The sequence below is a fragment of the Paenibacillus sp. JT22N1 genome, assembly GCF_059692155.1.
This window is the reverse complement of record NZ_JCAUAW010000011.1, coordinates 1-56,795: the sequence shown is the minus strand read 5'-3', so window position 1 is coordinate 56,795 and position 56,795 is coordinate 1. Positions and strand designations below refer to the sequence as shown.

Sequence of the window (56,795 nt, the reverse complement as noted above, 5' to 3'; positions counted from 1 at the left end):
CCTTGTTCAAAGGTTGTCAGCACTTTTTACTTTTTACTTTTTACTTTTTACTTTTTACTAGATCAATCCGAACTCCTGACCGACCTTCTGCAATCTATCTAAGGCAAAAGATAAGTCTTCCTTTGTATGCTGAGCCGTTACAATAAGCCGTACTCGGTCCTTATCCATGGCAACCGTCGGATAGATGATTCCTTGGGCGAACACGCCTTCTTCCAGCAAACGATCCGAAAAGCGCATGGTTTGTGCTGGATCGCCTATTATGATCGGAATGATAGGAGTTTCACTTGCGCCCGTATCAAAGCCTAACTGCTGTAAAGATGCTCGGAATCCATTCGCGTTGTCCCAGAGCTTTGTTACTAAATCCGTGCTTTCCTTAAGCACTTGAATAGCGGCCAAGCACGTTGCTGCGATCGCAGGCGGTTGAGAGGTACTGAACAGAAATGGCCGTGCCGTATGAATCAAATGCTCTTTCAAGAGCTGGGCACCGGCAACATAGCCACCTACGGCTCCGATTGCTTTGGATAAGGTGCCTATTTGGATATGCACTCTTCCATGAAGACCGAAATGGTCTGTCGAACCTTTACCGTTCGTTCCAAGCACTCCGCTCGCGTGGGCATCATCCACATACACAATAGCGTCATAGGCTTCTGCTAGTTGAACAATGTCAGGAAGCGGCGCGATATCGCCATCCATACTGAATACACCATCTGTCACAACTACGCGTTTACGATGCTTTTGCGTTTCTTTCAAAATGGCTTCAAGCTGATTCATGTCCTTGTGAGCGAAAATTTTGCGGCTCGCCTTCGTTAAGCGAATGCCATCAATAATACTCGCGTGATTCAGCTCATCGCTAATCACCACATCGTCCGGTCCAAGAACAGCTGACAATGCGCCTTGATTCGTTGTAAAACCGGACTGAAACACAAGGGCCGCCTCAGTGCCTTTAAACTTGGCTAGCTCGATCTCCAGTTCCTCGTGTATATCGAGAGTTCCCGTAATCGTTCGCACAGAACCGCTGCCAACCCCATACTTCTCGATAGCTGCGATCGCAGCTTCCTTAAGCTTCGGATGATGGGTCAAGCCCAAATAATTATTGGAAGACATCTGAAGAACTTTCTTACCATTTAGGTACATCCAGGAGTCAGAACCGCTTTCCCATACTTTAATGGAGCGGTATCTTCCTTCTCGCTTCCACCCTTCGATATCCGCTGCCAAATCATTCAAATAGTTCATGTGAACCTCCTCAGAGTTTTGCGGAGCAAAACTTAATTCGTAAGCACCCGCTTTGGAGTTTTGCGGAGCAAAACTTACTTCGTAAGCATCCGCTTTGGAGTTTTGCGTTAGTGTGTAAATACTATTTTGCCGCATTGACCTTGATTCATTAACCGGAAGGCTTCCTCATACTGATCTAATGTAAATCTATGTGTGATAACCGCTGCCAAATCAATTCGCTTCTGGTTTAGCAATCCCTTCATTTGATACCAAGTTTCGTACATCTTTCGCCCAGTAATCCCTTCAACGCGCAGCCCTTTAAAAATAATTTGATTCGTAAGGTCCAGGCTCACCTCTTTGGTTGGAATGCCGAGTAAGGACACTCTGCCCGCGTTGGCCGCAGCTTCAAAGCCGTCTACGATAGCCTGAGGATTACCGGACATTTCAAGAACAACATCAACGCCTTCTCCATCCGTCATTTCTCGGAGAGCTTTGGATATACGCGTTTCCATGGCGTTAATCGTAAAATCCGCACCCATTTTTTGAGCGAGCTCCAAACGGTTAGGGTTAATATCCGCGGCATAAATAGCTCCTGCTCCGCAAGCCTTTGCTACTTGAATGGCCAATAAGCCAATCGGGCCCACACCAATAATGGCAACTGACTTTCCTACAATGTCGCCAGACAGAACCGTTTGCACTGCATTACCAAGTGGGTCCTGCAAGCAAGCGATTTCAAACGGAAGATCAGGAGCATTATGAATAATGTTGCTTGCCTTCACAACGGCATAATCGGCAAAGCAGCCAGGTGCCGTAATCCCGAAGCTTATGGTATTCGGGCAAACATGCGCATTTCCCGTCCGGCATGCTTTACAAGTACCACATACCATGTGGCCTTCCGCAGAAACATAGTCACCGATTGTTACACCCTTGACCCGTTCTCCGACTTCCACAACAATGCCTGCGAATTCATGACCAAAGACATTCGGCGTTACAACGGTTTTGTCTGCCCAGGCATCCCAATTGTAAATATGTAAATCTGTTCCGCAAATTGATGTTGCTTTAATGCTGACAAGAACCTCATCGGCTCCGCAAGTCGGAATAGGAACTTCTTTCAGTATGGCACCAGGTCCTCTGTGCTCTTTAACCAGTCCAATCATGGTAGCGCCCATTATCGTTCCCCCAAGTTTAGTTTAATATAATGCACAAACGTGCGTTTTACTATCTATATATACCATATTATACAAACGTATGTTATATTGTAAATAGGCAATTTGACAAAACGGAAAATAAATATTGGAGGACCTGAAATGAACGAACCGATTCATAAAATGGTGGGTCGAAAGCTTTTAAGCATTCGCAAAACAAGAGGACTAAGCTTAGATCAAGTCGCTGATCTGACTGGTGTCAGCAAAGCGATGTTGGGGCAAATTGAACGAGGAGATTCGAATCCGACGATTTCCGTACTTTGGAAAATTGTGAGCGGCTTACAAATTTCGTTTACAAGTCTAATCGAAGATACCGAACCGAAGATCACGGTTGTCCGCGCAGCCGGGCTTTCTCCATTTGAAGAGGAAGATGGACAGTATCGCGCATTCCCGCTCTTCCCTTTTCACCCTCAAAAGAGCTTTGAAATTTATACGGTCGAAATGGATCGTGACTGCAGCCATGCCTCCGAACCTCATAATGAGGGCGTTGAAGAATACATTCTCATGGTAGAAGGAAGTCTGGATCTAACCATTTCCCAAGAAAGCTATACACTCAAAGCTGGCGATGCCATTCACTTCACAGCAGATCGGCCCCATACGTATACGAATACATCTAACGCTAAAGCCGTCTATAAAACCTTAATTTACTATCCTCCTTCTTAACTTAAAGAGCTATTGTCCACCTATATCTATTAAAGAACGCAAGCAGCCTAATACCAAGGCCGCTTGCGTTCTTTTCTCATTATGCCTTGACTAATGTCTTGTAGAATTGCTCGATTTCAATCGGCTTTCCGCCATTCACACGCGATTCCTCAGCAGCAAACGCCATCAGATGGCTTCGCACAGAAGCAGCCGCGGATGATTCACTTTCTCCCCCTGCGTATCCACGAACCTCGCGAAGAAAACTGCGCACTATGCCCACATCGCCGCCGCTATGCCCTTCTTCGGATGCATGGACATGAATCGCATTCTGCTCATTCGTCACAAAATCAGTTACAGTGAATGTATGCTCTTCCATGTTTCCTCTGATTTCACCCTTCGTTCCCATGACTTGCACAATGCGCGTATTATCCCGCGTAAACCCGCACATGCTGAACATCGCGGTAGCCCCGCTGGCAAATTCCATATTCACTACCTGGTGGTCAACGACATTGTTATCGCTGCGGTACACGCATTTGCCGTATGGCGTTGTGCGCAGCGCCTCAAGTATGCCCTCTAAGCTAGTATCTGTTGTGAACTTCGCTGCCCAGTTCTTTCCGGTACCCAAATAATATTTGGGCGCAAAGTATTGACAGCTGGCTTCCGCCGGACAGCCGTCGAGACAACGTGCAGGCGCGCCTTCTGGTGCGTTCTCCGCATTAAAATGCATAAGTGATCCGAATGAACTCACACGCTCGCAAGGCTCGCCCATGATATACGATAAAATATCCATATCGTGGCACGATTTAGCCAAGATCATCGGACTCGAAGTGTCCGAGTTATTCCAGTTGCCGCGTACAAAGCTGTGCGCCATATGCATATTGCCGACATTCTCATTGAGTTGAATGGATACAATTTGTCCAATCTTTCCTTCATCGATGACACGTTTCATCGCTGTCCAGAACGCCGTATAACGCAGTACATGGCATATCGTCAGCAAGCGATTATGCTTTTTAGCCATACGCTCCATTTCGACGCATTCTTCTGGACTTGGAGACATCGGTTTTTCGAGAAGGACGTGATAACCAAGCTCAAGCGCCTTCAATGTCGGTTCATAATGCATCTGATCCTGCGTACAAATGATGGCGATATCCGCCAGCTTCGGCTGGGCCAAAAGCTCTTCCCAATCCGCATGGGCATGCTCCTGTGGAATTCGGTGAGCAGCAATAAAAGCTGCCCTCCTTTCCTGATCCGGCTCCGCTACTGCGACAATATCAAGCTCGTGAGGATAATTAAGCGCGTAAGGCGAATAAGCTTGGGCACCGCGATTGCCGGCTCCCAGTAGAATGGCTGTAACTTTTTGCATAGTTGGTCTCTCTCCTTATGATGTCTGTTAGGACTTACTGCCTGTAAAAGCAATTCCTTGAATAAATGAGCGTTGGAAAATAAAGAAGATAATAATCATAGGCAAAATGGCCATCATAGAGCCTGCCATAATAATTGTATAATTCGTTTTATGCTCGCCTTGGAGGAACGCAATGCCCGCAGACAGCACCATTTTGTCTGGTGAGCTGTTGACGATGAGCGGCCACATCAGATCGTTCCACGACCACAGCATGGTGAAAATGGCGAGGGCGATCATCCCCGATTTTGCCAATGGCAGCATGATCTGCCAATAAATACGAAATTGATTGCAGCCATCGAGCTTAGCTGCTTCTTCCAGCTCGTGCGGCAGTGTCATGAAAAATTGGCGCAGTAGAAATGTGCCGAAAGCACTGAATAAACCTGGAACAATGAGTGCTGTAAGCGAGTTGAGCCACCCTAAGTCTTTCATAATCATATACTGCGGAATGAGAAATACTTGACCCGGCACCATAAGTACGGACAGCATCAGAATGAAAAAGAAATGACGCCCCGGAAAGCTAATTCGGGCAAACGCATAAGCAGCTAGTGAGCAAATGATTAATTGGCCGATTACTTTTATTACCGTTGTAATAAATGTATTCCAGTAAAAAGTGAAAAATGGCAAGTTCAAAAATACCTTCGTGTAATTGCTCCATTGAAACGTTTTAGGAAGTAGAACTGGAGGTATCGCTGTTGACTCTCCTAACGTTTTCACCGAAGTAAGAAACATCCAGATGAAGGGAGTTACCATGATGACAGCACCTAGGATAAGAATAAGATGAATGAACCCGGTCTGAACCGATTTTCGTTGATGGAATTTGGTGTTCATACAGCTGCCCCCCTCATTCGTAGTGAACCCATTTCTTCTGAATTTTCATTTGAATATACGTAATTATCATAATAATGGTAAACAGCAGGACAGCGATTGATGACGCGTAGCCCTTGTTATTTTTCAAGAAGCCGTATTTATAATATAAGAACACAATCGACTGCGTAGATTCCATGACGATATCGCCTACCATCATATATATGAAGTCGAATACCTGAAAGGCGCCAATCAGTGAAGTGACCAGTACGAAAAAAATGGTTGGCGTCAAGAGAGGTATCGTAATACGCATAAATTTGGTTACAGGCCCCGCACCGTCAATGGATGCGGCTTCATAGTAGGAAGCTGAGATACCTTGAAGTCCAGAAAGAAATATAATCATGTGGCTGCCAATGGAACACCATATAGCAACAATAATAATCGATAATAACGCCGTGCGATTATCCGTCAACCAGTGTGGACCAGGAATTGACAATAAACCAAGTAAGTAATTGATCAAACCGAAATCAGAGTTGTACAGCCATTTCCAGACCATTGCGATCGCGGCCGGCATGGTTACGACCGGAAGAAAATACATTGTACGGTATATGGACAACCCTTTGACCTGTTGATTTAGCAGAACAGCCAGCAGGATGGACAGGATGATCCCGATCGGCACTGCTAGGATGATATATATGCTTGTATTCCGGATAGCTTGAAGTAGTTCTTTATCCGTAAACAGCATCTTGTAATTCGCCAAGCCAGTCCAGGTGTATTTGCCAAAAGCCCCCCATTCCGTAAAGGAAAAATAAAAGGTTTGGAATACAGGCCAAATATAAAATACCAGTAAGCCAAGCATGAGTGGCATAATCATGATATATGCCCACTTCCAATCAGATAAACGCTTCGAGCTGAATCGCATGTTTACTCACTCTCCTATGAGTGGAATTGGGGAAGGAGATCCGTTTGGGAACGTTGCTTTCCGAAACGGATCCCCTGAGCCTTATTTTTCTGCTGCTAATGCTTGGTTCATCTTAGCTCCGAGCTCTTTGGCCGCATCAGCTACCGGTTTATCTCCCGTCCATGCATTTTTCAAAATTTCTGTTTCGTAAGTATTCCAAACCGAAGTATTTTTGGATACAGGGTACGGAGTTGCATACTCTGCCATATCAATGAAAGCTTTTGCTTTATATTGAGGGAATGTAGCTAACCAAGAAGTCTCGCTGCCCTTGTACGCCGGAATCGCTCCACCTTGTTTCGCAGCAATTTCAGCCGCTTCCTTGGAGCCAAGGAATTTAACGAATTCCCATGCTTCTTTCGGATGTTTGGAGTTGGCGGATATCACATGACCCAGACCGTGAATGACAACACCTTGCTTTTTCCCTTTTGGCAGCACGGCTACGTCTGCCTTGTTTTTCATATCGGCGTTTTGATTGATGGTAAACGCTGCCCAAGAACCATCAAAATACATAGCAAGTTTGCCTGAGGTGAACATATCTGCTGGTGCAGTTTCCGTCATCTGAGCTAGCGTCGGAGATACTTTATGCACTTGAATCAGATCCGTCAAAAACTTCAAACCTTCAATTGCTTCCGGTTGATCAAAGCCTGATTTCTTATGATCTTCCGAAATGACATAGCCGCCAGCCTGAAGAATAGTGTTATAGAAATCCTCCTGATTCATCATTGGAGCCGCGAAGCCATATATGCCTTTAGCAGGGTCTGTTAATTTCTTAGCTGCTTCCGTTAACTTGCTCCAATCCCACGTGCCGTCAGGATAAGGAATCCCTTTATCATCGAACAGCTTTTTGTTGTACCATAAGCCAATCGTGTCAAAGTCTTTAGGAATTCCATAATTTTTGCCGCCCAGACTATAGAGCGAAACCAGCGAGGTTGGATATTTGGTGAGATCTAACTGGTCGGTCTTGATCGTCTCTGTCAAATCCTTCAACATGCCGTTACCTGCATACTTGACGAAATTAGGACCATTCATCCAAAGTACGTCAGGCATTGTCCCGCCTTGAGCTGCCGTTTCTAGTTTGGTGAAATATTGTTTATACGGCGTATTCTCCGCTTTTACTTCAATATTCGGGTGACTCGCTTGGAACGCTTTGATGACATCGGTCATCGTATCCATACTCCAGCCGCCATACGTAATTGTCACTTTTTCAGCAGATGCTGTGGCCGCAGCCTTTCCATCGGTTTTGGGAGCATCTGTGGATGTAGAGTTAGATGAACCAGAATTACCGCAAGCGCTTACAACAACCATTGCCGACATGAGCGTTGTGATGAGAACAACCTTTTTTGTATTGTTGACCATTTCGCTATCACCCTTTTTTCATTTTTTTATGATCGAACATGCAAATCGTACATACGCCGAAAACTTATTTCACCCCCCTTCAATTCGCCCAATATATTTGGCGCCAAATTCTGGATAACGTTATCCAGACAACCAAAAAAAATTAGTTTCTGGTAAATACAGATGATTGTCTCACAATAAGTCGATGTGGAAGCAGCACTTTGGAAAGCTGCGGTTGCTCACCATTCAGCATATCCAACAAGGTGGAAGCTGCTGTTGTGCCTATTTCGACTTTTGGTACATGAACCGACGATAACGGCGGTGTTGTATATTGGGCAAAATCAATATTATCCATCGAGATGAAAGCAATATCCTCTGGAATACGCAATTGGTTCTCAATGACAGCTCGCATAGCAGGAATCGCTAATTGGTCACTCGCCGAAAAAATCGCCGTAGGTCGTTCCAGCTCTGTTCGCTTCAAGCGCTCCATGATACTCTCATAACTGCGGTCGATTTCCCATCGGGTGTCTATCACCCATTCTTTGTTTAAAGGAATACCCGCATCATACATGGCAAATTTAAAGCCCTGAAATCTCTCTTCGCTGTTTAATTCACTTGTATGACCTGGCCCGCCCACAAAACCAATCGATTGGTGCCCTTGCGAAATGAGGTGATCGACAGCTGACTTCGCGGCGTGAATACGATCGTAATCAACCATGGTAATTTCCGTACCATTCGTACAAATACCTATCAGTGCTAGATCATCCACTTTTAGCAAATAGTCAACGATCTCGCGCCCTACTTCGCCAACGATAATAATGCCATCGACTTGTATGTCATGTACGCAACGATGCAGCAGCGCTTCGTCTTTGAGTTCATCTGATGTATGCATGAAACCCAAAGAATAACCGGATTCCAATATTTTCTTGGTAAACGCAGTAATGATTGGCGAGTAATAAGGGTGATCGTCGTTCAGACGAGCCGTTTGAATGATGCAGCCAATTTGCTTCGTCTGCTTTTTCTCTACCTTTTGTTTGTTTACAAGGTGACGTGCCGATTCATTAGGTGTGTAATTCAATTGACGAACAGCCTCCCAAACCTTGGCCTTCGTCTCCGGGTTGATGTGCCTGCTGGTATCATTTCTCACCACACGTGAGGCTGTTGAAATGGAAACTCCGACTAAATCTGCAATATCTTTGAGAGTAGGCAATTCATACAGCTCCTTCTATCTAAACCTTATATCCAACTTTTGCCCAAACGTTATCCTGATGTTTGGGGCAAACGCTTTCTTACAGAATAGTTCATCTCTTTATGAGTTGTCAATACGTTTGATACCTTAACACACAAAAAAGTGCTGACACCTTTTTTGAAAGGTTGCAGCACTTTTTTACATGCTAGATATTTATTTCGAAGGAGCAGGTTCAGCTGTTACCTTATACTTGGATGAAATATAAGTGACAGTTTTCGCTTCGGTAATCACCTGGGCATACATCATGTCAGGTTTCGGGTCGAGCAATGTATACGTAATGACAGCCTGACCATCTTCGTTAAACTGAATCGCATTAACTTCAATACCGTAACCTGAGTTAGGTTTATCTCCTCTGGACAGTGTTACCTTGTTAACATCATCATTTACTTTCTCAACCTTTACCGCTACTTCTTCAGTAGGAGCCGGTTTTTGAATATTAGCTTCCATTACGCGGATAGCATTATAGAGCCAACTTGCTGCTTCACCCCGCGTGAGCTCACTTTTAGGATTAAACTTACCGTCCTTATCAAGGGCAGTAATTTTGTAAAGCAGTAATCTCTGTAAAGTGCCCTGATAATCAAGCGTAATTTGATCCTCATCCTTGATCATGATGAACATTTTGACCAGCGGGAAATTGCCTTTCTTTTCTAACGCACGAACTAATAAGTCCCCAAATTGTTCGCGAGTAATCGTCGCATTCGGGTTCACATCCTTAGGAATCTGCAATCCGTGATAATGCGCAATGATAAAAGCGTCCGCATACCAGGCATCATTGGAGATGTTCGAATACATGTCCGTTGCTTCCGGCTGTTTCTTGAAACGCATTAAATCTAAGTTCAGGTCCAAGCCTTTTACAATCATTTGCACGCTCTGTGCATAACTAATTTTCCCTTTAGGAACAAAGTGCTCCTGATCGATCCCACTTACGACACCGCGGTCTTTTAAGGCTAGAATGGATTCTGCTTGTCCGTCATCTAAATCAGAAAAAGCAAAAGCTGAACCGAACGTCAAACTACTGCACAATAAGGTTGTTAACGTTAAAGCGGCTATTTTTTTCATCAGCTCTGTCTCCTTTGGGCATGTTTTTGTATAACCCGTTTCTGAGTTACTTACATAACGTTGAGCAGTCAAATTATGTTGCAGATGATTTTACAATTAAAAAAAAGACTTTACTTCCGCTCCATGACCGATATTAATTCTTGTTTAAAGCGGTCATCTAAACGATCATTACCAATAAAATTCAGCATCAACTGTTTATTTATACGATTCCCTTTAAGATAGTTTAATAAGAGATCTGCTTTATACTTCCTACCCATCATTTGATAGGCAACACACCATATTTCAGGGTGACTGACTTGGACACCATGCCATATTGCGGCATTTTCAATGGGAAACTTCACTGTTCCTTTGGTGTTTTGCAATGCGAAGGAGCCAATAAAATCAATATGTAAAGAGGGAACATGGATGCGAAACTCACTTGCATATGGAAAGTCTCCACTTTTAAGTTCCATCCATGGTAAATCGTCTAAAACCTCAATCAGTTTATCTTTTGGGCATTCCACAACAATATCCCAATCATTAACTTTATCGATGAGACCCAAATAATACAGCAAACCGCTCCCACCAAGGGAATATTGAATTTGACTTTGATTGAGCTTTTTGGCTATTTCATGTAGGTCTTTAATATTCATTTGAGAATTCTCATTTCTATCTGTAGTTTTAGTTATATTCGTGAACTCTAATTGGTTTCCTTTATCCATCTCATCTCCTTATGAAGTATTTGGTTTATTTTGGTAGTAGACACATATAATGATCTTAGCATCCGACGGACAGGCTTGAGTTATTTACATGAGAGGACAACCATTATGCAGGATTGGTTCATTATCTTCATGTACAATTTATTCACGAATATCGATAACGCGATTATGATACAACTTACCCTTCATAAATATAATCTCAGAGGTAGAATCACATTTTATCTTTTTATGCTCCTCTGCTTGTTTCGTATTCTATATATTGCATGTGTACAATCGATGTCAGATGTGCCATACATCAATGTTGCAACGGCCCTCATTATGTTCTTCTTTGCTATTCGGATGGTCATGCCTAAGAAAATGATGAGAAGACATTTTACCTATCTGTTCATCTTCAGCAGTGTTGCAGCTTTAGATTTAATCATGAGTATTGATAGTATCTTGCTGACAGCAAGGCTATCAGATAACTTATTATTCATCGCTATGGGTGTATTGCCGGCTTTATGTCTCATCTTTTTATTTTCCTCTAAAATGGAAGAATTCATTACAAAAATGCCCTGGATTGAAGTTGCCATCGCCGGCTTATTAGCCCAGTTAGCAGTCTTACAGTTAAAAAAAGAACCAGACATCCTGCACTTGCTGCAAGAGGAATGGTTCGATTTAATGGCCATCACCGCCATGTGCGTGATCTGCAGTGTGGGTTGGTTCAATCTTTGGAGGAAGACGTATTAACATCCCTTTTATCTTATTCACGAACATTTCTAATCTCGTCCATGCTTTTTTTAGCCCTGCTGTTAAGCGATTTCTTGTCTTTTAGGTTATATTGATACAGCTCATGTCCTGGGTCAATTATCAATGGTTTTGACATAATATCTTCTAGAATCTTATAGGTAAGTTGATAGGCCGTATACCTTATTTCTCTAGAAACTACCTTCTTTGAGGATTTGATTATCTCCATTAGTTTTTCGGCGTACATAAGCTTAACGATACTATCGGCTCCCATAATATGGCGCGAAGCAAAGGCAATCACATTGTCAAGAATTCGTGAATCCTGATAATATTTTGCTAGTGATTCTAAGTTTGTAATCGCATCCCAGTCTCTTATCGATAGTTGATTCGTGTAGTTATCAATCCATTCGTTGTACCAGTCAATTTCGATTTGACCTTCTATTTCGTATGTTTTATATTCTTCGAAAACACCCTCACGATGCATTTGAAAAAAATGCCCTCGATACAAATCGAATAATTCTTTGGCTCTCAGCCGCTGCTCCTCCAAAAAAACTCACCACTTTTATTATATATTCTTTGCAAAATCACAATGATGGAAACAGCGTCATAAGCGCTAAAGCACCTTCATGTTCTGGTGATAATTCTATGGTATTAAAAGCAAATTCCCTAGCAGCAGCATCTTCACCGACTTCGTAATAGCAAATGGCCATCTCATAAAGCACCGAAGCGTCATTTCTGTACTCATTGTTGGTCCGTTCGTAGAATAGCAAAGCATCTTTGTACATATCCATTTGATACAATATCATAGCGCAGTCCAAAGCTAAGTCACGGTTTAATTCCATCGGATAATACCCATCCCACATCAGAAGTATACCTTGTCGAATGTCCGATAATTCTTCTTCATCACACGTAGGAATAAGATTCGAGAGGCGCTTCGCGCTTTGGAGGAACAATTGAGCATCATACCCACCCAAGCGCCAAAAAGCTAAGAGTTGGTTAATTTCCATGAGATCCAAATGCGAATCAAACCATTCTTTGATACTAAAAAAATCATCCGGACCAAAACGCTCGACAAACCGTCGATAGGCTAAGCGTGTAAGACCATAACTGTGCGGATTTGGCACCATAAGCATACAGCCTATGTTCAAATGGTTATAGGGATGTGATGTGAATAAACTCATGGCACCCTTTTGCTCAAAAACATACCCAATGGCATGATAATTGGCTGTCAAGGAAAAGCTTCCATGATGAATCAACTTGGGAGGTTCGTTATATTCCCAGTTCTCAATTCGGTGGTCACCTTTATCCGCAGTGAGCAGGAGAAATCCCTCTTGCGAGAGCAGACCAAGTCGTTCCAAACATTGCAGGCCAACGGCCGGGAAGAGGATATGGGAATCCTCCAGCATCTGCGAATACAGCCCTACAACCTCGCGATAAGGGTATGATTCCTGTTCATATTCAACAGCTCTTCGATAATGATACTCGGGAATGACGTTCTTCAGCATATCCGCAGCACTACGTTCGGCATCACCTTCTGGGAAATGCAAAGAAACCATGCATTCATAAATTTTATTTTCATCTACATAAATCAGTTCTTGCGGAATACTGTCAAAAAAGTAATTCGCAATAACCAGCAGAGGCTGCTGTAAGTCACCCGTTCTAATTCGATCACCAGATTGCGTCAAATGAAGCTCGGTACCCAGCTCAGCATCAAATTGTGCAAAGTCCAGAACCCCTTGTTCCACAAAGGGAAGTAAGCTGCGGTGCTGCTGCCAAAAGGCGATATTCTTGAACGCCAGATCACTCATCACATATCGAAACGGTGGAAGTACTATACCTGAATAATCCCTCAGCTCACATAGTTCCTTTACGATATGATAGGCTAACCTGCCCGAACCCGCTCCAAGCTCCAGTATCGTCACCGGTTCCAACGTGTAACCAAGCCTCGCTCTATCTTGAAGAAATCCAAATACGATCTCGGCATAGGCAACCGCAATACTTGGGTTACTGGTTATGTATTGTGGAACCTCTTCACTCTGCCATGCACCAATTCCCTGCTCTTCATAATAAGTTCGCTGAAGCTCCCATATGGGTGCTTCACTGAAACGATAAATCTTCTGATCCCTATGTGTCATCGACTTGAACCTACTTTACTCCATTATATGAAAAAACAACTCCCATCTTACCATAAAGTACCTCCTAATCAAAAATAGAGTCCAGTTCGGACGTCATTTTGCTTTGTTGTGGCAAATGGGCCTTCTGGGCATACACTAAGGCATAAACTTCGAGAGGAAGACCTAAATGACTTATAATTATGAAAACCTGCCGCAACCACTCCAGTCTTGGACGTTTCAGCAGCCTAACCAACCCCCAGTTCACCATCCCGCATGGCCTTACATCGCTCAGGCTCCTTGGGCTCAGGATTTAGAACATGATTTCCGTGAAAGAGATCAGCCACTCACTTTTGTTCTGATTCACGGCTCATGGGCAGATGCAAGCTTTTGGGCAGGGATTGCTGCTGAATTACGCAAAAAAGGCCATACCGTCTATGTTCCTGAATACCCAGGACATGGCGCTGACCCTAACAAGGCTGCTACACATGTGATGATGACAAAGTCCATCGCCGATTACGTAACATCTCACAATTTAAAGAATATTATTTTGGTTGGACATAGCTTTGGAGGCAGTTTAGTTCAAAAAGTAGCAGAACTTATTCCCGATCGTCTGAAAAGACTCGTATTCATGAACGCATTTGTAATTAAAGATGGTGGGTCGCTTGCCGATGAGTTTCCTCACTCTATGAAAGCCATGTTCAAGCAGCTCGTAGAAAGCTCAAAGGACAATACAGTATTGCTTCCGTTTCCTCTTTTCAGAGAATCCTTTGCCAATCTAGCAAGTTATGCGCAAGCTCAACAGCTCTATAAAAAAGTCACACCTGAACCTGCCGGGCCCTTATTTGAAAAGTTTGACTTGAAGAAATTTTACAGCCTGCAAGTACCCAAAAGCTATGTCCATCTGATGGAAGACACTGCTATACCACTTGGCAATCCAGATTATGGCTGGCATCCGCATATGTCAAGCCGATTGGGTTTATATCGATTTATTCAAGCACATGGTGACCATATGTCAACAGCGCAATTCGATCCTAAACTTATTGCACGAAAGATTTATGAAGGGTCTAGAGACTAACAAGCTATAAGTAGTTGATAAGTATTTAATAATTCGTCCAACTCACCAGATAATCGCAATATGAACTCGGAGCGCAGCTCGTACATGTTTCCCGCATGGTTAAGCTCATCTCTTTTAGCTTCTATTTTCTTTTCTATTTCAATTAACGAGTCCATTGTGCATGACCTCCAATGAGTAGTCTATTATTTATATATTTTATACAAATATTGTTAAGAAAATATGTGCATGGCTAAGTAAACTATGAAAAAGCGCTGTTGTCGAAGTGACAACGTGCGCTTTTGGCTAAGAGCAAGTTGACTGACTTTTTTGCTTAGGATTATTACGCAACCAATTCAACATATCGTCAATCGTATGCACTGGTACAATAAGCAGCCCGGGCGCTCCTCGTCTTGCTTCTGACTCATTTAGAGATGGAACGAAGAATACATCGGCATCTGTTCTGCTGACGCTATAGGCTTTTTGCTCTACGCCTCCAACAGGACCGATCGAACCATCGGGCTCCATGGTACCCGTGGCTGCAACACGATTGCCATAAGTAACACCGCAAGGTGTAAGCTGATCAATCAATGTTAGTGCCAGCACTGCCCCATGCGAGGGTCCTCCCTCATGCAGTAAATAGTTATGATATTTCACCGGAATTGGAATATCATATTGCATCTCATTCGCAACTTGAATGCCGAAGGCAGCACGACTTGGGTCATCCGGATTTGCTCGAGTCTGAACCGAAAGACTTACTTGCTGTCCGCCGCGCAGCACCAACACCTTCACCTGATCCCCGGGCTTGGTCAATTTCATGCGGGCTGTCAGCTCTTGAATCGTTGTAACGCTATAATCATTTACTTCCTCGATCACATCGCTTAGCTGCAAGATGCCAGTGCCAGGGCTATCTTTCAGGATAGCCGTGATACGAACACCGTGCGAGGTGATTCCCTTGCCTTTACCTACTTTCTGAAAAGCAATAGCACTTCCCGCGGCGTTCGCATCCGCCTTCATCGTACGTACTTCTTGGTTGTACTCTCCCAAAGACATTCCAAGATTCTTCGGTTCAAATACATACTTAGCAAAAAGCTTCGCATATAGCCAATCGATCGGAAATGCTGGCCGCTCAAAGACGAGTACACCAGAAATTTCTCCATGAACATTTCCCTCATTTGCCTGTGCGTAACGATTCATATTTAAGGTCAATCCTGGGTAAGTGACCATAGAATTCGTCGGCCAGAACATCACAAGCATTAGTAACAAAGTGGAAATAAACAAAGTTATACTCTGAACAGGCATCTTACGACGCATCCGTTCATGGAAAAATAAATCTATAAACACTAGTAACCAAGTTATTAGAAAAATACTCACCGAAATTTCAATCTTTTTCGGAATTGTGAGGAGGATGATTACACTCGCCAAGGAAGCAACGATTACCGCGACACTTCGAACGCGACCCCAGGCATTTCCTTGCGAGAACATATGCCATAGTGCACCAGCCATCCAAAGAAAAGGAATCAAGGCAAGAGCATAGATCAGTAGATCAATCGCATCTATCCAATAAATCCTTGTACCCAATCGCAAGGGATCTGGCAGCCAAATTAATTCCCCAGTTACAGCTAATATCAGAGCCAAAACCATACCCAAGTAATAAAGTGTTTGCCAGCGTGCCATCCCTCAAACATCCCCTATTTCACCGAATCGTAAATGTACGCCATACATTAACGCACAGCTTTAATAATAACGTTTAATCCTAAGAACAACAATTGGAGTCGATTATCTAATTAAAAATAGCAGATACCATAATCATAAGGTATCTGCTGCTTTTAACTAAGTTATTTCGTTCATATATTTCACAACTTCATCATAAGAGAGCTTGCCTCCGAAAATATCTAAGGCACTCCCAATGGTAATATCAAGCTTTCCGCTGGATAACTCATTGAATAACTCAATATCCGCGAATGATCTTGCCCCTCCAGCGTAGGTAGTAGGAATTACAACCCAATCTGCCAACGTACTGACCAGGCTTTGCTGAATCCCGCTTTGTTTGCCCTCTACATCAACAGCGTGAATCAGAAACTCATCACAATATTGTTCTAGAAACCGAATATTTTCTTTATTCAATTCAAAGTTACTCAATTGCTTCCACTGGTTTGTAGCTACGAACCATTTACCATCTTTCTCTTTACAGCTGAGATCTATGACTAAATTGTTTTTTCCAACCTCAGCTACGATTTGTTTCAGATTGTCCATATTAAGTTGCCCGTCGCGGAAAATATAGGAGGTCACAACGACGTGTGAGGCACCTTGCTCAAGATAATAGCTAGCATTCTCCGCATGAATACCACCGCCAATTTGCAAACCGCCGGAATACTCACGTAGCGCGTTCACGGCTTCATCCTTATTCCCGTCACCTAGCATGATGACATGTCCTCCAAGTAGATGATCCCTTTTGAACATCGCGGCATAATAGGTTGAGTCATAAGAGGAAACAAAATTTTCAATGATTTCCTTACCATCCGTACTTAATGTCTCACCTACGATTTGTTTAACTTTACCGTTGTGTAAATCGATACAAGGCCTAAATTTCACGAAAATACCCCCACTAGAATCAATTGCTGCTAGATCAATTTTCCATCAATTATAGCACAAATAGCCCTCTAATGTTGCTCACAAAGTCACCTCCATGTTATCGTTATATGGTTAATACTTCCAATCCCGCTTGGAGCTGATCAAATGAACCTATCCGATAGAACCTACAAGAATTTTCTTCCGCACTCCTTAAAACTAATTGTCTTGTTTATTAGCTTGTACGGGTTAACTTTTGCGTTAGCAGCCCTATCCTTCCCTATTTTTTCGAGTGTTCCCTATGACAGATCTATCACGAAGTCAGGCTTATACTATGGACTTCTCTTTTCCGTTGCACCTTATTTTTCAATAGGATATTGGGTTCGGAATCAGCATTACACGGGCAAAATCTTCGCCTCGTTCTCCCTACTTTTCATTTTATTCATCGAAAAAATTGTTTTCATTTATATACTCGGAATTCTTGACACTCTTCCATCATCCGGTCATAACTTGTTATTACAGAGCGGATATGTTTTAGCTTGTGAAGAACTTCCTTTCTACTGTCATCCGATGATCTACCTTGTATTCGGAACACTTTTAGCAGCAGCTTCCTATTTGACAGCATTCCTCATGAAAGAAAACCCCATCCGTAGATGAGGTTTTCTTAATTTATATCTATAAGATCTACTTTTTAGTGAATCCTTCTTCTTCCAGATACTCTTGGACCTCTTCATAGGTTTCAAAAGCGCAGTCTAGATTGCTGCCAGCATAGATATACCATAAATCTTCAACGAAAGTAACGACCAAGAGATGGCCGTCTTCATCTATCCAATGCTCTTCTTGTTGTTCTGTATCGATCTTTGGAAGCTTCTTGGATGTCTTACCCGTTAAAGAATGAATCGACTTCTCGATAATGTCGCGCAGCTCTTCCGCGCTGAAATCACGGATATTAATTAGCCCTTTATTGTCCGTCGCATATCCTTTGATATATTCAGCGTACACAAATCCATTTCCGTTTGGGTGCAGGTGATAAACAACGGTCTTCTTATCATAAGCACTATCTTCATAATGAAAATTGATCCGTCCAAGTGATACATTTTTCCGCTCTAACTCGGGAAAAGATTCCACGATAGCTAATTTTTCTTCTAAACTAAGCATACAAGCCTCCGTAATTTACTCAATAACCTGGATTTTAAACACGTTCTCCAATTTTCCATCGGATCTTTTTTTCAAAGGCACTTTAATGTCTCTTCCGAGTTCTTTGAAAAAAGTTTCAACATCACACTGTACATTGGAAAGGATAACTTTGAATGAACCGTCTTCGACAATGTTCTGATTAGCTTCTGCAAGGACCTTAACATCTACCGCGTATTTCTTCGTTAACGTGTTGATGTATCGGCTGAAAATTTCAATTAATTCCTCATTGTTAAAATTTTCAATAACCAGTTTTCCCTTGTTCGTAAAATTTAAATGAACGTTCACTTTTAAATGTCCCCTTTTCCTTTAAACCTTTTATTTTCTTGTGGGTAAAAACATGCTGACCGTCTGGTTCTTCCTCATTGAAAAGGATCCAATCCCTTGTTGGCATCGTTGGCTTTACATCGATCAAATAATGCTTCTCTTCTATTTTACTTGTTTTCATGGGTATGAAGCAATACAAAAGCCAAATTCATTTTTAAAAATAAAAAGAAGCAGGTCATTCCCTGCCTCTTCTTGTCTTATATTGTATAATTATAACACACTTTTATGAATTCTAAGCAAAAAGGATGGAATCTCAATGGCCTTTGGCATAAAAAGAGAAGAACTTCAACAATGGAAGGCTGCCGTTAGCCGCGGCGAGATTGCCTTTTTGACTCATTACTGGCTGGATAAACGCTTTGTTGGCATTCGAACCGTCACGAAGGTAGGCTGTTCAGATTTGGATCGGCTATCCAAATGGTGCGTATCCCATGGACTGAACCCGCAATATATTCACTATAGTCCTTCCTATCCGCACTTCGACCTCTTTGGCCCCATGCAAAAGCGAATATTAGAACTCGAGAATAAATGGGAGCAGATCGAGAGATTCAAACTTTAATAAATTTACAACTACTTATTACCGCTTCGCATGTTCAAATCGATGAATACCAAAATCAGTGAGCGTTGAAGCAAGAATGGCTTCTCGGAGTTTATTTAATCTCGGTGTAAATCTCACTTCAATATTTAATGCCAATAATTGATCTAATAAATGACTAATGGGTTGCATTTCAAGAGGTCTGACCGTTTTGTGAGAAATGAAGTAACCTGCGGTTTCGTCAAACCGTTCAAAACCTTCCCTTGTAAATGTATACCGATACATGGTTGTCTGACTGATCTGTGAATACCAATCGTTCTCCATCACCATGACCGTGTCAGAGGAACTTACTCCAAAAAATGTTCGCTCATCCTCTTCACTCATCGTTGCTGACCTCTTGTAAACAATGCGCGGACAATTCCGTGGAACGTAAAAAGTAAAGGCATGCTCAGGGTCTATTGCCCATACAACTGGAGGCATATCCGTACGATTTGCCTTTACTCTTGGGATGAATACCTCAATATCGGGTTCATGGCTAAAATGATATAATTCCATCAGATCACCTCTTAATGATCCATAATTCTAGAAGTATGATGAAATACCTTTATATATCATTAAGTCTCGTATACATAAATAAACCTTATGATATACTAAATATTTGTAAACACTAAATTGTAAATTTGGAGAACTTACCATGCTTCCAAAACTTAAGATTACTTTTGTCCTTATTCTTTGTATCCTCTCACTTATATGCTTCTCACTTGTTGCTACCCTCATTCAGGGCCAACAGATCGCGCAATTCGATCACTACATGATTTCTCTCATTCAAGGGATGGAATCGCCTGGACTCACTTTATTCATGAAAGTATTTACTTACATTGGTTCAACCCCGATAGTGGTCATACTTGCCCTCTCTGCCATACTTTTTCTTTATTTTGTTTTGCATCATCGCTTCGAGCTCATTTTCTTTATCTCCATAGTGGCAGGTACAGCTATTATTAATACTCTCCTCAAATTATATTTTGTTCGTCAAAGACCCGACTTACATAGACTTATACAAGAAACTGGCTACAGCTTTCCTAGCGGACATTCCATGGAAGCCTTCGCGCTTTACGCATCTCTTGCCTTTCTACTTTGGCGGCATCTCTCTACGAGAATCGGGAGAAGTATCATCATCATACTCTGTGTCCTTATGATCATCCTAATCGGTATGAGTCGGATTTATCTTGGGGTTCATTACCCTAGTGATGTCATTGGCGGATACTTGGCAAGCGGGGTCTATTTCACATTAGGAGTATGGCTCTTTCAATGGTACAAAGAATATCGAACTTACATTAAGAAAGTAAAGCAAAAAACCTCCTAACCGTACAACATCAGCCGCGGAGGTGAATTGGCTAAGAATCCTTGTTAATTTGCCTCAATCTCGTTTCAAATCGACTTATGAAGTCAATCGTATACTCGCCAATTGTTGTTATTTTTTCACGGACAAGCTCTGGAAATTGTGAATGATGGATATCTAGATCATCATCAAGCTCATTATACCAGGGCAATAAATTCATTTTAATAACTAATACTCGACTTTTCACCTTCGGATTCCACCTTTACAACGCCATATTAAAGTTTATTCGCATCACGTTGTTTGTGTCCTAGTTGAATATGCCAATTATAGTAGTGTTAATCCCCATTTCTTTTATTTCCTATGTAATCGCCCCACAAAAGATAGGGCTAGATTCATTGAAACTTCATCGGTTTAATAGAAACTTAGCATATCGTAACGGTGTCTCATACGTATTATTAAAAGTTTGATGCATTTTCAATTGCTTGAATTCATACCTTTGATCTCTTCCATTCACTTCAATAAGCTTAATACGCCCATAATCGTCAACGCCAACATCCAATCCGACATCTGCTATGGTTGGGATTCGCTCACTCAGGTTTTCAACTATCATCAGAGAAACTTGCTCAACAACAGCCTTCATTCGGTAAGGATCAAAGCCGCTAGCCTGAAACAACTCTTCACATCGCCTTGCTTCTCCACCTTTAGCTAGATTAGTAACATGTCTACCTGATGCAGCAACTTTGCCTGCAATGCCTGTTATCTGCCACTTCCCTTTATCTCCGCGCTGGGCAGAAATCCTTAGATCATACGGTCGACCATGATACGTTGCCAAAGAAATCGCTTGTTGGATGAGATAGCTTTGTGTTCCAACCATTTCATGGATAAAAGCTTGTGTATTCTTTTCACTTAGCATTTTAGGTTCGTTATTACTCCAACAAAGCTGCCAATCCTCGTTTCCCTTCTGAGTGATTTTAATCACCCCTTTACCAATGCTGCTATTCGTTGGTTTAATGTAAAGTGACGAAAATCTTTCCATAGCGTCTACCAATTGTTCTCGTGAGTAAGCCATAGATTCAGGAAGAAACTCCCGAATTGATTTGTTTGTCGTTAGTAACTTGTGAATACGAAGTTTATCGTGGCGATTTTTCCCATTGAATACAATACTTGAATTGGAAAGAAGCGCTAATTTCTTTTGTAAATACGGTGTAAGCGTCATCGCACGGTTATGAGTGACTTTAGGAATAGGCAGCCTAATAAGTCGATACTTTTTATTTTCATAGCATAAACCTAGAGCTGACTTCTCACTAATATGCTGGAGGCACATGTAGAAAGGCGTCATTCCGAGATTTTCAGCAGCTTTATTGTAAAGATCGATTCGTTCATATCCCGTCTGCTGCCTGTGAATGCCTAAATAAGTTCTTCGGTCTAGAAGAATTCCAACCACACTGCGCACGTCATCACCTTCGTCTAATAGGATCATCTTTTACACTGTATGCAGTCTGAGTCCACCTGGTCCAAATAGCTGCAAAAAAGAGCCGCACAATGGCAGCTCTCCGTTTAAACTATTGCTCCTAATAAATGTAAACCATCAATTCTTCATCATAGCCCTGACCCTCATATTCCAAAGCATTTCGTTCAACACCATACGACTCAAAGCCTAATTTGCGGTAGAGCTCAATAGCTGCTCCGTTCGTGGTTACCACGCTAAGGGTCACTTGCTTCAAACCTTCTAATTGTTTCCCTTTACGGATCACTTCTACCATTAATTGTTTCGCAATTCCCTGCCCGCGATGGTTCTCTGATACATATACACCCCAAATAAAGGCTTTATGCTTCAGTTTTAGACTTTGCTCTCGTTTAAATCCTACTGTACCGATAAGCTGACCTTCCGTTGTAAAAGCACCCAATATATAATTACCGCTGTCTTGACCAATTCGTTTCTCCACTTCTTCGATTGGCAGTAAGACCGATTCTTCATAAGCAGCGCCGAATGCAGCAGGGTGTTTTTGCAGTGCCTCAAGCCGCAGCGCCCAATAGCCCTTGGCTTCCTCTACTCGGATATTTCTGATGTCGATTTTATCACTACTCATATATTCACCATCCTATACTTTCAAACCAGAGTCCCTGTTGTTTCTTCTCTAAAGCAAGCCGTATATAGTTAACCATATTGTCTGGAAGCTCCTTCAAATGAAACCACTTCAATTGCTCGCACTTCTCTGGCTCTTTATTCGTAATCTCACCCTGCCAGCAATGTACGTTTAGAAAGAAGTCCACCCATTCCGACGTCGTATTTTTGCGATGCATAACACCGATGATTTCAATATCTGTAGGCTTGATGACAACCCCAGCTTCTTCTTCCGCTTCTCTTATTGCAGCTGCGATGACCTCTTCACCGCCATCCATCCTGCCCGCAACAACGCTCCAATTACCGTCTTGAAACCCTGTATTTTGCCTCTTCAATAATAAAACCTCTTCGTTTCTATAAAACAATACGTGCACGGAGCCATATAAAATAGGTGTTCTCAAAATGATCCTCCTTGATTCGCATATCCTAATAATGTTTCCTTTAAATCCCACTAACGAATAACTAATTTTAACAAATTGCACTTTGTATTGTAAATTATTAAGCAAAAAAAGGAGCCAAATAGCCCCCTCTTTTGCTTCTTATTCATTAACATTCAGACTCTGATAGGACAAAGCAACATCCAATTGGCCATCATCGTTTGGTAACATCGCGATATCAACTTTCCCATTTCCATCGAAATCAGCAACAGTTAAACGTCCATTCACTCGGCCCCATGGACCAAAAACCGAAAGCAGCTTGTATTCATTATCCGTTGTCTGTAGATATACACGGTTCGTTAAATTTTTGGTGTCGGTGCGTAAAATATCTTCCTTGCCATCTCCGTTAAAATCACCGAACTGGACGCCGCCAAGCTCATCAGGAATGTTCAGTGAAACCTTATTCAGCTTCCATTGCATGTTCGCTGTATCCAATTCAAATTCCACACCTTGGGAGGTATTCTCTTTAAACAAAAACAAGCGTTGATTATCCTCATTTCGTAAATTTCTCACAAGTAAATCCCTTGAAGAATTGGACCTGAATGTATATGGCTTAATTTCTTTAACCTTCCCATCATGCATATAAACACCTAGAAGTTGACTTCGATCTTTCGATTGACCGGCAAGGATACAGTCCCCATTAGGCTGACGCAATTCATACAAATCGTACCAACGTTTAGCCGGAATCGTCCAACTTTGTTGTCGTACGAACGAAGTCCCATTTGAAGAATAACTCTCAAGCTTGCCGGAAGGTCGAACGACCCAAAGCCCTTTTTTATTCCGATCATTCATCCCATTAAGTGTAAAAGATGAGCCATCTGCATATGGCAAGGACATCCAAACCTGTGGTACAGGTTGGTTTTCATTGCGTAATCCTGTGTACTGAGCTTGAATGACCGACAGATTAGAGGTCTTTTTATCCCATGTCACAATGTCATCTTGATTCCTGCCTGTAACGTTACCAATTTGTACGAGTGTAGATTTCGTGCTGCCAACCTTCAGACTCACAGATGGTGCAAAGGGTATGTAATCATGAATGGAGTAGAACGGATAACCCTTCAAATGAATTTGTGTGATTAGCCTTTGTAACACACTTTTATTCTCACCAGCGTATTGATATTGCGGTATACCGTCCTTCCATTTCTGTTCACCCCAATCATCCACAACCGGTACGAGATGACTGAACTCCAAAAAAGGATGATAGAAAAAGGAGTTAATTCGCTCTGTTTTCCCCATTTGATTAAGAATAAACTTCTCATCTTTGCCACTTGGTATATACGAAAGAGTTGTCGGTACGAATACATTGCCAAACGACGTATTTCCAAAGCCCTTATTTTGAGCATTCTTATATTGAGCTGCAGGTGGGTTGGAATCGATCGTAACATCTGGTTGATAAAAGAGGCCAAAATAGGAACGAAACACCTTATCCTGTTCGGGCGTTGTATGATAATGCGGCGCTTCCCAGAAATGAGGCGATAAATTCGCAAGGCGAAAACGGCGATAACCTTCCTGCACACGCTGTTCCGCAAAAGCAGTAGTCGCTGTTTCAGGCATATCGATCACATTAAATTCGTTGCCTTGACCTGAGGCTTGATGTCCATCCTCACGATAAACATTGCCTACCTGATGCGTATAACCATGCATGCCGATAGATCCGCCGTGCTCCACAGCGTCGCTCAGAACTCGATCAAAAGCTTGAATATAGTCATTATTCAATTGATCGATAGCACGATCATAACGTGTACCGTCTTGACTTATATTGATCCAACGCGGGACGACCGCCATACTGTAGTGAACATGCTGCTGATGTAGATAATCAAAGACGGCTCTCAGCTTTCCGAGCCCTTCAGGTGTACTATAATAGCCACCAGGACCTATGTCCTCTAACCGAAGCATCATGAATCGCGGATTATTGTCGGCTCCTTCTACGGTAATGATGTGATATAAACCGATGTATAAGCTTAACGAAACGATACCTGCTATCACATACCGCATCCAACTGTTTTTCTGTAATAAGATCCTCAACATGCAAACTCCCCCCAAGGATGCTGGATCATTTTTCTAAACCAAGCGATTCACAAACACTTTAGGTCTATTGGACTATATCCATGAAAAATTGTCTATTATAAGTTATTACGATAATTTTTGGTGTTATAAATTGAAGTGTTTATACCAAATGCCTGCATGCTCAGGTACCACATGCCAATTATTTGCCCTTACTTGATTTCCAAAATCCTCTCCAAAGAAATACGAGGTTAACTGTACAGCCTCATTCACATCTTTAAACTTATAATCAGTAGCTAACGAGGTGTGCTCAAACCCATATTCGGTTTCTAACAAATGATAATAGGGTGCCAAATAATCATATCTCGTCGGTTCCGCAAACCCCGTTCCCAAAGTCTCCAGGATAATCACCGTACCGCCTGGTCTAAGAATGCGTCTAATTTCAGACATCATTTGTTTCAAATTATTCTCCCAATCCACATTATTCGAGCTAGCCAGATAACATAAGCTCCACCCTGCTACTACGAGATCCTTGCTAGTGTTCTCAAATGGCAGTGCTCTATGGTCAGAAACAATCGTTCGCCAGTTACTATTAGAAGATAATGTAGTTAACTTTTTTTCTAACACATTCAGCATGGCCTTGGAACTATCCAGACACCAAAGCGAATTGGCTTCTGCAGCCAGAAACATAGAAAGCCTTCCTGTCCCTGCCCCTAAGTCCACCACATCCAATTGTTCATAAGGCCTTATCTCATGAATCACCTTAGCTAAATTGGGTTGCTTACTAATTAATAGGTCGTATGTTTCTGCGTTATCTTGATAAATGTTATTATCTTTAGACATACTCATTCCTCCTTCAAGTTTTTCTAAGAATAAACCTTAACCTTAGGTTAAGGTCAAGCGCTAGAAGGAGTTTTGAGAAGGGATAAAACATTGAATACGCTTACAAGATAGACATCACAAATACACTCCAATCTTATCACGCAGTTCATGATTTGAAAATAAAAAAGGATACCGCTTTCAGGTTTGACTCAGTGGGACTGAAATGCTACAATTCAAACAAATTTGGTTGCAAATCATGATTGGAGGGAATGCTCCTGCATCATTTTAAACATAAATGGCAATGGACGATTTTGGTCTGGATCATTCTTGGGCTGTTCGTGTTTCCTTTGACACCGCCAATTTCACACCATTATTCTACCGATACCGATATTCTCGTTTTATCCAATACGACCCATGTCTTAACCGTTCAAGATCAACCGCCTACCAGAGAAACAATACGAGCTAACGAAGACCAGATTCAAAGACACGAGGATTATGACAAACAATATGAGATGACCGTATTTGTCGTTTTTATTGTTTTTATATTATCTAAAATATGGGAGAGATTAAAAGGTATCTTATTAGCTTTTCTTAAATTCATATCGGGTTACACGGGCCTCATTCCTTCATTTTTCATTAGAACCCAACTGAATGAAATTTGGAAAAGAGGAACCCTTCATGTCAAACTTATCAGCTGGAGCTGAACAAGCACGCTCCCAACATCAAAAAATAACCCGCCTTAAATTTATACGCAGAATTTTTTTCATGATCGTCGGATCTGCCTTATTTTCTATTGGTTTAGAAATTTTCTTAGTCCCCAACAATATTATTGATGGTGGCGTTGTAGGGATTTCAATCATCGTTTCTCATTTGACAAAAATCCCATTAGGCGTATTTCTCGTTATTTTGAATTTACCCTTCTTACTTTTAGGTTACAAACAAATCGGCAAAACATTTGCCATTTCTACCTTGTTCTCTGTTGTCCTTATGTCCATAGGAACCTCCCTACTGCATCCGGTACAAGCGATTACGATTGATCCTTTGCTAGCCGCAGTTTTCGGTGGAATCATACTTGGTATCGGTGTAGGATTAGTAATTCGCTCAGGCGGTTCACTTGATGGAACAGAAATTGTCGCCATTGTATTTAGTAAAAAATCGCCGTTCTCGGTCGGCGAAATCGTGATGTTTTTCAACTTTTTTATTCTCGCCAGCGCAGGCTTTGTCTTCGGTTGGGATCATGCGATGTACTCGCTCATTGCGTATTACATTGCCTTCAAAATGATTGATATCACCATCGAAGGCCTGGATCAATCCAAAGCCGTATGGATTATCAGCGATGAATCCGACAAAATTGGGGAAACCATAACGTTCCGACTAGGCCGCGGCGTAACCTACCTTAAGGGCGAAGGCGCATTTACAGGAGATGACAAGAAAGTGATCTTCAGCGTCATCACCCGACTAGAAGAAGCCAAGCTCAAGTCCATCTTGGACGAATTGGATCCCAAAGCTTTCCTCGCCATCGGCAATATCCATGATGTAAAAGGCGGCAGATTTAAAAAGAAAGATATTCATTAAAGGGAAATGACAAAGAAGAGGTTAAACAGAGCTTTCTGTTTAACCTCTTCTTTGATTTTTTGTACGATAGGGTCATGGCCTTAAGAGGATACAACCGGCTCCGGCGTTACGGAACTGCCCAAAAGTAACAATGAGAGCTATGTAAAACCAAGGTTGCCGCTAGGTCTCAGGTTGATGCAAAAAGTGCAGCTAATTTTGTCCAAACCGGGAATTTCGCGGGAGAACCTGCAAAAAGTGCAGCTAATTAGAAGTATTTAGCCCATTTCGGCTTAAAATATGGAAATTTGATGTACCAAATGCATATAAATTCCAATGGAAACGCATAAATCAACAAATTAATAAGTTACCCCTATCTCCTTTCAGCATCATCACCCACGCGTCCTAGTTCCAGTAGTTCCTCAGATCAACCTTCTGGCCAAGCTTTGCACTTTCGAGGGCGCCCAGAACCATCGCCATGCTTTTGATGTTGTCGCGGCAGTCCGTCTCCGCGCGGCGGCCTTCTTCCAGCGCCGCGAACATCTCGTCCAGACAGCCGGCGTGGCCGCTGCGGCCGGGCCAGTTCACTTCCGCGTCCACTCTCATGTAGTCGCGGATGAACTTGCCGGCTTGGTCGCCGGCGGCGACGATCTCGGCATACGGTGCGCCGCTTCCGTCCCACAGAGCAGTGCCCTGCTCGCCGGTCACACGCCAAGCCGCCTCCCAAGAGGTCGGCGCCCCTTCCGCGCACCAGGAGCCGCGGTAACAGAACACAGTGCCGTCTGACATCTCATAGATGCAGATGGCAGAGGCATTCCCGGCGTACCACGAGCCGGGCGGGTTGAATTCCTGGCAGTACACCGAAACGGGGTCTGCCCCAGTAATAAACCGAGCCTGATCGAAGGTATGGATCGCCATGTCTAGAATGAGCGGGCTTTCCATCGCTTCGCGAAAGCCCCCAAAATGCGGCCCCAAGAAGAAATCGGCGCCGACATAACCAACGCGGCCGATCGTGCCCGCGTTAACGATCTCCCGTAGCGCGCGGATGTTCGCGTCGTAGCGACGGTTCTGCATGACGGAGAATGATCTTCCCGTCCGCTCCGCCAGCTGCACTAGCTCACGCGCTTCCGCCATCGTGGCAGCCATCGGCTTCTCACCGAAGACGTCACATCCCTGCCGGAGTGCTGTACCGCACACCTGGAAATGGCTGGACGGAATCGTGATGTCCAGCACCAGATTAGCACCGCTTTCCTGAATAGCTTGCTCCAGATTGGTATAGATGCCGCAGGTAAGGCCATGACGGTCAGCCATGGCTTGTGCGAATTCCGTCTTAATATCAACAAGCGCGACAATGTCGCTATCCTCACGTTTTAACATATACTCGACCCATACATTCGCCATGCTGCCGCAACCAACGACCACGATGTGATACTTACTCATCTCGTACATTCCTCCAATATCATCCCTAAATTGCGTATAGCTACTTTATTACGCTTTATTTTATCCCTTTTTTTAGGGATATTCTCTATCCAATCTTGTGAGAATAGGGTCAAATATTGTGTTGAGTAATTAATTATTAATCCCCTCGGTATGGCTCAAACAAATCAAACATAAAGTGCATAGCCTCTTCTTCATCTTTGCCTTTTGTTAGCAATCGCAGTGTTGTTCCAGCTTTGATCGGGACTAGTAGCATACCCAGAAGACTTTTCACATCCACAATGTGGTGCTTATGGTCAAGATAGAAGTCTATTGTAATGTCCGAAATAAAATGAGAAGATTTTACAGAGATGGCCGATAAATCGCCTCGTTGTAAATCTGAATCGATCTCAAATTCATGTACTCTCATATATGAACCTTCCTTATAAATAAATTTCGGTTCAGTTGCTCTTCCTGCGATATTTCTTCCATTTGCGATAGCTTCTCCTAACTACATTCAAAGCAAAGTCGGGAATAGGCATTTTACGCACCCAAGGATAATAGAAACGGTCATAGGCGCTTTTTAAATCGTCCCACATCGGACAATATTCGCTTTTCATAAAGTCAGACACGTCGACTACTAATCCTCTGCCATCATTCATCATCACATTTTTCCCATGTACGTCATGTGGGTTTAGACCTCTACTAACTGCGTAAGCAAGTGCTTCATCAATGTCTGTAATGACCTGTCGTGGAATCGGAAGACCTCGATGTAAGCATTTGTATAAAGTAACTCCGCTCAAACGGCGCAGTACCAAATAATTGTCCCCTGCGTGCAAGCATTCTGAAAATGCGGGATGTTTTCCTAAACGTCGATAAACTTCTGTTTCCTCTTGGATGCCCGGTCTGCCTGGTGCATATACTTTAACCACAACCTCGGGATAATTCGGATGTGAGAGTACAGCTGCATAATTACCAGAGCCAACTACCTTCCATGGCTTAGGTATATAGTGTACGATAATTGGATCATAAGGTTGTTCACTGTAAAGCTCCAAATTCGGAAGCAATTGATGTTCAATTTCAATCAGCCAAGGCTTTAACATACTTCTATTTCTGCTCCCCTCCCATCAATTCTCATCCTACGTGCAGGTTACGGAACCATGGTTTGTTAATTACTGCTATGTGTGGTATTATACAAAGATATTTGTGTAAAGTGAAGTGTTGAACATGTCCTATTATAATTTGCTAGATTCCCATATAAAAAATGAAGCTAATCCCTTGACCCTTGGTCAAGGGATTTTTTTTCCTTGGGGAAACACTTCTGGAGGAGGTCATCATTGATGTACGACAACAACAAATCATCTTTTTGGGCAATATGGCTATCCCTCATCAGCAACATTATTCTCACCGCAATGAAAATCGTGATAGGTTTACTGTTTCATAGTGAGGTTTTATTAGCAGATGGGGTTCATAACGCAGGTGATATTATAGCCACGATCGCAGCACTCAGCGCGATGCAAATTTCCAAGCTTCCAGCCGATGAAGACCATCCCTATGGCCATGGCAAAGCAGAGGTGTTAGGTTCTGGATTTGTAGCTTTTATCCTTGCGCTAGCAGCCATTTATATTGCTTATCATTCTACAGTCGCGTTTTTCCACGAACCTTTAGCGCCAAGTTTAGTTGCTTTTATTGCTGCAGCTGTTTCTATGGCTTGGAAATATGTCCTCTATGCGTATACGATGCGGATTGGCAGCAGAACGAACAGTAAGGGGCTGATTGCTACAGCCAAGGATCACTTGGCCGATGTTTACGCCTCACTGGCGGCAGTTATTGGAATTGGATTGGCCTTTGTTGGTAAAACTTATAACATTCACTGGTTATCTTACGGAGATGCAGCGGCGGGAATTATCGTTTCATTATTGGTTTTGAAATTAGCTGTGGAAATGGGCAAGGAAGCCTTTGATGTCCTGATGGAGAAAACGGTGGATCAACAAAAGCTGCACCAGTATACGCAGTTAATCCAAGCAGTTCCACAGGTAAAACGAATTGATCGTATTCGCGCAAGGGAACACGGTCATTACATTTTAGTGGATGCCAGAGTTGCGATTCCAGGTGAGCTCACGGTCCAACAAGGTCATGATATCTCCCGTGCTATCAAGAAGTCCATTATGGAACAGCATGGTGACGTAGATGAAGTCCTTATCCATTTGAACCCTTGGTACAAAGAATGACTGTCCATTTTTCATTTTATTAAAATAAGTTTATAATGGGCTCAACAACACGAAAATAACAGAAAGCGGTGCTGTGATGTCAAGCAATGCTTATTATTTAATCTTTTCTGTCATTTTAATAGCGGCAGTTTTATTTACAGTGATCATTGGTCACTCCCGAACAAATAAAGTAGGTAATCCCGAATATGACAACAAAACCAAAGGCAATTGGTCTCGACTTACGCTTTTCTATGTAGTTGCTATTGCCCTTGGAGTACTTGCGCTGATTATTTATGTAGTTAACCGTACATCCTTGTAAATGAGAAAACCTCTATCGAGGCCATTCAAGGATGAGCGACCGCGTTTAGATGTAGTTTTTATCGCCAATAAGAAAGCGGTTTTCGGGAACCGAATACTTATACTTTCTTATGTGGACAAAAAAGACGCTAGCCAGGATCTTCATCCTGATTAGCGTCTTTTTTGTAAATCTCACCTGAAAGATCTTACTTCTCTTCAAAAAAACGAAGATAAGCGCCGTAGCCTTCCTTCTCCAGATCTGCTAACGGAATAAACCGAAGTGCGGCTGAATTAATGCAGTATCTGAGACCATTAGGCCCTGGACCATCATTAAACACGTGGCCTAGATGGGAATCAGCCTCATGGCTTCGCACCTCTGTACGTATCATGGAATGACTATGATCTGCTTTCTCCTTCACACTACCTTCGAATACCGGTTTCGTAAAGCTAGGCCAGCCACATCCCGAATCAAACTTGTCGTAGGAGCTGAATAATGGCTCGCCCGAAACGATGTCCACATACAAGCCCTTCTCATGAGAGTCCCAGAATTCATTCTCGAATGGCCGCTCTGTCCCATTATTTTGGGTTACTTCAAATTGAATCGGTGTTAATTTTTGCTTACGTTCCGCTTTATCCTGGGCTGTGTTCCAATGCTTCTCAATATAAGAATCACGTCCTGATCCTTTGCGGTAGGCCTTGTAATGCTGCGGATTTTTGTGATGATAGTCCTGATGATAATCTTCCCCAGGATAAAAGGCTTCAGCATCAATCCGAACAATCTCCGTCACGATGGGCCGATCGAATCGACCGCTATCCTGAAGTGCTTGCTTGGAAGCTTCCGCTTTCTCTTTCTGCTCGTCACTATGGGCAAAAATCCCAGTCCGGTAAGACGATCCGCGGTCATGGAACTGACCTCCTGCATCCGTGGGATCAATCTGACGCCAAAATGTATCAAGTAATTTATCATAAGGATATAATTCGGGGTCAAATGTAATTTGAACCGCTTCTGCATGTCCTGTTGTCTCTGAGCATACTTCCTTGTAAGTCGGATTGCTTGTGTGACCGCCAATATAACCTGACACAACGGATATAATACCTGGCAGTTCCTCAAATGGTGTAACCATACACCAGAAACATCCACCAGCAAAAGTTGCCTTTTCATAATTGTCTTGTTGAACGTTATCAACCATTTCTGCTTCACCTCTTCCTTTCGAATCCCTTCTATCATACCAAAAAATGATCGAACAACCAAAAGACACCGTTCATCCAGAACGGTGTCTTCGTAATAAAGCTGATTCCTACAGGTTATTGAAGATATCCGTAAGAACAGGAACGATTTGAGATTTACGTGAAACTACGCCTTTGAGCAGCGCTTTGTTGTCTACAAGTGTAACGTTGTAAGCTTTCTCTACAGCATCTGCTTTGCGTCCAAGAGCAAGACCAACGGAATCATTGTTAAGAATGTCTGTAACAACAAACAAGAACAAGTCCAGGTTTTTCTCAGCGATGATGGCATTAAGCGCGGATTCAATCTCAGCTTGCTGGGAAAGAACATCATTAACATCAACCGCATTCACTTGTGCGATTTCAGCTTTGTAGCTGCCCATTTGGAATTCTTTTGCGTCCAAAGAAATCAACTGTGCAACTGTTTTGTCACTTAGATCTGCTCCGGCTTTCAACATTTCCAGACCATAAGTCTCAGCGTCAACGCCAGCAATTGCAGCAAGTTCACGAGCAGCGGCAACATCTTGCTCCGTGCAAGTCGGGGATTTGAACAACAAGGAATCTGAAATGATAGCTGAAAGCATCAAACCTGCGATGTCTTTGTCGATGGAAACTCCGTTTTCTTTGTACAATTTATTTAGGATGGTCGCTGTGCAACCAACTGGCTCTGCGCGGTAGTAAAGCGGGTGGCTAGTCTCGAAGTTAGCAATACGGTGGTGGTCAATTACTTCCACAACACGTACTTGATCGATGTCTGAAGCACTTTGTTGACGCTCAACATGGTCTACCAAGATGACATTAGCTGCTTCATTCGCTACAGTCTCAACTTGACGAGGCGCTGCAACTTTAAAAGTATCCAAAGCATATTGAGTTTCACCATTCACGCTGCCAAGACGAACAGCCTCAACCTCTTGGCCTAATTTCGTTTTCAGTGCAGCATAAGCAATTGCTGATGTGATTGAATCAGTGTCCGGATTTTTATGTCCGAAAATAAGTGTTTTTGACATTGTACGACTCCTTAACCGAAATAGTGTAGTTAGAGCTTATAATCTCTATTTACGATTATACTAAAAAATCTCGGTAAATCCACTACTAAACCAAAAGCTTTAGTGTGAATTAAAAAAATGGACTGAAATTAGTTTAGTAAGAGCTGTTAGACTCAGGATAAACGGCTTATGGCTGATTCAAATAATGATTGGCTAAAGCAATGTTTAGTTCAAAATAATGTTTGGTTCTAGTTGTTGTATTTTGTACAACAATAGGCAAGGAAATCCGAGTAAACCACGCGATTGTTGCATAAAATACAACTTTTTCTCTCAAAAGTAGCTCCATAGCGTGAAATAAGGATTAATTGTTGTACTGCATACAACATTGATAGCTGTGTGAGAAGAAATCGACGAGAATTGTTGTACGATTTACAACTTTACCTCAACTAAACAAAGAAAGGGCTATCAAAACTGGCTTCCTCCTCCACCTTCTCCTTCTAACCGAAACAAAACACATTCTAAAAATTCACTTTCACAAACTCACTCAGCCAACCAAGCTAAATAAGCAAACTATGCTTTCCATGCTATCCAATAAGGGTAAGCTTTACCTACCACAAACCTCGGAGACGAGATAAGGCAACTAGACTGATTGACTCTACGGGGGTTACTTTAGTTCTTTTTCCCGAATTTGAAAGCTTCTGAACCCAAGTAGCGAAATCATCTACGCCATTAACGACAATTCGACTTAGTTCATATGGCGATTGGGTCGACGAAGCATATCCTTCCTTCGTTGTAAAGGCATAGCGGTATGCCTCCTCTTTTAAGATCTTCAACGTAGCTTCGTTGTACTCGCCAAACGGATAAGCAAAAACATCAGCGCTCTTCCCAATCGCTTGCTCAATACGTCGGCGCGATTCCGTGATCTCCTCGCGCTGCTGTTCAATGCTGAGCTGTGGGAGATGCGGATGTGTCATGCTATGCGACGCTATGTCCCACCCCGCCGCGCTCAGCTCTTGCACTTGTGGCCAGCTCAAGTAGCCTGGCTGGCCAATGAATCCTGGCGACAGGAACAGCGTCGCCGGAAAGCCATGCCGCTGGAGGATCGGCATCGCCACCTCAGCATTGTTCGCGTAGCCGTCATCGAACGTGAGCAGCACGGGCCTTTCCGGTGACGGCTGTTTCTTCTCGATGATGTGCGCGAAGTCGCCAAGCGTCAACGGGGTGTAGTGATTCACAGCCAAATAATCCATTTGGCGCGCGAACATATCGGGGTGGAGCACGTACGTGTTCCCTTGCTCCACCCCGATGCTGTGGTAGTTCAGCACGGGAATCGCGATCGCGTGCTGCTGCTCTTCCGCCGCGACCTGGGACGCGGATGCTCGGGTTGCTGCTGGCACGAAGTAAGCCAGTAAGAGCCACACAATCGCGAACGTTCGCACAATTCGCAAATATTTATTAGTCCCCATATTATTCATACTCCACACATCTCATTCAAGTATTCTCCTATACTTCGCTGGAATCACATAACACCAGCATATTCTACTCAGCTTCTCCTTCCCCTAAGGCTAGTATGCATACATTACAAGTAACATACCAAAAAGAGGTTCAGCAAAATCCCTGCTAAACCTCTTTCATACTTACATCAAATCTCTAAGCCTTCCGCTTATTATAACCGCGATCCTCATATGGCTGGAGCTCCTCAAGCCACTTCTCTTCCAGCTTTTTCAGCGCATCGTTTTCGTCGAAGTAACCGGTCTCCTTCACTTTCAGCACTTCTAAAACCTCAAGCACGAAGGCATCGCCACCAAATTCGTTCCAATCCTTCTGAAGAAACTGATTCCGATGCGTGCCCATTTGTAGTTCCATTAGCTTCCCGTTCATAGATTTTAAATTCTTCGTGCTTATAACCCACAACTTTCCATTAATCGTATTCCGGACTTGAAATACACCGGCTTCCTTCTTCGTTTCTTTATATTGCTGCTGCAGCTCTTGTCTACGATTCATCTCGTTGGTCTCCTTTTTATTCATGTTGTTCATATTCATCCTTTCAGCCAATATTGACTTCCGTCTGGTTGTCGATCGAGAAAGCCATATTCAATCAAATATCTGCGTATTTTGGCATAGTCGTGAAAGACTGGCTTGATCATCTCGTTTACTTCCTTTTCTCCATAAAAGCGATCCTGCTCAAATCGTTTGGCAATTTCACGCAGCACAACGACTTTATGCTTTTCTTGCTGTGAAAATGAGACTAGTTCACCTAACGTACCATCAGGGAAATACTTCTTAACGATCTTCTCGTACTCATCTTCCGTAATATTGTATCGTTCATCCACCATCTTGGCCGATTTATGAATCTCTACAAAAGCTGGCGCATGCTGGTCCTTCTCTTTCAACAGCTCCATCATCGTCACAAAAATCTTGGCTTGGCGCTCTTTTTCCTTCAATCCAAATCGATGATTCCGAATCGTTGAGGCACTGCCAATGCCCAATTCCTTTTGGATTTCACTATCGCTCTTTCCTTCATAGAAAAGCTGAAGCAAACTATTCTGATGATCAGTCAGACCGGTAAGCTTTTTATCCAACCCGATAAAATATTGAAAGACAGATCCATGCGCATGCCCAATATGCCATTTCAGATAACGCTCTGCCTCATACAAGACACCATCTTGGGGATAAATAATTCCCGCTTCCGTTCTCTTGCCGCAAAGTAAACAAATATAACCATCATCTTCCTGTACATAGCCACGTTTCCACTCATCGAGTGAGGCTTTCCAGAACATTTCAGACATCTCCAGAGCAAACACTCCCCAATAAAGTTTATTATATACTAGACATTATATTATTTTGTTTATTAAATTGTCAAACTTTAGCACAAAAAAAGAATCCCTTTCAGATAAAAGGATTCCTTGTTTCTCTTCCTATTTCATTCACCCACGAGAATTTCTCATCGCAAATAATAACTTTAGACCATCTTCAAGCCCCGTACCTGCTTCAACAAATTGCTGGTAGGCTTCGGATTCCATGGGATAAATCGCAATTTTGCCTTCTTCATTGTAATGTACACCCCAACCGTGCTTTTTGGGGAGCATGGATGCTCTTAAACAAGGGTGGTTTTTAGAAAAAAGCTCCTCACGAATTTCATCACTACGAGCTTCGATTTCACTCTGAGGGATTTGCTTATGTTGCAAATAGACTTCATAAATAAGCTCGCCTTGGGTATATTTGTAAGGATTCTGAGAAAGCAGCTCGTATTGGATCAAGTGAGCGGTTTTACTATCCTTTTTCATGGAAGGAACAATTCCTACTTCAACTGGACAGTCAGCAGAAACCTGTATAAATGTATCCTTATAACTCATATGTGCATCATCATAGGCCATCTTGGTTTAACTCCCTCCTTCTGCAAGTTGAATCAATTTATTCACGGTCTCCCAGTTCCTTGTTGTCGCGGATACACCTAGCTTCTTCTCGATAAAATTGTTGCTGAACTTTGATTCTCCGTAGTTTTTACGAATGAGTAAATATACGGTGAGCCCTTTGACGCGGAACTCGTCCACTTCATTTTGAAAGGCTTCTAATTTTGCGATAGCCGCATCGGTTGCTGAATGAGATAATAAGGTAACATATCTTTGTTCATTCGCTTCTGTATTGACTATTTGGTAAGGGCTATTCTCTACAACCTCGTGCAATTCCTCTAATGTTCGGATAACGACAGGAATATCGAAGGTAAGTTGAACCTTGAGCTCACTCACAATTCGATCACGTACGAACGCAGGGTCATCTTCCTCACTATCAAAAATGACGTTACCGCTTTGTATATACGTGATCACATTTTTATAATCCATAGATTCAAAAATGCTTCGCAGCTTTTCCATCTTAATAATCTTCTGTCCGCTGACATTAATTCCGCGCAAAAGCGCAATATACCTCGGCATCGCTTAACCTCACAACATTTTTTGATTCCATTATACACCAATTATGGATTATTTGCTTTCATTCTAGCCTCGATAAAGGCAGCAACACCATCTTCTTCATTACTTTGAACAATTTCATCCGCCATATCCAAAATTTCAGGATGCGCATTGGCAACGGCAACCTGCGACCTGCCGCTAGAAACATGCCGACATCATTCAGATTGTCTCCAAAAACGGTGACATCCGCAGAGCTGCATCCCACATGCTTTGCCCACAAAAGCAATCCATTCTGCTTATTCGCTTGTGTATGGCTGAATTCGAGAAAATAATGATTATCGATATAGTTATCTTTCATAAAATGAATGTGAACCTGTGATCCGAGTGCAGCAATTACCGCTTCTTTCAAGGGAGCAAGCTCATCAATCAAACCAATGTAGGTTAGAATTAGGGGACGTAATGTATCAGGACATGCCAACTCCTCAACTTCACTGAATCTCGGATCGTTAGGTCTGCTGGCTGCAAACTGTAGATCCCCTGTCCTACCAAGCTTTTCATGTAGTACTCGCTCCTTATCCTCGTGATCTAAAGCAAACAGAAGAGGGACTAGGCCGATTGATTTTCCGATCAGTAAAAGGGTTTTCGTTGTCTTTGGATCAAGCCAAAATCCGTCCAGCACACATTTCTCAATAGGGTCGAATAGTAATGCCCCATTGTAGAGCACAAGCGGATGGGACCATGGAATTTGGGAAACGACGTCGTTTGAACTTTGATAGCTTCGGGCAGTGGCGTAACTAATAATGGCACCCTCCGCTATAGCTCGACTCATTATTCGTATCGTATACTCCGACGGAGTGGCATTAGATCGAAGTAAGGTACCATCTAAATCTGTTAAATAATAGCCTTTGTTCATGGGGTTACTCCTTCTTCCGTTATAAGCCCTGACACTCAACTTCACAATACGATGGAGTATCCTTTTTTATCTACTCTTGACGAGAAGTTCGACGGCTTCTTGGATCACCTTGTCTGGCGAATTCCCCTTCTCAAGCTCTTCATGGATACAGTGCTGTAGATTAGAGCTGATGACAACACCGATCGTTCTATCTACAGCCGTTATCGTATTCCATTCTCTTCTCTCCTTAGATAAAGAGATTGAGTCCGGCATCCTCCGCATCGCCCAAGTAGCTGGCTACACCGGCATAATCAATGCCATCGATCAACTCTTCCCGTTTAATACCCATTATATCCATACTCATCGTACAAGCAATTAATTTCACGCCGGCTTGGATGACACCTTGCATGAGTGACTCAAGTGACTCGACATTTTTCTGCTTCATAACATGTCTAATCATCTTAGCGCCCATGCCTCCCATATTCATTTTGGATAAAGGCAATTTTCTGGTTCCTTTGGGCATCATCATGCTGCAGGGCAAAGAAGCAGGCCGCCTTTGGGTTTGGGCGACCTGCTTCTAACTGAATACTTCAGGGATTCCTCATTTTTGCTTATTTTCGAATAAAAAAACTCAGTACCGTATTCCAGTTCCGCTGCTCGTAGTAGTTGGCCCCAAGGTCTATGTTTTCGATCCAAATTTCAGCATTTGTGCTATGAGAACTGGTGACCATGACATTGGATATGCTGCGATTGGATCTAATCCATGCCAACTGGTGTGAGGGTAGTGAGATGGGATTAAAATCACCATAAGTTTCCGAGTGCTGTGTTATAAGCTTCTGTTGTTGACTCTTCAGCTTCACATTAACCAAATAGGGAAACTGCCGTTTGGCTGGGTCGATCGACCATTCCGCTTCTTTGGATCTTGAAGTAATGATATTTCGGAGACCATACCAAGTGAAGCTTTGCTCGACATATCCCCTGGGTGTGTAGGAAACAGATTTCCCTACAGGAAGCCGCAAAACTTTCAAATGTTTATTCGTTGTAGCTTCTCTTCCGACACCTTCGATATAAGCAAGCTTCTCATCTTTGCTCGCCCACTCAAACCACATCTCGTTGCTAACCATTTGATCAATTGTTTTGAAAACTGAACCGTCTGCGGATAACACACACAGTGTATTGCTATCGGCAGACAACGATGCGGTAGGCTTAGCTAAGAAAGCAATCCAACGTTCGTTTGCAGACCATTTGAAGATGCTGGTGTCCACAGCAAAAAAATCATCAGATTGCTTGGGCAGGACATACAACGTCTTAATGAGGTTAGGATCGGCATTTGCGGTTAATGGAATTTTCATTATTCGTATCGGTGTCCATCCATCGTGTAAAAGCTTAGCAGCTGTTGAAACTAAGAATCCGCTTCCATCCGGATACCAGGAATAATTCCCGATACCGTCTGCCACCTTCACCGGTTTTGCAAGTTCATCTGAATCAATCCAATTAAGCTGCTGCGCGGTTAAAAATGCGAGAGAATTCCGGTTAGGTTGCCATTGAAAGTTCCTTCCTCCTTCATGTGCAACGAGATGACTTTGTCCGGTTTGAACCTGTAATAACCACAGCTCCTGTTCATTTTCGCCATTTGTGTAAGCTATCCACTGGCCGTCATAAGACCATTTCGGGTTTAATATATATGCTCCTCGGGTTTGTTGTCTTTCGTTGTTACCGGCTTTAATCCATAGATCACCATTTCGAACGAATGCTGCTTTCAGCAGTTCAGCGGGCTTTTTTGCATAAATAGTCGTACTATTCGTTATGATGAGTACTACAGCCGCTATGGCAAGAATGGTATTTCTAAAAGCTCTCATGATTTTCCTCCTTATGGTAACTTACCTTTTACGATTTCCTTTTGTTGTTAAGAACATACGGTGACATGACCTATTGTAGTTGTACGTACACCAAATGTACTCATCTTAGGATTTTCAAAGGAATCCGTGATATATTATACTTTTGGCAAATACTTTTTCAGGAGAGAACAAACCATGGCGTATCCTGCTGCTACGAACTACGAAATTGCACAAGTTTGTTTACTAGCTGGTAAAATCATGCTGGAAAACGGTGGTGAAACCTATCGTGTCGAAGACACAATGACTCACGTCGCAGAAGCCTTTGGTGTACCTAACTCCCACAGCTTTGTAACGCCGACTGGCATCATTTTCTCTATAGATGGTCCTGAGCAAACCACCAGACTTATTCGTATTTCAGCCAGGTCCACTGACCTTCGTAAAGTTACAGTTGTGAATGCTGTTTCTAGGAGAATCAGCCAAGGGGAATTAACACCTAAAGAAGCTTACAGACTGCTTGAGGAAATTGATGTGGCCCGGACGGGTTACCCCGCTTGGTTCCAAATACTATCCGCTGCTATCGCAAGTGGTTGTTTCTTAATCATGTTCCAAGGAGAATGGCATGATTTTCTGCCTGCATTCGTTGCTGGCGGGGCTGGCTTAGCCTTCCTTAACTATTTCAATCGGCTAGTGCCGATTAAGTTCTTTGCTGAATTTCTGGCTTCCTTACTCATTGGAACTATGGCTTTCTTGTTTGTCAAAGTGGGGTTTGGTCATGCACTTGATACCATTATTATTGGCTCTGTGATGCCGCTTGTTCCGGGGCTTCTTATTACGAATGCCGTACGCGACTTAATGGCAGGCCATTTCGTTTCTGGGGTTTCCAAAGGCGCTGAAGCCTTCTTAACGGCTTTTGCCATTGGCGCCGGCATTGCTTTTGTACTTTCATTTAATAACGGGGTGGGAATTTAGGATGATGATGATTGAGCAGCTCTTAACGAGTTTCATTGCGACTGCGGCATTCGCTATTCTTTTCAACGTTCCTAAGGGCACACTTTTGCAGTGCGGCTTCGTGGGGATGTGCGGGTGGATGTTATATGTTTCCATTCAAATGATTCCATTAGACCCAATCCTGGCCACGTTGATCGCCTCTTTTTTCGTAACCGTTATCAGTCAATTTTTTGCGAAAATATACAAAACACCTGTTATTGTATTCAGTGTATCGGGTATCATCCCGTTAGTTCCAGGGGGCTTAGCCTATGATGCGATGCGCAATGTCGTCCTCAATCACTATGATCTCGCCGTACAGCTAGCAGCCAAAGCCTTCCTGTTATCTGGTGCAATCGCGATCGGACTAGTCTTCTCCGAGGTTCTTAATCAACTGTTGCGACGAACAAAACATTGACCCTATTGAACTATTTGTAATAGTTCATGCCCGATTAATAGTTTATATCTATAAAGATGATCGGTTTTATATCTTAGATTTTTCCTGCTTTTCCCTATAAAATAAGACCAGGAAGCAAGTTCATCTAATCTATGTATTGGAGTTGATCAGCCAATGAGCGAGCAAGCAAACCAGCAAATCACAACAAAGTTCAACGAAATTGCTGAGAAATATGATAGCCAACGGAGAAAACTGATTCCTTGTTTTGATGATTTTTACCACACAGCGACCTCACTTGTGCACGTCGATCATGCATCTCCACGTATTCTTGACCTAGGAGCTGGGACCGGCCTCTTCTCCTCTTATGCACTTAGCAAATACTCAAATGCGCAAATAACGTTAATTGATCTCTCACAAAGCATGCTCGACATCGCTAAACGACGATTTGGAGAAACCCAAGCCACGATGACCTACATTGCTGAGGATTATAGTATATTCGAGTCTTCAGAGCCTTTTGATTGCGTCATCTCTTCGCTCTCCATTCACCATCTCGAGGATCAGGCTAAGCAAGATCTGTATAAAAGGATTTTTAAGCTGCTTAAACCAGGCGGGGTCTTCGTTAATGCAGATCAAGTCCAAGGCAGCAGCCCTTTCCTAGATCATTTGTACCGCTCTGATTGGGTAGCTAAAGTAGAAGCCACTGATCTCACTCAAGAAGCTCTGCAAGCTGCCTACGAAAGGACGAAGCTGGATAAAATGGCTCCCCTCGATCAACAGCTGAACTGGCTTCGGACTTGTGGCTTCATTGACGTTGACTGCGTCTACAAATATTTCAATTTCGTCGTGATGTACGCTCGAAAGCCAGCTGTTTAACCTTTTTTACCAAAGGGTCGGTTTGGCCACCATAAACCACATCATCGACAAAGTAATAATGACATACCAGATTAATGCCTTGCGCAGCTTGTTGACTAAGAAATCTCGATTCTCGTGTGGTGCCTTGAGCTGACGAAGCAGGGGCGAGAATGCGCGGGCAATAAAGTACAGTGAAGCAACCATAATGAGGACCGTGACGATAATCCATGATGCTTTCCAAGTCCACGCCGTTAACCACGTGAGTAAAATCCCTGTCGCAACAAGAACGTGGCCAGCATGCTTGGTAAGCCGAACAGTAATGCGAAATGGCTCAAGGTAGTCTGGCAATTGCTCGAATGGCGCATTACGAATTCTAGCTAGTAAAGGAAACAGGATAAAATAAGGACCAATACTTAAAACAACACTAAATATATGGATATATAAAAGCAGTACGTACCAAGACAACACCATCATCCGTTCTATATGAGAATTCAACAAAACAGTGCAGATCCTTAGATCCACACTGTTTTTTGTTCCTACTTATTCAGCCTTTTGAAATTCATGTACCCATACTTTCATATGCGGCAGCCATGGCATTCCTGGATGCATAGCTAGAATACTATCACGGTACTCATCAACGGATGTATGACCTTCTGCTTTTGCATGTTCCACAGTCAATTCGCCTAAAGCTTGTTGGTAAACGTTGGTTACTGTAAAAGCAGTGCCTTGCAATTCCATCGTTTCACCGATATCTGCATAGCGTCCGTTACGTCTGCAAGCTGTTTTCTCACCAGCAAGTACTTTGCTAACTTCAGCTTCTTTCGTAACGAGTCGGTCGACCGAACACGTTTTTGGTGGCAATGTTTCGTTCATGTTAGTTCCCTCCTTTTGGCAGTTCTCATTATAACGAATGTCACAAGCTTTGTCGAACTGCGCGGCAATCTTTCATCTAATAGTCATCTATCCTTATTTATATTTTGCCATAATCTCGGCAATCATCTCTTTCATCGCATCCACCAATTCCGGTGGACTTTTTACAGTCGCCTCTTTTCCCAAACCAAGAACAAACTTAGCAAAAAACGGGAGGTCATTCTTCGCAATGTTACCGTCTAGCCAACCTGTGCCATCATTTCTGATATGCAATTTAGATACCGTCCATAATTCAGACTCGCACTTCTGGACACCTTCTTTGCTCAATTCCACAAATAAAATAACTTCCTCCTCTTCCGCCTTGTTAAGTGATTCCCTATTCCCAAGATGAACATGCCGAAGATCCATCGGTTTGGAAGCAGAAGAAGTAACCGCTGAATGAATTCTGTCACATCGGAATACACGAATATCGCCGCGAAGAAAGCAATAAGCTGGACAGTACCATAAGCCGTTGCTTGCATAGATGCCAATCGGTTGTATTTCCCTACTAGAAATTCCTTCTCGCGATTCATAATCGATGAGAAGGACTTTTTGATCGATAGCCCCTTCCAGCAAGATGGATAAATAGGGGGATTCCGAATGTCTTGACGGCGTTATAAAGTCAATTCGGTTCTTCATTTGATCAATACGATCCCGAACATCTCCAGACATGTAGTTATAAAACTTACTCAATGCCGAAGAAGCTTCCGTTTTAAAGGGAAGGTATGCATAATGCCGCAGGGCATGACAGGCAAAAAATAAAGCTATGGCCTCTTCCTCGCTAAAGGCGATAGGTGGCAGGATTCTTTCATTCAACACCTGATAACCGCCGTGAGGTCCCACTTCCGAATACAAAGGAACCCCTAATTCACTTAATTCCTGTAAATCTCTTAAAATCGTTCTCGATGACACTTCAAACTCTTGGGCAAGTTCCTTGACAGTAAACTTCCGTTTTCGGTTAACCGTCATCATCAATGCTAGGAGTCGTTTTGATTTGGGCATAGCAATTCTCCGTTTTTTATATTTATGACAACAACTGTCACTATTATAAGTTATTATTGACATTGAGCCCACAAGAATTGCTGAACATCTTTCAAAAAAATCTAAAATTTGAACCAAGGGAGCTGTTTGATCATGATTTTACAATTAACACCTTTTATTATGTTGGACGGAAATGCCAAAGAAGCGATCGATTTTTATGTACAATCATTAGATGCTAAAGTTGTCTTTATCCAAACATTTGGAGAGAGTCCGGATTCCACCGAATTATCAATACCGGACAATGCAAGAGATCGAATAGCTCATTCGGTGCTAAAAGTCGGCCAAACAGAGCTTATGGTTTCCGACATTTTTCCGGGTCAATCACATCCCATTGGCAATCAAGTTACCATCTGTATAACCACTTCTGAAAAAGAACAAGCTGAGCAGCTATATGAATCGTTACGACAAGATGGCCAAGTGAGCTTGCCCCTGCAAGAAACTCATTTTAGCCCTGCTTACGGTATGGTAGTAGACAAGTTCGGTGTAATCTTTCAAATTTTCACTGCGCGTCAACGCTAACATATTTGTTAAAGCAACTGATTTTTATCCGTGGAACAATAGGAGCAAATTAGCGCGGAAAACGCGCTTAATCGTACAGCCTCGAGCTATTAAGCGCGAAAAACGCGCTTTCAGTGAAAGTTCCTCGAGCCGAAGCTCGTTGACAGTGTCTGAGAGGTCGGAAATCGACTTCTCAGCTGAACGTCAGTACTGCATAAGCGCGGAAAACGCGCTTAATTGTGCTGCCTCGAACAAATAAGCGCGAAATACGCGCTTTCAGCGGGAGTTCCTCGAGCCGAAGCTCGTTGACAGTGTCTGAGAAGCCGGAAATCGACTTCTCAACTGAACGTCCGTACTGCATAAGCGCGGAAAACGCGCTTAATCGTACAGCCTCGAGCTAATAAGCGCGAAAAACGCGCTTTCAGCGGGAGTTCCTCGAGCCGAAGCTCGTTGACAGTGTCTGAGAAGTCGGAAATCGACTTCTCAGCTAAACGTCCTTACTGCATAAGCGCGAAAAACGCGCTTTCAGCGAGAGTTCCTCGAGCCGATGCTCACCCATTGAGTCCGAGGAATCTTCTGATCCGCATTCAAGTAAAACCCTTTCTTGTATCTCCCATATCGCTTTGTGAACCCTTTTTTTCAATGCTTTTTACGAACAGATCCAGTATAGGTTTCTACATGCATCTGCCAAAACCCAGGAAAGTGATCTTTCAAGATTCTCTTGTTCATTTAACAACACTTATCCACAGATCGGCATCTTGCATAATTTCCTATACAGCAAAAAAACGGCTCCGTTCGCATCATCTGCGAATGGGCCGTTTTCATATTAATGAAAATCAATTGAACGAATTCTCGAAAACTCTCAGCCCGCCTGCTCTTCTAAAGGCGACACACATTTTTCCAGCGGTAGGCGAAGCGTGATCCGGGTCCCCTTTTTAGCGTCGCTCTCGAAGAGCAATTGCGATTCCTTGCCGTAGTACATGATCATCCGTGTGACCACATTTCGCAGTCCGAACAGGTCCTTTTCCTTCTTGAGGTCTGTCGAAATACCATCTGCCGCTAGCTTAGAAGCTTCCTCTAGTTTGCCGCAAATATAGGCGAGCCTTTCGTTATTGACCCCTACCCCGTTGTCGCACACTTCAAGCACAAGCCGATTACCTTCCAAATACGAGGAAATGAAGAGTTCTCCGCCCCCACTCTGTTTTTCCAGACCGTGCAGCACAGCATTTTCCACAAGCGGCTGTAAAAGGAGCTTCAATACATGGTAATGCGCGCTTTCCTCGGCGATGTCGTACCGAACCGTAAAATGATCCAAGAACCTCAGCTGTTGGACTTTAATGTAATATTTCAAATGCTCGATGGTCTCCCCGACCGCAAACGTTTCGTTTCCCTTGTTCAGGCTTAACCGGAAAAATTTCGACAGATTAAGCACCATTTCGCTGATTTCATCCGCTTCATAGTTTTTGGCCGTCCAATAGATGGAGTCTAGTGTGTTATAAAGAAAATGAGGGTTGATTTGCGATTGCAAAAACTTAAGCTCCATTTTGGAAAGTAAAAGCTGCTTCTCATAATGGTCACGAATAAGTGTCTTCTGGTTCTCAGCCATCCGGTTGAACGATTCGATAACGTATCCCAGTTCGTCCACGCGCGTATCTTCCAGTTGGATGGTGAAATTACCTGTACGGAGCTGTTTCATCCCATAAGCTAGCTTCCGCAGCGGGGCGGAAATCCCCCTATAGATGATCCAGGAAATCCAAACCGCTAATACCAAACTCACGGCCAAAATCCCATAACTAAACACCTTTAGAGAGTCGGTATGGCTGCGAAGCTCCTCCAAGGGCTGCTCCATCATGAGCGACCATCCGGAAAACTTCGACTTCACGCTGATCGTAACCATTTCCGTACCGGTTTGCTGCGACTTACGGATGGTCCTAACTTCATTTACGGTGTCCCAGACTTGGGGATGAACACTCGCACCCGTGCCAGTGATCGAGCTTCCGTCGCTACCGAACAGATAAATGTTCGCATTTTTAGAAGGAAGAAGCGGTTTCGCCAACTCAATTAGGGCGCTTTTTTTGACAGAAAGCACAAGCAGATTCGGATTAATGAGTGTCCTGTTATAAGGATCCATCGTCCGGATCAGATGAACGCTGTCTGCATCAAAGTAAGATTCACCCTCCTTCGGCGTAAAAAAAATCGTGCCCCCACTGGATTCCATTAAACGCTGGTACCATTCCTGCTTCTCCGCTCCTTCGGGCAGCTTGCGCCCCCCAAGTTTGGTGGAAATGACGGTACGTGATGGCATATGGATGATGGAGATTTGGTCCACGATCAAATTGACCGTCGTCATGTTCGTTATCTGGTCCATCACTTGTGCAAAATGAACGAACGACTGCTTTTCCGGCTCCTGCCCGACGGACTGAAGGGTCGTGTTCATGTTCATATCGAATGCGATCAGCGAAGAAAGCTGTTCGAGGTTCTGCAGTGTCAGGTCGATGTAATCCGTCATCGTATGCAGAGCCCCTTGTGTCCTCTCACCTGTTTGAATTTCTAAAATCGTCTGTGATTTTGAGATGGCAAAAAGACTGAAGCCGGCGAGTGGAAGCAGAATCAGTAAAAAGTACCATGTTAGCCGAATCTGAATATAACCGACCAGTATTTTGCGCACTTTGGGCAGGATTTCTTTTAACATATTGGCGGTCCCTCCATTCGTGCCCTGTCACTTTCCGGCTACTTGCCGGTTTCTCGCCACCACTCGTTCACTTCTCCGGTTATTTCATCGCCGCCAGCATCCTTCCATTTCTTCACAAAGGCATCGAATTCCTCGATGGGGCTTATGCCCGCGATGATTCGCGTAAATGTCTCTTCTTGCAGCTTGGATAGCTTGACGTGATGCTTGCCCATTGCGGGTGTTGGGGGTCCATTAAACCGATCTTCCATCAGATTACTTTCGATTCGCTGCAGGTTTTCGTATAGATGGAACTGCTCGCCGAGTCCCTCCAGCCGATCCCGAGTTATGTCCCGTTCTGCCGTATCAACCAACGACCCATAGATGCCCCGATAGCCATGCTTCGTGTGCTCATCAAACCGGATAGAAAGCTTTCCGTTCACTCGTGTCCAAATTTCATTTTCAAAACCGAGCTTCAGGCTTGTTTGACCGGGGCCAGCGATAAAATCGAGAAATTTGACAACGGCTTCCGCGTTTTGACTCTTGACGGGCACAACATTGTAAGAACGGACGTTTGAAGTACTGTAGACCCCGTGTTTACCGTTCGGTCCGATCGGAAAATCAAGCGGGATCCATTCCGCTTTCGGATCGTTTTTGCGGTTAGCCGCAATGTGGGTGCGTGTGTCAGACCATGCCGCGGAATATAAGCCGACCCTGCCGGTCGCAATTTTTTCGCCAAGTACGTCGATTTTATTGAGCGGGAATTCCGGGTCTAGAATATTCTGGTCGTACAGGCTGCGAAGGTAAATGAGTGCTTCTTTCATTTCTGGGAGGATACCGGAGTAAACCAACTTACCGTCCCGCTCGTACCAGGCGTTCATTTGTACACCGAAGGCGCCGAGAAATGGCGACGTTCTCCTTAGACGCTCTAGGATCGAGAGGCCAAAGGTATCCTTCCTTCCATTTCCATCCGGATCTCCTTCGGCGAAAGCCTTCATCACCGCTGTAAACTCTTCGATGGTTCGAGGAGGCTGCAGGCCGAGCTTGTCCAACCAGTCTTTTCGGGCGTAAACAATTTCAGTTCCCTTCACTTCATTTAGACTGGGTATTGCGTATATATGGCCATCGACAGTTACGTTGTCCCAAGCTTCTTTTGGGATTTTGGCTTTCAGGTTCGCCCCATACTTCTCAATATAATCATTCAAAGGCGTGAGCGCCTTTTGATTCACGAAATTGATAAACCAAGAGGGATTGCTCGTGTTTAGCAGGTCCGGAGGCTCCCCAGATGTCATAATGACATTTAACTTTTCATCATATCCATTCAGCGGCGGTAGTGTCACATTCACCTGTACACCGATATTTTTCTCGATATAGTTCAGGTAGGGGTTGTTATTCTCATCCATACCTTCTGGAAAGTTCATGCCTAGGCTGTTCACGACGATTCGTATGACCGGTTCCTGTACAGCTTCCGAAACTTTATCTTGGTTCATTAACCATTCCGGAAAGCTGCATCCGGCGGTAGCGAAGCACGTGAGCAAGGCTAGAATGGCCGATCTTTTTCTTTTCATTACTCAACCACCCCTTCAGGCATAATGAAATAGGCATTCAATCGGCCAAAATCTTCTGCAGGACTGGCGTCAGTCCATCTGCCATACGCAAAAAGCCAAGGTCGGTCGGATGCGAACCGTCTACCGTACATTCGTGAGCATCCTCACCCAGCAGTTTAGAGCCGTCACAAAAATAGATATTGGCGTCGCCCAGTTCGCGTTGCTGCTCTACGGTCCGGATTTGGATTTGTTTGCGGTCCGTTCGATCCTGCGCCATCTGTGCCTGAAATTTTTCCTTGGCATGGGTAATACGCGAGATCACAAGGATCGGCGTCAATGTGTGTTTATCTCGATAGATCGATATGAACTCGGGCAGTGTTACCTGAAGCAGTTCAGTAGAAACACAGTTCGCCTCATAATCCAGTATCAGGCATGCAGGGTCCCGGATATCAGAAAGGATATGAGCGAGCTCAGGTTCTCCTTTACCGTTGCCGGAAAAGCCCAGGTTGAGAAACTCCCTATTGATGCGGCGTGACATGATATTCGTATAAGCCATACCCGGACGGGCTGCACAGCCACCTTGCGTGATTGAGGTTCCATAGACTATGATCTTACCGCTATTTTCATAAGCCGGTGGCGGGGCGATCTGCGCTTCCCGATCCAAACCGATCCAAACTTCCTCTATACCTTGGTAGAGTGGGAAATTCAGCGTAATAATCCGACTCTCCCGGGCCATATCCTTAAAAATAACAGCTTCGTATTCGGCCAGCGTGTGATCATAAACGGTCGTACCGTAATATAACTGCTCTCCCGGGCCTCCAATGTAGCAGTCAAACCCGCACTGCCCTGTAGCCGTCATATGATACATATTGGCTTTCCCTGTCAGTTTTACTTTAACGGTCAAGGAAGTGGTATCCGTCTCGAAACGGATTTGACCGCCAGCGGTACAGTTGGCCAATTGGTCTACCGCCTCTGGAAGTTTCCAATCTGGTTTTGACGGTAGCCGGCGGTAAAGTCTTTCTTCATGCAGCCAGCCGAAACCCGCAATATGGAATGGTTTCTCTAGCGGTGAATACCAATTAACATGATTGTCGCCGGATTGCTGAATTCGCATGTTTGCATCCAACTGCACGGCGTTAACAGGTTTTTGTTGATTTGGCATCATAAGTTCCTCCTCCACTTACTCCTTAAAATCCACACACATTGTAGGGCTTTGTTATCCATTTTCGACTCCGATCCAGCAATCCCTTTTTTTCATAGCCAATGGTTATTAAAGTACCAAAAGAAGTCATGGTCCTCCGCTGTGGCTTCGTTCGCGCTGTATTACAATGAGGATAGCCTGTGGAATCCTACAGGCGAGGAGGAAAAAGGAGGGAATATTTCCGTTGCCACACAAGAACAGCAACCACAACATTCAAGAATTTCATGCCGATATCGTCGTGATTGGCGGAGGAACCGGCGGCTGCGCAGCCGCGCTTGCCGCTGCCAAATCGGGCAAAACGGTGATCATGACCGAGGAAACCGACTGGATTGGTGGACAATTAACGAGTCAGGCTGTTCCGCCAGATGAGCACCCCTGGATTGAACAGTTCGGCTGCACCCGCACGTACCGGCAGTTCCGAGATGGGGTGCGTGATTATTACCGGCGCCATTTTCCCCTTACCGAAGAGGCAAGGTCCCGCATTCATCTTAATCCCGGGAACGGTGGCGTTTCGCGATTGTGCCATGAGCCACGCGCAGCATTGGCAGTTCTACAGGAAATGCTGGCTCCTTATATTCACAGCGGGAGGCTGCAAATTCTTACCCGCCATCGCGCCGAATCGGCTTCCGTGGACGGAGATGACGTACGAACAGTAACAGTACGGAATTTGCTGACCGGGGAACTCGTGGAGCTATCCGCCGCCTACTTCCTTGACGCAACGGAATGTGGAGATGTTCTGCCACTTGCCGGGGCGGAATATGTGACTGGAGCGGAGTCCAAGAGCCAAACCGGGGAACCACATGCTGTTGAAGGCGAGGCTCTTCCGCAGGACATGCAGGGCTTTACATACTGCTTTGCGATGGACTACATCGAAGGCGAAGACCACACCATCGAACGTCCAGAGCGCTATGATTTCTGGCGGCAGTATAAAGCCGATTTTTGGCCAGATCGGCTGCTAAGCTGGTCCGGCGTCCGACCTCATACGCTAGAGCATGTCACTTATGAACTTTTTGAGGGGACGGAAAAGTACTCTCTTTTCTACTATCGGCGAATCATCGACAGCAGTAACTTCAAGAAAGGCTTTTATCCCGGAAGCATTACACTGGTCAACTGGCCGCAGAATGACTATTGGCTTGGTTCGGTCATCGACGTGAGTGATGAGGAAAGAGAGCAGAACCTGTGGGATGCGAAGCAGCTTAGCCTTTCTTTGCTTTACTGGCTGCAAACGGAAGCGCCTCGGCCGGACGGGGGTTTCGGCTACCCGGGACTTCGTCTGCGAAGAGACATCGTAGGCACCGATGACGGACTGGCCATGTCTCCGTACATGCGGGAGTCACGCAGGATCAAAGCCGAGTTTACCGTACTGGAGCAGCATGTGAGCACAGCCTGCCGCCCCGATGGTAAAGCAGAGCAATTCGCCGATTCTGTCGGCATCGGCTGTTACCGAATTGACCTGCATCCGAGCACGGGAAATCGCCATTATATCGATGTCTCCTCCCTGCCGTTCCAAATTCCGCTGGGCAGTCTGATTCCTGTCCGCATGAACAACCTGCTGCCAGCATGTAAAAATCTTGGCGTCACGCACATCACAAACGGCTGCTACCGACTCCATCCGGTCGAATGGAACATCGGCGAGGCTGCTGGATTTCTGGCAAGCCGCTGTATCGACCGTAAACTCCTGCCCCGCGAGGTGCGTAGCATGGAGTCTGAGCTTAGAGACTTCCAAAATATGCTTGTAAGCTATGGGATTGAGCTGGCTTGGCCAACGATTCATTCGGTATAAAAATAATCATTCTAGAGACGAGGAGTGTTTCAAATGAGTAAAGTACGTATAGCGGTCATCGGAGCCGGATCCATTTCCGAAATGCATTTAAAATCATACCAAAATAATCCAGACGCTGAGCTTTACGCTATCTGCGACCTGAATGAAGAACGCGCTAAAGCTAAAGCAGAAAAATACGGCATAACTCGTATATACACGGACTACAAGGAATTACTTGCCGATCCAGAAGTCGATGCCGTCAGCATCTGTACGTGGAACAATAGCCATGCGCCAATCTCCATCGCCGCATTGGATGCGGGCAAAAACGTGCTTACCGAAAAACCACTCTGCAAGACGGTGGGCGAAGCGTTAGCCGTGGAGGAAGCAGTACACCGCTCCGGTAAAACGCTTCAGGTCGGCTTCGTTCGCAGATATGCTTCTAATACACGTATCATCAAATCGTTTCTAGAAAACGATGAACTCGGTGAAATTTACTACGCTAAAGCTTCGTGCATTCGTCGTCTCGGTAATCCGGGCGGCTGGTTTTCAGATGTTGAGCGTTCAGGCGGCGGTCCGCTGATTGATGTAGGTGTCCACGTTATCGACCTTTGCTGGTACTTGATGGGCCGACCGAAGGTGAAGTCAGTCTCCGGCAATACCTACAAAAGACTTGGCAACCGCGCTAACGTGAAAAACCTTGCCTTTTACAAGGCGTCTGACTATGACGCTTCCCATAATTCCGTAGAGGATATGGCGAATGCGCTGATCCGTTTTGAGAATGGCGCCTCCATCCTCGTTGACGTAAGCTTCACACTTCATGCGAAGGAAGACGAGCTTACCGTGAAGCTGTATGGCGACAAAGGCGGCGCCGAACTAGAGCCTCAGCTATCCATCGTCACGGAGAAGCACGATACCATCTTGAACCTCACGCCGCAGATCAACAACTTGTCTTTTGATTTTGTTGCCGGGTTTCAGGATGAAATCAATTATTTCATTGAAGTATGCCAAGGAAAAAAAGAAACCATTTCTCCTGTACAAGACGGTGTTGAAATGATGAAAATTCTTTGCGGTATCTATGAATCTAGTGAAAAAGGCGAAGAGATAAACTTCTAAATAAACAGTTTACGACAAAACTCAAATAGCACAGGTTCACAACTAGCCCTATCAAATGAATGGAAGGATAGTGAAACCCGTTGAATAAGTCGAAATGGTTGTCTATGACCCTATTGCTCGCAATGATCGTTTCCCTTTGGTCCACGACCGCGGTTGCTGCGGAAACCGTCTCTGGCTCCGCTACCACTGCCGCTGCTCCGACCGCCGCCGATTACATTGAAGTAGAAGCTGCTCCAGTCGACATTACCATTGATATTGAAGGTCCTCGCAAGCAAATTAATGCTGTTGATAAGGATGTAAGCGGCATCACCGATTATGTAGCTTTATACACAACGGAGTATGCACCTCAAATTACAGTTGGAAAAACTTCCGTCGGCGTTGTCGTCGATGGAGCTAACCAGGTCACTCGGGTGGTAAACCCTTCCGTGAACGGCGGAGTGCCTGTCTGGACAGGGCCTACTGACCTAGTCATCCCTCAAGGCGGTTACATCCTAGTATCGAATGACGACAGTTGGGCGAACAAAACCTACAAGCAATATCTCGCGAAAAATTTCAAGGTCGGTGACAAAATCAAGCTGCGCAAAAACGGTGAAGTCATCCCTGTCTCTGAATTAATGACAGGACAAGGCCTCAAAGCTCGGCTTAAGCTGAACAACGATGAATGGTTTACGGTAACCGAGCCGAAAACAGTGGTCTCCGGCAAGTTGGAAAACCTTGAGCAAGGTATCCCCTATTCGATTCGTGTAAACCAATCCTCGGTTGCTTTGCAAGCGAACGGAACCTTTCAGATCGAGGTTGGTCTCACGGAGGGTGTCAATTATCTTGACGTAATCGCCATCAAGAACGGGACGGAAAATGACCGCAAGACGCTTGTCGTGTTTTATAAAAAACAAACCGGCACCGCGAAGGAAGTCGTCCTATGGGTCGACCAAGGAACGAATATTTTCAAGCTGCAAACACCTGAAAATGTTCACGATATGCTGACCAAGGCAAAAGACGCCGGTGTCACGGCCATAGCATTAGATGTTAAAGGTGTAGAAGGCTTCGCCAACTACAAGAAGAACGACCTAACCGGTCGTCCGCATATCTCCCAGATGACTGCGCCGACCCGTGCAGGAGCGAATCCGAACCTTGACATGCTGGAGGAGTTCATCAGGTACGGGCATCAGCTCGGCATCAAAATCCATGCAGCGTTCAATGTCTTTGCTGAAGGCTCACCTGCGCACAACGAGTATGGACTGCTGAACCAGCATCTCGACTGGGAAGAGCATGTTTACCGTCCCGAGGATGGCGGTCAGATTTTGCGGCTGCGTGAAAGCAACTATTACAAAACGGGCAAATCCCTCGTTGCTTTCGTTAACCCGGCTAATGATGACGTAAGAGCCTTCGAGCTGAAAAACATGGAAGAAGTCATCAAAAACTACGATGTTGACGGCGTTGTGCTTGACCGGACCCGCTATGACAATGAAACTGCCGACTTCAGCCCGTTAACCCGCTCGAAGTTCGAGGCGTTTCTCGCCGTTCGCGGTAAACAGTTAACAAACTGGCCGGCCGACGTTTTCACTTACGTAAACAATGTCCGGCAATTCGGACCGCTCATCAACGATTGGTGGGAGTTCCGCTCGCAAACGATCAAGACATTTACGGATGAAGTCCGGTCGCTCACCGATCGCTACACAGCACTGAAAGGCCATAAAATCTACTCTTCCGCCTATGTCGGCTCCTGGTTTGATTCTTACTACCTGAACGGTGTTCACTGGGGCAGCCCGAACTTCAAATATGATAGTCGTCTGCAATTCCCGGCCGACAGCCTTTACACAGACTCTTACGCGCAAACCGGCTATACGGGCAACATTGATTTTCTAATGATCGGCACGTATCAAACAACGCAAAAGGAAATCGAGCATCACATCACCCTGGGCAATATTGTAACGAACGGTGAAGTTCCGATGTACGCTAGTATCGCGCTGGCGAACATTCAGGATCCCCCGCTGCAGCGGTCGGTTTTCCAGGCTGGCTTGTCGCAATCGAATGGTCTGATGCTCTTTGACTATTCACAAGTTAACTGGTCGGTCGTGAAAGCGTCGCTCCAGAACGTGGAGTACGTCAAGGATTATCAAGTAGGCTCAAGTGTTCCTGGCAATCAGGAATCGTTCCTTGAAGGCGATTTGTACAATGTGAGCCGGAATGAGAATAATCTTAATGTCTATACGGATACTTTCGGTCAAACTACGGCTACAAGCACGTTCGGTGTCGAAGCGATCGTTGATAGTACCGGTAAAGTCACTAAGGTCGTTAACCAACAACAGGCGCTTAGCTGGAACTGGACGAATATGTCACCTAATAACAGCATCATTCCGCAAGGTGGCTTCGTCATCTCTGCTCTAGATGCTTCAGGCGTTCGGACGAGACGGCAGCTGGTCGCCAGAACGTACAAGGTGGGCGATGCTGTCAGATCGGCCGTGCTGCGCGGTCACCTTGCCTATGCAAACACCAGCATACCGCTGAAGAATCTCGAGATCAAAGGCAATGTCGAAGTGCTTGGGCCGGGTACGGCTGATGTTCGTTTGAACGGCGTTCCGGCTGCGCTGGCTAGCAACGGAGACTTTAGCGGTATGGTCTCACTCGAAGTTGGTGCTAATCCAGTAAAAATCTCCGTTTACGTAGACGGCCGCAAAACGAATGAAAAAACCGTAACCATAACGCGTACGGCTCCCGTCATCACAGGCATTGAGCTTGATTCTGCCGCCTACCGACTAGTGGCAGGCGACATGCATGCAACTGTTGCGACCGCTGTCTACTCGGACGAAACGAGAGCCGTAATAAGTGGTGCTGTGTTCAGCTCCAGCAATCCTGAGGTAGCAGCCGTTGCCGCAGACGGAACGGTTACCGCGCTGAAGGCTGGAACTGCGGAAATCACCGCTGTATATGAAGGAAAAACAGCCAAATCAGTCGTTACTGTCGTTGAGTTGGTAAGTCTTTCCTTTGATGAGAATAAACACAGTCTTGTGAAAGGTGAGACCTTCATAGCACCGCTCAAAGCTACTTACTCAGATGGCACAATGGCGAACATCACTCAAGTCGCTACATTCATCACTTCGCTCGATAAAGTTGCATCCATTGCTGCAGACGGCACTATCACTGCTGTGAAGCCTGGATCCGCAACCATTACTGCCTCTTATCGTGGCAAACAATCGGAGATTAAGATCAAGGTGTTCAATACTCACAAAGAGAAGATCGAAGATAAAGAGAATGTTGATGGCGTGAACGACGATGCAGCGAACGATAACAGAGAGAATGAAGTTGGAGATATGGGTTAAGGTTTGACAACGGATAACATCACATGATCAAAAAAAAGCATCCGGTTCCTTCTCAGAGAGAAGGTCCGGATGCTTTTTTTGAGGCAGATTGTGTATATGAGCCGATTGGTTATTTTCGCCAGTTTGTACTTACTTGGAAACCTATCCTAACGCTTGGTTACGATGACTTGCGGAACGTCAGTACCTTATTTCTTCAAAATGGTGGCATTTAGCCGTATTTTCGCGAAATAGAGGAACGTCGTTCCGCTTAACCACGCCATCTGTACTTCTGTCAATAAAATAGACACACTTTTATGGAACAACCGTTGCATTAAGAAGCTAAGTTTTCATAGTAGAGCTGCTCAAATCGATGGGGTGTCTCGTACCCTAACG

Annotated in this window: 60 protein-coding genes and 2 pseudogenes; 17 read left to right on the top strand and 45 right to left on the bottom strand. The window is 44.1% G+C overall.

All coding sequences use genetic code 11. From position 1 onward, the window contains the following. Nucleotides 1-57: 57 nt before the first annotated feature. Together AC58UU_RS21065 and tdh are read right to left on the bottom strand one after the other, a co-directional pair. Nucleotides 58-1,233, bottom strand: a complete 1,176-nt coding sequence (locus AC58UU_RS21065; protein ID WP_497318954.1) for a glycine C-acetyltransferase — start codon at nucleotides 1,231-1,233, stop codon at nucleotides 58-60. A 107-nt stretch (nucleotides 1,234-1,340) separates the two neighbouring features. Beyond that, nucleotides 1,341-2,381, bottom strand: coding sequence for an L-threonine 3-dehydrogenase (tdh, locus tag AC58UU_RS21060; protein WP_497318659.1), 1,041 nt, complete (start codon nucleotides 2,379-2,381; stop codon nucleotides 1,341-1,343). Between the two features lie 138 nt (nucleotides 2,382-2,519). Between tdh and AC58UU_RS21055 the strand changes: the two genes are divergently transcribed. Then, a complete protein-coding gene (locus AC58UU_RS21055) occupies nucleotides 2,520-3,080 on the top strand; it encodes a helix-turn-helix domain-containing protein (RefSeq protein ID WP_497318658.1) in 561 nt (186 codons plus the stop codon). Nucleotides 3,081-3,159: 79 nt separating this feature from the next. Here the strand turns inward: AC58UU_RS21055 and AC58UU_RS21050 are convergent, their stop codons facing one another. The 7 genes from AC58UU_RS21050 to AC58UU_RS21020 form a co-directional block, all read right to left on the bottom strand. Further along, complete coding sequence (locus AC58UU_RS21050) at nucleotides 3,160-4,422, bottom strand: Gfo/Idh/MocA family protein (RefSeq protein WP_497318657.1); 1,263 nt, start codon at nucleotides 4,420-4,422, stop codon at nucleotides 3,160-3,162. Nucleotides 4,423-4,449: 27 nt separating this feature from the next. After that, nucleotides 4,450-5,289: a carbohydrate ABC transporter permease gene (locus AC58UU_RS21045; RefSeq protein ID WP_497318656.1), complete on the bottom strand. Its 840-nt coding sequence runs from the start codon at nucleotides 5,287-5,289 to the stop codon at nucleotides 4,450-4,452. Between the two features lie 13 nt (nucleotides 5,290-5,302). After that, the gene (locus AC58UU_RS21040) at nucleotides 5,303-6,187 is read right to left on the bottom strand and encodes a carbohydrate ABC transporter permease (RefSeq protein ID WP_497318655.1); all 885 of its coding nucleotides are present in this window, start codon (nucleotides 6,185-6,187) and stop codon (nucleotides 5,303-5,305) included. A gap of 81 nt (nucleotides 6,188-6,268) precedes the next feature. After that, a complete protein-coding gene (locus tag AC58UU_RS21035) occupies nucleotides 6,269-7,582 on the bottom strand; it encodes an ABC transporter substrate-binding protein (RefSeq protein ID WP_497318654.1) in 1,314 nt (437 codons plus the stop codon). 142 nt (nucleotides 7,583-7,724) lie between these two features. Continuing rightward, nucleotides 7,725-8,771, bottom strand: coding sequence for a LacI family DNA-binding transcriptional regulator (locus tag AC58UU_RS21030; protein ID WP_497318653.1), 1,047 nt, complete (start codon nucleotides 8,769-8,771; stop codon nucleotides 7,725-7,727). Between the two features lie 192 nt (nucleotides 8,772-8,963). Further along, a complete protein-coding gene (locus tag AC58UU_RS21025; protein ID WP_497318652.1) occupies nucleotides 8,964-9,869 on the bottom strand; it encodes an S-layer homology domain-containing protein in 906 nt (301 codons plus the stop codon). Nucleotides 9,870-9,979: 110 nt separating this feature from the next. Next, nucleotides 9,980-10,570: a hypothetical protein gene (locus AC58UU_RS21020; RefSeq protein WP_497318651.1), complete on the bottom strand. Its 591-nt coding sequence runs from the start codon at nucleotides 10,568-10,570 to the stop codon at nucleotides 9,980-9,982. A gap of 105 nt (nucleotides 10,571-10,675) precedes the next feature. Between AC58UU_RS21020 and AC58UU_RS21015 the strand changes: the two genes are divergently transcribed. Continuing rightward, nucleotides 10,676-11,296, top strand: coding sequence for a TerC family protein (locus AC58UU_RS21015; RefSeq protein ID WP_497318650.1), 621 nt, complete (start codon nucleotides 10,676-10,678; stop codon nucleotides 11,294-11,296). 13 nt (nucleotides 11,297-11,309) lie between these two features. Here AC58UU_RS21015 and AC58UU_RS21010 read toward each other — a convergent pair whose 3' ends face one another. Both AC58UU_RS21010 and AC58UU_RS21005 read right to left on the bottom strand, forming a co-directional pair. Continuing rightward, on the bottom strand, nucleotides 11,310-11,840 hold the full coding sequence (locus AC58UU_RS21010) for a hypothetical protein (protein WP_497318649.1): 531 nt from the start codon (nucleotides 11,838-11,840) through the stop codon (nucleotides 11,310-11,312). A 37-nt stretch (nucleotides 11,841-11,877) separates the two neighbouring features. Then, on the bottom strand, nucleotides 11,878-13,428 hold the full coding sequence (locus AC58UU_RS21005) for an SAM-dependent methyltransferase (RefSeq protein WP_497318648.1): 1,551 nt from the start codon (nucleotides 13,426-13,428) through the stop codon (nucleotides 11,878-11,880). Between the two features lie 166 nt (nucleotides 13,429-13,594). Here AC58UU_RS21005 and AC58UU_RS21000 point away from each other — a divergent pair, with 166 nt between their 5' ends. After that, entirely contained in the window at nucleotides 13,595-14,482 is an 888-nt protein-coding gene (locus AC58UU_RS21000) for an alpha/beta fold hydrolase (protein ID WP_497318647.1), read from the top strand. Here the strand turns inward: AC58UU_RS21000 and AC58UU_RS20995 are convergent. The 6 genes from AC58UU_RS20995 to AC58UU_RS20970 form a co-directional block, all read right to left on the bottom strand. After that, the gene (locus AC58UU_RS20995) at nucleotides 14,479-14,637 is read right to left on the bottom strand and encodes an aspartyl-phosphate phosphatase Spo0E family protein (RefSeq protein WP_497318646.1); all 159 of its coding nucleotides are present in this window, start codon (nucleotides 14,635-14,637) and stop codon (nucleotides 14,479-14,481) included. The genes AC58UU_RS21000 and AC58UU_RS20995 overlap by 4 nt on opposite strands. Nucleotides 14,638-14,764: 127 nt before the next feature. After that, nucleotides 14,765-16,135 carry a PDZ domain-containing protein gene (locus tag AC58UU_RS20990; protein WP_497318645.1) on the bottom strand — a complete coding sequence of 457 codons (1,371 nt, stop codon included), beginning with the start codon at nucleotides 16,133-16,135 and terminating at the stop codon, nucleotides 14,765-14,767. Nucleotides 16,136-16,291: 156 nt separating this feature from the next. After that, complete coding sequence (gene hisA, locus AC58UU_RS20985; RefSeq protein ID WP_497318644.1) at nucleotides 16,292-17,053, bottom strand: phosphoribosylformimino-5-aminoimidazole carboxamide ribotide isomerase; 762 nt, start codon at nucleotides 17,051-17,053, stop codon at nucleotides 16,292-16,294. A 660-nt stretch (nucleotides 17,054-17,713) separates the two neighbouring features. Then, entirely contained in the window at nucleotides 17,714-18,187 is a 474-nt protein-coding gene (locus tag AC58UU_RS20980) for a hypothetical protein (RefSeq protein ID WP_497318643.1), read from the bottom strand. Between the two features lie 15 nt (nucleotides 18,188-18,202). Next, on the bottom strand, nucleotides 18,203-18,511 hold the full coding sequence (locus AC58UU_RS20975; protein ID WP_029198301.1) for a hypothetical protein: 309 nt from the start codon (nucleotides 18,509-18,511) through the stop codon (nucleotides 18,203-18,205). Beyond that, on the bottom strand, nucleotides 18,465-18,671 hold the full coding sequence (locus AC58UU_RS20970; protein WP_497318642.1) for a hypothetical protein: 207 nt from the start codon (nucleotides 18,669-18,671) through the stop codon (nucleotides 18,465-18,467). The genes AC58UU_RS20975 and AC58UU_RS20970 overlap by 47 nt, the downstream gene beginning before the upstream one ends. Nucleotides 18,672-18,806: 135 nt before the next feature. On the opposite strand from AC58UU_RS20970, the gene AC58UU_RS20965 reads away from it, so the two are divergent. After that, on the top strand, nucleotides 18,807-19,106 hold the full coding sequence (locus AC58UU_RS20965; protein ID WP_171645487.1) for a hypothetical protein: 300 nt from the start codon (nucleotides 18,807-18,809) through the stop codon (nucleotides 19,104-19,106). Nucleotides 19,107-19,124: 18 nt separating this feature from the next. On the opposite strand, the gene AC58UU_RS20960 is transcribed toward AC58UU_RS20965, so the two are convergent. Next, nucleotides 19,125-19,637 carry a DUF6886 family protein gene (locus tag AC58UU_RS20960; protein WP_497318641.1) on the bottom strand — a complete coding sequence of 171 codons (513 nt, stop codon included), beginning with the start codon at nucleotides 19,635-19,637 and terminating at the stop codon, nucleotides 19,125-19,127. A 139-nt stretch (nucleotides 19,638-19,776) separates the two neighbouring features. On the opposite strand from AC58UU_RS20960, the gene AC58UU_RS20955 reads away from it, so the two are divergent. Then, nucleotides 19,777-20,445, top strand: a complete 669-nt coding sequence (locus AC58UU_RS20955) for a phosphatase PAP2 family protein (RefSeq protein ID WP_497318640.1) — start codon at nucleotides 19,777-19,779, stop codon at nucleotides 20,443-20,445. Nucleotides 20,446-20,476: 31 nt separating this feature from the next. On the opposite strand, the gene AC58UU_RS20950 is transcribed toward AC58UU_RS20955, so the two are convergent. From AC58UU_RS20950 to AC58UU_RS20925, 6 genes are all read right to left on the bottom strand, one after another. After that, nucleotides 20,477-20,668, bottom strand: a complete 192-nt coding sequence (locus AC58UU_RS20950) for a hypothetical protein (RefSeq protein ID WP_497318639.1) — start codon at nucleotides 20,666-20,668, stop codon at nucleotides 20,477-20,479. Nucleotides 20,669-20,824: 156 nt separating this feature from the next. Beyond that, nucleotides 20,825-21,901, bottom strand: a complete 1,077-nt coding sequence (locus AC58UU_RS20945; protein WP_497318638.1) for a YheC/YheD family protein — start codon at nucleotides 21,899-21,901, stop codon at nucleotides 20,825-20,827. Nucleotides 21,902-21,992: 91 nt separating this feature from the next. After that, a complete protein-coding gene (locus tag AC58UU_RS20940) occupies nucleotides 21,993-22,511 on the bottom strand; it encodes a GNAT family N-acetyltransferase (protein WP_497318637.1) in 519 nt (172 codons plus the stop codon). A 4-nt stretch (nucleotides 22,512-22,515) separates the two neighbouring features. Next, complete coding sequence (locus AC58UU_RS20935) at nucleotides 22,516-22,947, bottom strand: NUDIX domain-containing protein (RefSeq protein ID WP_497318636.1); 432 nt, start codon at nucleotides 22,945-22,947, stop codon at nucleotides 22,516-22,518. A 138-nt stretch (nucleotides 22,948-23,085) separates the two neighbouring features. Continuing rightward, a complete protein-coding gene (locus AC58UU_RS20930) occupies nucleotides 23,086-25,011 on the bottom strand; it encodes a DUF2334 domain-containing protein (RefSeq protein WP_497318635.1) in 1,926 nt (641 codons plus the stop codon). A 123-nt stretch (nucleotides 25,012-25,134) separates the two neighbouring features. After that, on the bottom strand, nucleotides 25,135-25,830 hold the full coding sequence (locus AC58UU_RS20925; RefSeq protein WP_497318634.1) for a class I SAM-dependent methyltransferase: 696 nt from the start codon (nucleotides 25,828-25,830) through the stop codon (nucleotides 25,135-25,137). A gap of 248 nt (nucleotides 25,831-26,078) precedes the next feature. Here AC58UU_RS20925 and AC58UU_RS20920 point away from each other — a divergent pair, with 248 nt between their 5' ends. Together AC58UU_RS20920 and AC58UU_RS20915 are read left to right on the top strand one after the other, a co-directional pair. Beyond that, on the top strand, nucleotides 26,079-26,513 hold the full coding sequence (locus tag AC58UU_RS20920; protein WP_497318633.1) for a hypothetical protein: 435 nt from the start codon (nucleotides 26,079-26,081) through the stop codon (nucleotides 26,511-26,513). Next, entirely contained in the window at nucleotides 26,488-27,384 is an 897-nt protein-coding gene (locus AC58UU_RS20915; protein ID WP_497318632.1) for a YitT family protein, read from the top strand. The genes AC58UU_RS20920 and AC58UU_RS20915 overlap by 26 nt, the downstream gene beginning before the upstream one ends. A 381-nt stretch (nucleotides 27,385-27,765) precedes the next feature. Here the strand turns inward: AC58UU_RS20915 and AC58UU_RS20910 are convergent, their stop codons facing one another. The 3 genes from AC58UU_RS20910 to AC58UU_RS20900 all read right to left on the bottom strand — a co-directional run bounded on the left by AC58UU_RS20910 (nucleotide 27,766) and on the right by AC58UU_RS20900 (nucleotide 29,879). Beyond that, nucleotides 27,766-28,800: a Gfo/Idh/MocA family protein gene (locus tag AC58UU_RS20910; RefSeq protein ID WP_497318631.1), complete on the bottom strand. Its 1,035-nt coding sequence runs from the start codon at nucleotides 28,798-28,800 to the stop codon at nucleotides 27,766-27,768. A gap of 136 nt (nucleotides 28,801-28,936) precedes the next feature. Next, a complete protein-coding gene (locus AC58UU_RS20905) occupies nucleotides 28,937-29,206 on the bottom strand; it encodes an HPr family phosphocarrier protein (protein WP_497318630.1) in 270 nt (89 codons plus the stop codon). A 31-nt stretch (nucleotides 29,207-29,237) separates the two neighbouring features. Then, entirely contained in the window at nucleotides 29,238-29,879 is a 642-nt protein-coding gene (locus AC58UU_RS20900; protein ID WP_497318629.1) for a serine/threonine protein kinase, read from the bottom strand. Between the two features lie 237 nt (nucleotides 29,880-30,116). Between AC58UU_RS20900 and AC58UU_RS20895 the strand changes: the two genes are divergently transcribed. Then, complete coding sequence (locus tag AC58UU_RS20895) at nucleotides 30,117-31,007, top strand: cation diffusion facilitator family transporter (RefSeq protein ID WP_497318628.1); 891 nt, start codon at nucleotides 30,117-30,119, stop codon at nucleotides 31,005-31,007. A gap of 76 nt (nucleotides 31,008-31,083) precedes the next feature. Then, nucleotides 31,084-31,305 (top strand): hypothetical protein, encoded by a 222-nt coding sequence (locus AC58UU_RS20890; RefSeq protein WP_497318627.1) that lies wholly within the window; start codon nucleotides 31,084-31,086, stop codon nucleotides 31,303-31,305. Between the two features lie 184 nt (nucleotides 31,306-31,489). Here the strand turns inward: AC58UU_RS20890 and msrB are convergent, their stop codons facing one another. From msrB to AC58UU_RS20835, 11 genes and pseudogenes are all read right to left on the bottom strand, one after another. Next, nucleotides 31,490-32,473, bottom strand: coding sequence for a peptide-methionine (R)-S-oxide reductase MsrB (gene msrB, locus AC58UU_RS20885; protein WP_497318626.1), 984 nt, complete (start codon nucleotides 32,471-32,473; stop codon nucleotides 31,490-31,492). A gap of 108 nt (nucleotides 32,474-32,581) precedes the next feature. Then, nucleotides 32,582-33,514: a manganese-dependent inorganic pyrophosphatase gene (locus AC58UU_RS20880; RefSeq protein WP_171645501.1), complete on the bottom strand. Its 933-nt coding sequence runs from the start codon at nucleotides 33,512-33,514 to the stop codon at nucleotides 32,582-32,584. A 587-nt stretch (nucleotides 33,515-34,101) separates the two neighbouring features. Next, nucleotides 34,102-34,959, bottom strand: coding sequence for a polysaccharide deacetylase family protein (locus AC58UU_RS20875; protein ID WP_497318625.1), 858 nt, complete (start codon nucleotides 34,957-34,959; stop codon nucleotides 34,102-34,104). A 184-nt stretch (nucleotides 34,960-35,143) separates the two neighbouring features. Next, nucleotides 35,144-35,497, bottom strand: coding sequence for a GIY-YIG nuclease family protein (locus AC58UU_RS20870; protein ID WP_171645502.1), 354 nt, complete (start codon nucleotides 35,495-35,497; stop codon nucleotides 35,144-35,146). A 35-nt stretch (nucleotides 35,498-35,532) separates the two neighbouring features. Then, nucleotides 35,533-36,288 (bottom strand): DUF2087 domain-containing protein, encoded by a 756-nt coding sequence (locus AC58UU_RS20865; protein WP_497318953.1) that lies wholly within the window; start codon nucleotides 36,286-36,288, stop codon nucleotides 35,533-35,535. 132 nt (nucleotides 36,289-36,420) lie between these two features. Then, entirely contained in the window at nucleotides 36,421-36,870 is a 450-nt protein-coding gene (locus tag AC58UU_RS20860; protein WP_497318624.1) for a DUF6157 family protein, read from the bottom strand. Nucleotides 36,871-36,876: 6 nt separating this feature from the next. Continuing rightward, nucleotides 36,877-37,425: a DUF1697 domain-containing protein gene (locus tag AC58UU_RS20855; RefSeq protein ID WP_497318623.1), complete on the bottom strand. Its 549-nt coding sequence runs from the start codon at nucleotides 37,423-37,425 to the stop codon at nucleotides 36,877-36,879. A gap of 41 nt (nucleotides 37,426-37,466) precedes the next feature. Next, nucleotides 37,467-38,314: pseudogene (locus tag AC58UU_RS20850) on the bottom strand (HAD-IIB family hydrolase). Nucleotides 38,315-38,380: 66 nt separating this feature from the next. Continuing rightward, nucleotides 38,381-38,566 (bottom strand): metal-sensitive transcriptional regulator, encoded by a 186-nt coding sequence (locus AC58UU_RS20845; RefSeq protein ID WP_497318622.1) that lies wholly within the window; start codon nucleotides 38,564-38,566, stop codon nucleotides 38,381-38,383. Continuing rightward, a pseudogene (locus AC58UU_RS20840) lies at nucleotides 38,541-38,822 on the bottom strand (DsrE/DsrF/DrsH-like family protein); the annotation flags it as partial. The pseudogene AC58UU_RS20840 and the gene AC58UU_RS20845, both read right to left, overlap by 26 nt. A gap of 82 nt (nucleotides 38,823-38,904) precedes the next feature. Next, complete coding sequence (locus tag AC58UU_RS20835) at nucleotides 38,905-40,152, bottom strand: TolB family protein (RefSeq protein WP_497318621.1); 1,248 nt, start codon at nucleotides 40,150-40,152, stop codon at nucleotides 38,905-38,907. A gap of 174 nt (nucleotides 40,153-40,326) precedes the next feature. Here AC58UU_RS20835 and AC58UU_RS20830 point away from each other — a divergent pair, with 174 nt between their 5' ends. The 3 genes from AC58UU_RS20830 (at nucleotide 40,327) to AC58UU_RS20820 (ending at nucleotide 42,385) form a co-directional block, all read left to right on the top strand. Next, nucleotides 40,327-41,100: a threonine/serine exporter family protein gene (locus tag AC58UU_RS20830; protein ID WP_497318620.1), complete on the top strand. Its 774-nt coding sequence runs from the start codon at nucleotides 40,327-40,329 to the stop codon at nucleotides 41,098-41,100. 4 nt (nucleotides 41,101-41,104) lie between these two features. Next, nucleotides 41,105-41,533, top strand: coding sequence for a threonine/serine exporter family protein (locus AC58UU_RS20825; protein ID WP_047677780.1), 429 nt, complete (start codon nucleotides 41,105-41,107; stop codon nucleotides 41,531-41,533). Nucleotides 41,534-41,686: 153 nt separating this feature from the next. Next, complete coding sequence (locus AC58UU_RS20820; protein ID WP_497318619.1) at nucleotides 41,687-42,385, top strand: class I SAM-dependent methyltransferase; 699 nt, start codon at nucleotides 41,687-41,689, stop codon at nucleotides 42,383-42,385. A 6-nt stretch (nucleotides 42,386-42,391) separates the two neighbouring features. Here AC58UU_RS20820 and AC58UU_RS20815 read toward each other — a convergent pair whose 3' ends face one another. From AC58UU_RS20815 to AC58UU_RS20805, 3 genes are all read right to left on the bottom strand, one after another. Beyond that, nucleotides 42,392-42,862 (bottom strand): hypothetical protein, encoded by a 471-nt coding sequence (locus tag AC58UU_RS20815; protein ID WP_497318618.1) that lies wholly within the window; start codon nucleotides 42,860-42,862, stop codon nucleotides 42,392-42,394. Between the two features lie 42 nt (nucleotides 42,863-42,904). Then, nucleotides 42,905-43,237, bottom strand: a complete 333-nt coding sequence (locus tag AC58UU_RS20810) for an ASCH domain-containing protein (protein WP_497318617.1) — start codon at nucleotides 43,235-43,237, stop codon at nucleotides 42,905-42,907. Between the two features lie 93 nt (nucleotides 43,238-43,330). Then, on the bottom strand, nucleotides 43,331-44,275 hold the full coding sequence (locus AC58UU_RS20805; RefSeq protein WP_497318616.1) for a helix-turn-helix transcriptional regulator: 945 nt from the start codon (nucleotides 44,273-44,275) through the stop codon (nucleotides 43,331-43,333). Between the two features lie 132 nt (nucleotides 44,276-44,407). Between AC58UU_RS20805 and AC58UU_RS20800 the strand changes: the two genes are divergently transcribed. After that, complete coding sequence (locus AC58UU_RS20800; RefSeq protein ID WP_497318615.1) at nucleotides 44,408-44,833, top strand: VOC family protein; 426 nt, start codon at nucleotides 44,408-44,410, stop codon at nucleotides 44,831-44,833. 172 nt (nucleotides 44,834-45,005) lie between these two features. Here AC58UU_RS20800 and AC58UU_RS20795 read toward each other — a convergent pair whose 3' ends face one another. The 4 genes from AC58UU_RS20795 to AC58UU_RS20780 form a co-directional block, all read right to left on the bottom strand. Then, the gene (locus tag AC58UU_RS20795) at nucleotides 45,006-45,173 is read right to left on the bottom strand and encodes a hypothetical protein (RefSeq protein ID WP_497318614.1); all 168 of its coding nucleotides are present in this window, start codon (nucleotides 45,171-45,173) and stop codon (nucleotides 45,006-45,008) included. Nucleotides 45,174-45,674: 501 nt separating this feature from the next. Further along, the gene (locus AC58UU_RS20790; RefSeq protein WP_497318613.1) at nucleotides 45,675-47,504 is read right to left on the bottom strand and encodes a cache domain-containing sensor histidine kinase; all 1,830 of its coding nucleotides are present in this window, start codon (nucleotides 47,502-47,504) and stop codon (nucleotides 45,675-45,677) included. Nucleotides 47,505-47,542: 38 nt separating this feature from the next. Continuing rightward, nucleotides 47,543-49,048, bottom strand: coding sequence for an extracellular solute-binding protein (locus AC58UU_RS20785; RefSeq protein WP_497318612.1), 1,506 nt, complete (start codon nucleotides 49,046-49,048; stop codon nucleotides 47,543-47,545). 37 nt (nucleotides 49,049-49,085) lie between these two features. After that, nucleotides 49,086-50,192 carry an SGNH/GDSL hydrolase family protein gene (locus tag AC58UU_RS20780; RefSeq protein ID WP_497318611.1) on the bottom strand — a complete coding sequence of 369 codons (1,107 nt, stop codon included), beginning with the start codon at nucleotides 50,190-50,192 and terminating at the stop codon, nucleotides 49,086-49,088. A 247-nt stretch (nucleotides 50,193-50,439) separates the two neighbouring features. Between AC58UU_RS20780 and AC58UU_RS20775 the strand changes: the two genes are divergently transcribed. The 4 genes from AC58UU_RS20775 (at nucleotide 50,440) to AC58UU_RS20760 (ending at nucleotide 56,635) form a co-directional block, all read left to right on the top strand. Next, a complete protein-coding gene (locus AC58UU_RS20775) occupies nucleotides 50,440-52,011 on the top strand; it encodes an FAD-dependent oxidoreductase (protein ID WP_497318952.1) in 1,572 nt (523 codons plus the stop codon). Between the two features lie 33 nt (nucleotides 52,012-52,044). Next, complete coding sequence (locus AC58UU_RS20770; protein WP_497318610.1) at nucleotides 52,045-53,103, top strand: Gfo/Idh/MocA family protein; 1,059 nt, start codon at nucleotides 52,045-52,047, stop codon at nucleotides 53,101-53,103. 104 nt (nucleotides 53,104-53,207) lie between these two features. Beyond that, the gene (locus AC58UU_RS20765; RefSeq protein ID WP_497318609.1) at nucleotides 53,208-56,423 is read left to right on the top strand and encodes a family 10 glycosylhydrolase; all 3,216 of its coding nucleotides are present in this window, start codon (nucleotides 53,208-53,210) and stop codon (nucleotides 56,421-56,423) included. 23 nt (nucleotides 56,424-56,446) lie between these two features. After that, the gene (locus AC58UU_RS20760) at nucleotides 56,447-56,635 is read left to right on the top strand and encodes a hypothetical protein (RefSeq protein WP_497318608.1); all 189 of its coding nucleotides are present in this window, start codon (nucleotides 56,447-56,449) and stop codon (nucleotides 56,633-56,635) included. The last annotated feature ends 160 nt before the right edge of the window (nucleotides 56,636-56,795 follow it).

Bases quoted from the DNA above. Each gene is read 5' to 3' on its own strand.
- AC58UU_RS21065 (WP_497318954.1), bottom strand. From the start codon at position 1,233: ATGAACTATTTGAATGATTTGGCAGCGGATATCGAAGGGTGGAAGCGA.
- tdh (WP_497318659.1), bottom strand. From the start codon at position 2,381: ATGGGCGCTACCATGATTGGACTGGTTAAAGAGCACAGAGGACCTGGT.
- AC58UU_RS21055 (WP_497318658.1), top strand. From the start codon at position 2,520: ATGAACGAACCGATTCATAAAATGGTGGGTCGAAAGCTTTTAAGCATT.
- AC58UU_RS21050 (WP_497318657.1), bottom strand. From the start codon at position 4,422: ATGCAAAAAGTTACAGCCATTCTACTGGGAGCCGGCAATCGCGGTGCC.
- AC58UU_RS21045 (WP_497318656.1), bottom strand. From the start codon at position 5,289: ATGAACACCAAATTCCATCAACGAAAATCGGTTCAGACCGGGTTCATT.
- AC58UU_RS21040 (WP_497318655.1), bottom strand. From the start codon at position 6,187: ATGCGATTCAGCTCGAAGCGTTTATCTGATTGGAAGTGGGCATATATC.
- AC58UU_RS21035 (WP_497318654.1), bottom strand. From the start codon at position 7,582: ATGGTCAACAATACAAAAAAGGTTGTTCTCATCACAACGCTCATGTCG.
- AC58UU_RS21025 (WP_497318652.1), bottom strand. From the start codon at position 9,869: ATGAAAAAAATAGCCGCTTTAACGTTAACAACCTTATTGTGCAGTAGT.
- AC58UU_RS21020 (WP_497318651.1), bottom strand. From the start codon at position 10,570: ATGGATAAAGGAAACCAATTAGAGTTCACGAATATAACTAAAACTACA.
- AC58UU_RS21015 (WP_497318650.1), top strand. From the start codon at position 10,676: ATGCAGGATTGGTTCATTATCTTCATGTACAATTTATTCACGAATATC.
- AC58UU_RS21005 (WP_497318648.1), bottom strand. From the start codon at position 13,428: ATGACACATAGGGATCAGAAGATTTATCGTTTCAGTGAAGCACCCATA.
- AC58UU_RS21000 (WP_497318647.1), top strand. From the start codon at position 13,595: ATGACTTATAATTATGAAAACCTGCCGCAACCACTCCAGTCTTGGACG.
- AC58UU_RS20995 (WP_497318646.1), bottom strand. From the start codon at position 14,637: ATGGACTCGTTAATTGAAATAGAAAAGAAAATAGAAGCTAAAAGAGAT.
- AC58UU_RS20990 (WP_497318645.1), bottom strand. From the start codon at position 16,135: ATGGCACGCTGGCAAACACTTTATTACTTGGGTATGGTTTTGGCTCTG.
- AC58UU_RS20980 (WP_497318643.1), bottom strand. From the start codon at position 18,187: ATGCTTAGTTTAGAAGAAAAATTAGCTATCGTGGAATCTTTTCCCGAG.
- AC58UU_RS20970 (WP_497318642.1), bottom strand. From the start codon at position 18,671: ATGAAAACAAGTAAAATAGAAGAGAAGCATTATTTGATCGATGTAAAG.
- AC58UU_RS20965 (WP_171645487.1), top strand. From the start codon at position 18,807: ATGGCCTTTGGCATAAAAAGAGAAGAACTTCAACAATGGAAGGCTGCC.
- AC58UU_RS20960 (WP_497318641.1), bottom strand. From the start codon at position 19,637: ATGGAATTATATCATTTTAGCCATGAACCCGATATTGAGGTATTCATC.
- AC58UU_RS20955 (WP_497318640.1), top strand. From the start codon at position 19,777: ATGCTTCCAAAACTTAAGATTACTTTTGTCCTTATTCTTTGTATCCTC.
- AC58UU_RS20945 (WP_497318638.1), bottom strand. From the start codon at position 21,901: ATGATCCTATTAGACGAAGGTGATGACGTGCGCAGTGTGGTTGGAATT.
- AC58UU_RS20940 (WP_497318637.1), bottom strand. From the start codon at position 22,511: ATGAGTAGTGATAAAATCGACATCAGAAATATCCGAGTAGAGGAAGCC.
- AC58UU_RS20930 (WP_497318635.1), bottom strand. From the start codon at position 25,011: ATGTTGAGGATCTTATTACAGAAAAACAGTTGGATGCGGTATGTGATA.
- AC58UU_RS20925 (WP_497318634.1), bottom strand. From the start codon at position 25,830: ATGTCTAAAGATAATAACATTTATCAAGATAACGCAGAAACATACGAC.
- AC58UU_RS20920 (WP_497318633.1), top strand. From the start codon at position 26,079: ATGCTCCTGCATCATTTTAAACATAAATGGCAATGGACGATTTTGGTC.
- AC58UU_RS20915 (WP_497318632.1), top strand. From the start codon at position 26,488: ATGTCAAACTTATCAGCTGGAGCTGAACAAGCACGCTCCCAACATCAA.
- AC58UU_RS20910 (WP_497318631.1), bottom strand. From the start codon at position 28,800: ATGAGTAAGTATCACATCGTGGTCGTTGGTTGCGGCAGCATGGCGAAT.
- AC58UU_RS20905 (WP_497318630.1), bottom strand. From the start codon at position 29,206: ATGAGAGTACATGAATTTGAGATCGATTCAGATTTACAACGAGGCGAT.
- AC58UU_RS20900 (WP_497318629.1), bottom strand. From the start codon at position 29,879: ATGTTAAAGCCTTGGCTGATTGAAATTGAACATCAATTGCTTCCGAAT.
- AC58UU_RS20895 (WP_497318628.1), top strand. From the start codon at position 30,117: ATGTACGACAACAACAAATCATCTTTTTGGGCAATATGGCTATCCCTC.
- AC58UU_RS20890 (WP_497318627.1), top strand. From the start codon at position 31,084: ATGTCAAGCAATGCTTATTATTTAATCTTTTCTGTCATTTTAATAGCG.
- msrB (WP_497318626.1), bottom strand. From the start codon at position 32,473: ATGGTTGATAACGTTCAACAAGACAATTATGAAAAGGCAACTTTTGCT.
- AC58UU_RS20880 (WP_171645501.1), bottom strand. From the start codon at position 33,514: ATGTCAAAAACACTTATTTTCGGACATAAAAATCCGGACACTGATTCA.
- AC58UU_RS20875 (WP_497318625.1), bottom strand. From the start codon at position 34,959: ATGGGGACTAATAAATATTTGCGAATTGTGCGAACGTTCGCGATTGTG.
- AC58UU_RS20870 (WP_171645502.1), bottom strand. From the start codon at position 35,497: ATGAATCGTAGACAAGAGCTGCAGCAGCAATATAAAGAAACGAAGAAG.
- AC58UU_RS20860 (WP_497318624.1), bottom strand. From the start codon at position 36,870: ATGGCCTATGATGATGCACATATGAGTTATAAGGATACATTTATACAG.
- AC58UU_RS20855 (WP_497318623.1), bottom strand. From the start codon at position 37,425: ATGCCGAGGTATATTGCGCTTTTGCGCGGAATTAATGTCAGCGGACAG.
- AC58UU_RS20845 (WP_497318622.1), bottom strand. From the start codon at position 38,566: ATGCCGGACTCAATCTCTTTATCTAAGGAGAGAAGAGAATGGAATACG.
- AC58UU_RS20835 (WP_497318621.1), bottom strand. From the start codon at position 40,152: ATGAGAGCTTTTAGAAATACCATTCTTGCCATAGCGGCTGTAGTACTC.
- AC58UU_RS20830 (WP_497318620.1), top strand. From the start codon at position 40,327: ATGGCGTATCCTGCTGCTACGAACTACGAAATTGCACAAGTTTGTTTA.
- AC58UU_RS20825 (WP_047677780.1), top strand. From the start codon at position 41,105: ATGATGATTGAGCAGCTCTTAACGAGTTTCATTGCGACTGCGGCATTC.
- AC58UU_RS20820 (WP_497318619.1), top strand. From the start codon at position 41,687: ATGAGCGAGCAAGCAAACCAGCAAATCACAACAAAGTTCAACGAAATT.
- AC58UU_RS20810 (WP_497318617.1), bottom strand. From the start codon at position 43,237: ATGAACGAAACATTGCCACCAAAAACGTGTTCGGTCGACCGACTCGTT.
- AC58UU_RS20805 (WP_497318616.1), bottom strand. From the start codon at position 44,275: ATGCCCAAATCAAAACGACTCCTAGCATTGATGATGACGGTTAACCGA.
- AC58UU_RS20800 (WP_497318615.1), top strand. From the start codon at position 44,408: ATGATTTTACAATTAACACCTTTTATTATGTTGGACGGAAATGCCAAA.
- AC58UU_RS20795 (WP_497318614.1), bottom strand. From the start codon at position 45,173: ATGCAGTACGGACGTTCAGTTGAGAAGTCGATTTCCGGCTTCTCAGAC.
- AC58UU_RS20790 (WP_497318613.1), bottom strand. From the start codon at position 47,504: ATGTTAAAAGAAATCCTGCCCAAAGTGCGCAAAATACTGGTCGGTTAT.
- AC58UU_RS20785 (WP_497318612.1), bottom strand. From the start codon at position 49,048: ATGAAAAGAAAAAGATCGGCCATTCTAGCCTTGCTCACGTGCTTCGCT.
- AC58UU_RS20780 (WP_497318611.1), bottom strand. From the start codon at position 50,192: ATGATGCCAAATCAACAAAAACCTGTTAACGCCGTGCAGTTGGATGCA.
- AC58UU_RS20770 (WP_497318610.1), top strand. From the start codon at position 52,045: ATGAGTAAAGTACGTATAGCGGTCATCGGAGCCGGATCCATTTCCGAA.
- AC58UU_RS20765 (WP_497318609.1), top strand. From the start codon at position 53,208: ATGACCCTATTGCTCGCAATGATCGTTTCCCTTTGGTCCACGACCGCG.
- AC58UU_RS20760 (WP_497318608.1), top strand. From the start codon at position 56,447: ATGATCAAAAAAAAGCATCCGGTTCCTTCTCAGAGAGAAGGTCCGGAT.